Source organism: Haemophilus sp. SZY H35 (assembly GCF_018829705.1).
GTDB classification, from domain to species: Bacteria; Pseudomonadota; Gammaproteobacteria; order Enterobacterales; family Pasteurellaceae; genus Haemophilus; species Haemophilus haemolyticus_K.
Map to the genome: position 1 here is coordinate 1 of NZ_JAHKJZ010000005.1, position 57,671 is coordinate 57,671.

49 protein-coding genes (1 of these 49 running past the window's edge) are annotated in these 57,671 nt (G+C 39.1%); 13 read left to right on the top strand and 36 right to left on the bottom strand.

Going from position 1 to position 57,671, the window contains the following annotated elements; all coding sequences use genetic code 11:
- The 5 genes from KP710_RS08305 to KP710_RS08325 all read right to left on the bottom strand — a co-directional run.
- A partial coding sequence (locus tag KP710_RS08305; protein WP_288144775.1) for an ESPR-type extended signal peptide-containing protein occupies positions 1 to 5,207 on the bottom strand: 5,207 nt, incomplete at its 3' end.
- Positions 5,208 to 5,842: 635 nt separating this feature from the next.
- Positions 5,843 to 5,938, bottom strand: a complete 96-nt coding sequence (locus tag KP710_RS08310) for a methionine/alanine import family NSS transporter small subunit (protein ID WP_080351522.1) — start codon at positions 5,936 to 5,938, stop codon at positions 5,843 to 5,845.
- Position 5,939: 1 nt separating this feature from the next.
- Positions 5,940 to 7,457 carry a sodium-dependent transporter gene (locus KP710_RS08315; protein ID WP_048952906.1) on the bottom strand — a complete coding sequence of 506 codons (1,518 nt, stop codon included), beginning with the start codon at positions 7,455 to 7,457 and terminating at the stop codon, positions 5,940 to 5,942.
- 166 nt (positions 7,458 to 7,623) lie between these two features.
- Positions 7,624 to 9,975 carry an LPS assembly protein LptD gene (lptD, locus tag KP710_RS08320; RefSeq protein WP_140523277.1) on the bottom strand — a complete coding sequence of 784 codons (2,352 nt, stop codon included), beginning with the start codon at positions 9,973 to 9,975 and terminating at the stop codon, positions 7,624 to 7,626.
- A gap of 62 nt (positions 9,976 to 10,037) precedes the next feature.
- Positions 10,038 to 11,333 carry an NAD(P)/FAD-dependent oxidoreductase gene (locus KP710_RS08325; protein ID WP_140523282.1) on the bottom strand — a complete coding sequence of 432 codons (1,296 nt, stop codon included), beginning with the start codon at positions 11,331 to 11,333 and terminating at the stop codon, positions 10,038 to 10,040.
- 141 nt (positions 11,334 to 11,474) lie between these two features.
- Here KP710_RS08325 and KP710_RS08330 point away from each other — a divergent pair, with 141 nt between their 5' ends.
- Positions 11,475 to 12,527, top strand: a complete 1,053-nt coding sequence (locus KP710_RS08330; protein ID WP_140523286.1) for an extracellular solute-binding protein — start codon at positions 11,475 to 11,477, stop codon at positions 12,525 to 12,527.
- A gap of 71 nt (positions 12,528 to 12,598) precedes the next feature.
- On the opposite strand, the gene hslU is transcribed toward KP710_RS08330, so the two are convergent.
- Entirely contained in the window at positions 12,599 to 13,927 is a 1,329-nt protein-coding gene (hslU, locus tag KP710_RS08335; protein ID WP_140523291.1) for an ATP-dependent protease ATPase subunit HslU, read from the bottom strand.
- 107 nt (positions 13,928 to 14,034) lie between these two features.
- On the bottom strand, positions 14,035 to 14,556 hold the full coding sequence (gene hslV / locus KP710_RS08340; RefSeq protein WP_048952902.1) for an ATP-dependent protease subunit HslV: 522 nt from the start codon (positions 14,554 to 14,556) through the stop codon (positions 14,035 to 14,037).
- Between the two features lie 215 nt (positions 14,557 to 14,771).
- Here hslV and aphA point away from each other — a divergent pair, with 215 nt between their 5' ends.
- Complete coding sequence (gene aphA / locus KP710_RS08345; protein WP_048952901.1) at positions 14,772 to 15,479, top strand: acid phosphatase AphA; 708 nt, start codon at positions 14,772 to 14,774, stop codon at positions 15,477 to 15,479.
- A gap of 68 nt (positions 15,480 to 15,547) precedes the next feature.
- Here the strand turns inward: aphA and secB are convergent, their stop codons facing one another.
- Both secB and KP710_RS08355 read right to left on the bottom strand, forming a co-directional pair.
- The gene (secB, locus tag KP710_RS08350) at positions 15,548 to 16,057 is read right to left on the bottom strand and encodes a protein-export chaperone SecB (protein WP_048952900.1); all 510 of its coding nucleotides are present in this window, start codon (positions 16,055 to 16,057) and stop codon (positions 15,548 to 15,550) included.
- Between the two features lie 13 nt (positions 16,058 to 16,070).
- Positions 16,071 to 16,517 carry a rhodanese-like domain-containing protein gene (locus KP710_RS08355; RefSeq protein WP_048952899.1) on the bottom strand — a complete coding sequence of 149 codons (447 nt, stop codon included), beginning with the start codon at positions 16,515 to 16,517 and terminating at the stop codon, positions 16,071 to 16,073.
- Positions 16,518 to 16,737: 220 nt separating this feature from the next.
- Between KP710_RS08355 and ansB the strand changes: the two genes are divergently transcribed.
- Both ansB and KP710_RS08365 read left to right on the top strand, forming a co-directional pair.
- Positions 16,738 to 17,787: an L-asparaginase 2 gene (ansB, locus tag KP710_RS08360; protein WP_048952898.1), complete on the top strand. Its 1,050-nt coding sequence runs from the start codon at positions 16,738 to 16,740 to the stop codon at positions 17,785 to 17,787.
- Positions 17,788 to 17,945: 158 nt separating this feature from the next.
- Positions 17,946 to 19,268 (top strand): anaerobic C4-dicarboxylate transporter, encoded by a 1,323-nt coding sequence (locus KP710_RS08365; RefSeq protein WP_048952897.1) that lies wholly within the window; start codon positions 17,946 to 17,948, stop codon positions 19,266 to 19,268.
- Positions 19,269 to 19,466: 198 nt separating this feature from the next.
- On the opposite strand, the gene rpoC is transcribed toward KP710_RS08365, so the two are convergent.
- The 8 genes from rpoC to KP710_RS08405 form a co-directional block, all read right to left on the bottom strand.
- Positions 19,467 to 23,735, bottom strand: a complete 4,269-nt coding sequence (gene rpoC, locus KP710_RS08370; RefSeq protein WP_048952896.1) for a DNA-directed RNA polymerase subunit beta' — start codon at positions 23,733 to 23,735, stop codon at positions 19,467 to 19,469.
- Positions 23,736 to 23,860: 125 nt separating this feature from the next.
- On the bottom strand, positions 23,861 to 27,889 hold the full coding sequence (gene rpoB, locus KP710_RS08375; protein WP_140523296.1) for a DNA-directed RNA polymerase subunit beta: 4,029 nt from the start codon (positions 27,887 to 27,889) through the stop codon (positions 23,861 to 23,863).
- Positions 27,890 to 28,271: 382 nt separating this feature from the next.
- A complete protein-coding gene (rplA, locus tag KP710_RS08380; protein ID WP_009500432.1) occupies positions 28,272 to 28,961 on the bottom strand; it encodes a 50S ribosomal protein L1 in 690 nt (229 codons plus the stop codon).
- 4 nt (positions 28,962 to 28,965) lie between these two features.
- Complete coding sequence (gene rplK / locus KP710_RS08385) at positions 28,966 to 29,394, bottom strand: 50S ribosomal protein L11 (RefSeq protein WP_005630840.1); 429 nt, start codon at positions 29,392 to 29,394, stop codon at positions 28,966 to 28,968.
- A gap of 172 nt (positions 29,395 to 29,566) precedes the next feature.
- Positions 29,567 to 30,283 (bottom strand): purine-nucleoside phosphorylase, encoded by a 717-nt coding sequence (gene deoD, locus KP710_RS08390; protein ID WP_048952894.1) that lies wholly within the window; start codon positions 30,281 to 30,283, stop codon positions 29,567 to 29,569.
- Positions 30,284 to 30,352: 69 nt separating this feature from the next.
- Positions 30,353 to 31,606 (bottom strand): NupC/NupG family nucleoside CNT transporter, encoded by a 1,254-nt coding sequence (locus tag KP710_RS08395; protein ID WP_005633049.1) that lies wholly within the window; start codon positions 31,604 to 31,606, stop codon positions 30,353 to 30,355.
- 101 nt (positions 31,607 to 31,707) lie between these two features.
- Positions 31,708 to 32,496, bottom strand: a complete 789-nt coding sequence (locus tag KP710_RS08400; protein ID WP_048952893.1) for a 4Fe-4S cluster-binding domain-containing protein — start codon at positions 32,494 to 32,496, stop codon at positions 31,708 to 31,710.
- A gap of 8 nt (positions 32,497 to 32,504) precedes the next feature.
- Positions 32,505 to 34,049, bottom strand: coding sequence for a YjjI family glycine radical enzyme (locus KP710_RS08405; RefSeq protein WP_048952892.1), 1,545 nt, complete (start codon positions 34,047 to 34,049; stop codon positions 32,505 to 32,507).
- 209 nt (positions 34,050 to 34,258) lie between these two features.
- On the opposite strand from KP710_RS08405, the gene yczE reads away from it, so the two are divergent.
- Positions 34,259 to 34,927, top strand: a complete 669-nt coding sequence (yczE, locus tag KP710_RS08410) for a membrane protein YczE (RefSeq protein ID WP_048952891.1) — start codon at positions 34,259 to 34,261, stop codon at positions 34,925 to 34,927.
- On the opposite strand, the gene KP710_RS08415 is transcribed toward yczE, so the two are convergent.
- The 4 genes from KP710_RS08415 to KP710_RS08430 form a co-directional block, all read right to left on the bottom strand.
- Complete coding sequence (locus tag KP710_RS08415) at positions 34,871 to 35,911, bottom strand: glycosyltransferase family 9 protein (RefSeq protein ID WP_048952890.1); 1,041 nt, start codon at positions 35,909 to 35,911, stop codon at positions 34,871 to 34,873. The two genes, yczE and KP710_RS08415, sit on opposite strands and share 57 nt — an antisense overlap.
- A 67-nt stretch (positions 35,912 to 35,978) precedes the next feature.
- Complete coding sequence (fbaA, locus tag KP710_RS08420; RefSeq protein ID WP_005639380.1) at positions 35,979 to 37,058, bottom strand: class II fructose-bisphosphate aldolase; 1,080 nt, start codon at positions 37,056 to 37,058, stop codon at positions 35,979 to 35,981.
- A gap of 120 nt (positions 37,059 to 37,178) precedes the next feature.
- Positions 37,179 to 38,339: a phosphoglycerate kinase gene (pgk, locus tag KP710_RS08425; protein WP_048952889.1), complete on the bottom strand. Its 1,161-nt coding sequence runs from the start codon at positions 38,337 to 38,339 to the stop codon at positions 37,179 to 37,181.
- 95 nt (positions 38,340 to 38,434) lie between these two features.
- A complete protein-coding gene (locus KP710_RS08430) occupies positions 38,435 to 39,205 on the bottom strand; it encodes a ribonuclease T2 family protein (RefSeq protein WP_140523299.1) in 771 nt (256 codons plus the stop codon).
- Positions 39,206 to 39,282: 77 nt separating this feature from the next.
- On the opposite strand from KP710_RS08430, the gene KP710_RS08435 reads away from it, so the two are divergent.
- Positions 39,283 to 39,543 carry a YfhL family 4Fe-4S dicluster ferredoxin gene (locus KP710_RS08435; protein WP_005627640.1) on the top strand — a complete coding sequence of 87 codons (261 nt, stop codon included), beginning with the start codon at positions 39,283 to 39,285 and terminating at the stop codon, positions 39,541 to 39,543.
- A gap of 142 nt (positions 39,544 to 39,685) precedes the next feature.
- Here KP710_RS08435 and KP710_RS08440 read toward each other — a convergent pair whose 3' ends face one another.
- The 3 genes from KP710_RS08440 to tsaD are packed head-to-tail and all read right to left on the bottom strand — an operon-like array spanning position 39,686 to position 42,561.
- Positions 39,686 to 40,906 (bottom strand): aromatic amino acid transport family protein, encoded by a 1,221-nt coding sequence (locus tag KP710_RS08440; RefSeq protein WP_048952887.1) that lies wholly within the window; start codon positions 40,904 to 40,906, stop codon positions 39,686 to 39,688.
- A gap of 36 nt (positions 40,907 to 40,942) precedes the next feature.
- The gene (locus KP710_RS08445) at positions 40,943 to 41,524 is read right to left on the bottom strand and encodes a thymidine kinase (protein ID WP_046942645.1); all 582 of its coding nucleotides are present in this window, start codon (positions 41,522 to 41,524) and stop codon (positions 40,943 to 40,945) included.
- Positions 41,525 to 41,532: 8 nt separating this feature from the next.
- A complete protein-coding gene (gene tsaD / locus KP710_RS08450; protein WP_048952886.1) occupies positions 41,533 to 42,561 on the bottom strand; it encodes a tRNA (adenosine(37)-N6)-threonylcarbamoyltransferase complex transferase subunit TsaD in 1,029 nt (342 codons plus the stop codon).
- A 231-nt stretch (positions 42,562 to 42,792) separates the two neighbouring features.
- Here tsaD and rpsU point away from each other — a divergent pair, with 231 nt between their 5' ends.
- From rpsU to rpoD, 3 genes are all read left to right on the top strand, one after another.
- Positions 42,793 to 43,008, top strand: a complete 216-nt coding sequence (rpsU, locus tag KP710_RS08455; RefSeq protein WP_005627632.1) for a 30S ribosomal protein S21 — start codon at positions 42,793 to 42,795, stop codon at positions 43,006 to 43,008.
- Between the two features lie 133 nt (positions 43,009 to 43,141).
- Positions 43,142 to 44,923 carry a DNA primase gene (gene dnaG, locus KP710_RS08460; protein WP_048952885.1) on the top strand — a complete coding sequence of 594 codons (1,782 nt, stop codon included), beginning with the start codon at positions 43,142 to 43,144 and terminating at the stop codon, positions 44,921 to 44,923.
- A 71-nt stretch (positions 44,924 to 44,994) separates the two neighbouring features.
- Positions 44,995 to 46,878: an RNA polymerase sigma factor RpoD gene (rpoD, locus tag KP710_RS08465; RefSeq protein ID WP_048952884.1), complete on the top strand. Its 1,884-nt coding sequence runs from the start codon at positions 44,995 to 44,997 to the stop codon at positions 46,876 to 46,878.
- Between the two features lie 101 nt (positions 46,879 to 46,979).
- Here rpoD and rplI read toward each other — a convergent pair whose 3' ends face one another.
- The 5 genes from rplI to infA all read right to left on the bottom strand — a co-directional run bounded on the left by rplI (position 46,980) and on the right by infA (position 48,793).
- Positions 46,980 to 47,429, bottom strand: coding sequence for a 50S ribosomal protein L9 (gene rplI, locus KP710_RS08470; protein ID WP_005627626.1), 450 nt, complete (start codon positions 47,427 to 47,429; stop codon positions 46,980 to 46,982).
- A gap of 16 nt (positions 47,430 to 47,445) precedes the next feature.
- Entirely contained in the window at positions 47,446 to 47,673 is a 228-nt protein-coding gene (gene rpsR, locus KP710_RS08475; RefSeq protein WP_005598105.1) for a 30S ribosomal protein S18, read from the bottom strand.
- Positions 47,674 to 47,685: 12 nt separating this feature from the next.
- The gene (gene priB / locus KP710_RS08480; RefSeq protein WP_065264930.1) at positions 47,686 to 48,012 is read right to left on the bottom strand and encodes a primosomal replication protein N; all 327 of its coding nucleotides are present in this window, start codon (positions 48,010 to 48,012) and stop codon (positions 47,686 to 47,688) included.
- Positions 47,999 to 48,376: a 30S ribosomal protein S6 gene (rpsF, locus tag KP710_RS08485; RefSeq protein ID WP_005627620.1), complete on the bottom strand. Its 378-nt coding sequence runs from the start codon at positions 48,374 to 48,376 to the stop codon at positions 47,999 to 48,001. The genes priB and rpsF overlap by 14 nt, the downstream gene beginning before the upstream one ends.
- A gap of 198 nt (positions 48,377 to 48,574) precedes the next feature.
- Entirely contained in the window at positions 48,575 to 48,793 is a 219-nt protein-coding gene (infA, locus tag KP710_RS08490; RefSeq protein WP_005627617.1) for a translation initiation factor IF-1, read from the bottom strand.
- A 205-nt stretch (positions 48,794 to 48,998) separates the two neighbouring features.
- On the opposite strand from infA, the gene rsmA reads away from it, so the two are divergent.
- The 4 genes from rsmA (at position 48,999) to KP710_RS08510 (ending at position 52,772) form a co-directional block, all read left to right on the top strand.
- Positions 48,999 to 49,862, top strand: a complete 864-nt coding sequence (rsmA, locus tag KP710_RS08495) for a 16S rRNA (adenine(1518)-N(6)/adenine(1519)-N(6))-dimethyltransferase RsmA (protein WP_111407917.1) — start codon at positions 48,999 to 49,001, stop codon at positions 49,860 to 49,862.
- A gap of 14 nt (positions 49,863 to 49,876) precedes the next feature.
- Positions 49,877 to 50,704 carry a bis(5'-nucleosyl)-tetraphosphatase (symmetrical) ApaH gene (apaH, locus tag KP710_RS08500; RefSeq protein WP_111407918.1) on the top strand — a complete coding sequence of 276 codons (828 nt, stop codon included), beginning with the start codon at positions 49,877 to 49,879 and terminating at the stop codon, positions 50,702 to 50,704.
- A gap of 9 nt (positions 50,705 to 50,713) precedes the next feature.
- On the top strand, positions 50,714 to 51,337 hold the full coding sequence (locus KP710_RS08505; protein ID WP_111407919.1) for a glucose-6-phosphate 1-dehydrogenase family protein: 624 nt from the start codon (positions 50,714 to 50,716) through the stop codon (positions 51,335 to 51,337).
- 100 nt (positions 51,338 to 51,437) lie between these two features.
- Complete coding sequence (locus KP710_RS08510; RefSeq protein WP_111407920.1) at positions 51,438 to 52,772, top strand: NAD(P)/FAD-dependent oxidoreductase; 1,335 nt, start codon at positions 51,438 to 51,440, stop codon at positions 52,770 to 52,772.
- Positions 52,773 to 52,812: 40 nt separating this feature from the next.
- Here KP710_RS08510 and rseB read toward each other — a convergent pair whose 3' ends face one another.
- The 7 genes from rseB to KP710_RS08545 form a co-directional block, all read right to left on the bottom strand.
- Positions 52,813 to 53,760, bottom strand: a complete 948-nt coding sequence (gene rseB, locus KP710_RS08515; RefSeq protein WP_032803392.1) for a sigma-E factor regulatory protein RseB — start codon at positions 53,758 to 53,760, stop codon at positions 52,813 to 52,815.
- Positions 53,761 to 53,847: 87 nt separating this feature from the next.
- Positions 53,848 to 54,435: a sigma-E factor negative regulatory protein gene (locus tag KP710_RS08520; protein WP_009500401.1), complete on the bottom strand. Its 588-nt coding sequence runs from the start codon at positions 54,433 to 54,435 to the stop codon at positions 53,848 to 53,850.
- 17 nt (positions 54,436 to 54,452) lie between these two features.
- A complete protein-coding gene (gene rpoE, locus KP710_RS08525; protein ID WP_005627595.1) occupies positions 54,453 to 55,031 on the bottom strand; it encodes an RNA polymerase sigma factor RpoE in 579 nt (192 codons plus the stop codon).
- A gap of 108 nt (positions 55,032 to 55,139) precedes the next feature.
- Positions 55,140 to 55,397, bottom strand: a complete 258-nt coding sequence (locus KP710_RS08530) for an FAD assembly factor SdhE (RefSeq protein ID WP_005643996.1) — start codon at positions 55,395 to 55,397, stop codon at positions 55,140 to 55,142.
- Between the two features lie 94 nt (positions 55,398 to 55,491).
- The gene (gene mscL, locus KP710_RS08535; RefSeq protein WP_005630888.1) at positions 55,492 to 55,878 is read right to left on the bottom strand and encodes a large-conductance mechanosensitive channel protein MscL; all 387 of its coding nucleotides are present in this window, start codon (positions 55,876 to 55,878) and stop codon (positions 55,492 to 55,494) included.
- Between the two features lie 73 nt (positions 55,879 to 55,951).
- A complete protein-coding gene (gene trkA, locus KP710_RS08540) occupies positions 55,952 to 57,328 on the bottom strand; it encodes a Trk system potassium transporter TrkA (RefSeq protein ID WP_140450255.1) in 1,377 nt (458 codons plus the stop codon).
- 3 nt (positions 57,329 to 57,331) lie between these two features.
- On the bottom strand, positions 57,332 to 57,671 hold the 3' portion of the coding sequence (locus KP710_RS08545; protein ID WP_048952909.1) for a glycosyltransferase family 2 protein. The gene runs 464 nt beyond the window's last position; only the last 340 of its 804 coding nucleotides appear in the window; the start codon falls outside the window, past its right edge; the stop codon is at positions 57,332 to 57,334.

Genomic DNA, 57,671 nt, shown 5'->3' on the forward strand with positions numbered 1-57,671 from the left:
AACTGTTTCACATTCACCGCATCATTGTCATCCTCACCGGCTGCCACATTAACGATTTTGTTTTTACCGTTATCTAAGCCGTTAGCGGTCAAGGTAACGTTGGTTTTGCCCGCCTCTTTAGCTTTAATGGTTACACCGCCATCAGTTACAGTGGTATTGCCAATCGTTAATGAGCCTGCATTGGTTAAATCAACGGTGTTGTTTAAGGCAAAGGTAAAGTCTGCACCATCACGTTTTACGCGTAAGTTTTTGCCTGCTTTCAGGGTTAGCTTATCGCCCGCTGACATTGCTTGACCGTCAGCATTATCTGCATCATCAGTCTTATTGGCATCAGTCACTTCGTCAGTAGTGTTGCTTGCTTTAGCGAACCATTTGGCTGAGTTAATCATATTAGCCACATTTTCAACGGTGGTGACTTTGGTCTTATCTGCATCTGTTTTCGGTTTAACCTGACCAACCTTTTCTGTGCCCGCTTTGTTTTCTTCTGTTACAGCGGTAATTTCACCTTTTTCGCCAGCACCCAATGTTGAGCTGACGGTAACCGTACGTTTTCCGCTTGTACCCTCAACTTTTACGGTTGTGCCTCCGGTGCCAACAAAGCTAACTTCATCACCTGCTTTAACAATACCTTTTGAGGTGCTGCCTTCAGAGATTTTCCAGCCGCTATTGTTCACTACATCCACAACATTTTGAATGGTTGCCACGCCATCTTTTGTTGGTGCTTCAAATTTACCTGTGAATGTATCTGGTTGTGCAGGTGGTACTGTAACTGTCGCGGTGTTCACATTGAACTTCACAACACCATTATCATCAACTTCCGCTGTGGTATGTGTGCCGTTGGTAAAATCAAGACCGTTTTCGAGCGTAACTTTCTTCGCGGTACCTTTATTCGCTTTGTAGCTTAAGTTTGTTACTTTCGCTGCTTCTTCGCCACTGAACTTGATATTTACATCATCACCTGTTGCTTCAGTGGTGACAACCTCGTTGCCCGCAGCCGCTTTCACATTAAACTTAATACCATTAGCTGTGCTAAGTGCTTTCTTCGTGGTTTCTCCAGTATTACCTCCTAAAGAGACCTTGTTATCGAATTTCTTGTTAACAATATCAAGTTGCTCTTCTGTTGCGGCACGACCAGATTTAGCGAAGTTGGTGCCATCCAATGTTTTATTGGTTAAACCTGTGATGTCACCAGTTTTACCATCTAATTTGATTGGACTATCGCCTGTAACATTCACGATGCCATTATCTTTAAACTCAACTTTGCCACTACCTGCTGTATTAGTGATAGAGGTAATTTCAGTTAAGTCACCTTTAACATCTACGGCATAGGTTTTGCTGTTGTCAGTTGAATCATCTCCAGGTGTGACAGTAGTGTTTTTACCATTAACTACTTTCACTGCAGTTTTGGCAATATTTTTCACAGCACTTTCTTTAACGGAGATGTTATAAGTTGCACCTTTAGCACCTTTACCTGCTTCAGCAGTCGGGTCAACTTCTACAATGTTGTTATCACCATTAGTCACATCTGCTTTTCTAACTGTTTCAGTTGAGATGCTATCATTCAACTGTTTCACATTCACCGCATCATTGTCATCCTCACCGGCTGCCACATTAACGATTTTGTTTTTACCGTTATCTAAGCCGTTAGCGGTCAAGGTAACGTTGGTTTTGCCCGCCTCTTTAGCTTTAATGGTTACACCGCCATCAGTTACAGTGGTATTGCCAATCGTTAATGAGCCTGCATTGGTTAAATCAACGGTGTTGTTTAAGGCAAAGGTAAAGTCTGCACCATCACGTTTTACGCGTAAGTTTTTGCCTGCTTTCAGGGTTAGCTTATCGCCCGCTGACATTGCTTGACCGTCAGCATTATCTGCATCATCAGTCTTATTGGCATCAGTCACTTCGTCAGTAGTGTTACTTGCTTTAGCGAACCATTTGGCGTTATTAACCGCTTTTACTACGGTATCAACAGTGGCAAGTTTACCTGCATCAGTTTTTGACGGCTCTAGCGGGTCTTTATGAATTGTAACTTGTCCTTTTTTACTATTACCTTCGATGTTTGTTACTGAATCTACATCTCCGGTATTTGCAGTAAGCTTATTACCATCAGAGTCAATTTTTATTGTGGTGTTATCTACGTTTACATCATAGCTAATGGTTGCCCCTTCACTTGCTTGAGTTACAACCTTGGCTTTGGTAGCATTGCCTGACTGAAAGTTGACGTAATCACCTGGGTTGATTAAAGCTGGAGTCCTGCCATTGTTGTATAAATTCCAACCTGTTTGATTGACTTTATCGGCCACATCATAAGCAGTAGCTAAGGCATATTTATTAGTCGCATCTCCTGTTGGTACAACAAATCGACCTGTAGGGGTAGCTTGTTTTGTTTCATCTATTTTGGGGGTTGCTATACCTTTGTCATCTACGGTAATTTCAACTGGATGTTTTTTCTCGGTGTTAATTTCTGCTGTGACTGCTTTAAATTTAATTGTAGATAAGCCACTAGCTTCGGCGGAATATTCGATTTCAATGCTTTTATCTGCATTGGTGAAATTAACTTTATCACCTGGATTTACAAGGCCAACTGTTGTACCTTTTGCTTGCACCTTCCAACCGCTTGCATTGATTGCATTAGCCACATCAGTCGTTGTAGCTAAACCTTGTTTAGGGGATGATGATTTGCCATCCGTCGTAGAGAATGTTCCTTGTTTAGTACCGATTTCTAATTTACTATCACTTGCTTTGGTTGTAATAAAATCATTTGTTGCGCCGACAACAGATAAACGTTGATCATGTAAACGTACATCACCTTTTGTATTGTTGTCACCTTTGAAGGCAAGGTTCACGGATTTTAATTGCGCTACATTTACAGCATCATCATCTGCGGTACCTGCAGCTAGATGATTGATTTGACGGGTTTTGCCAGTATCGCCAATAGAAAGACCCGCTAAAGTAGAAGTGCGGACATTTTGAACATTATTCTTTAGATTATTATATTTATTAGTGCGGGCTCCCTCTACATCTTGAGATGCATCAAAGCCAGATTGACCTGAAGCTGAAGTTGCAGTTGTTTTTGATTCTGAGCCTAAAGCAATACCATTGGCGATGTTTGCTTCGGCGCCTGAGCCAATGGCAACAGCATGTTCAGCACTCGCAGTAGTTTTATTTTCTCCGTGTTGTCTACTTGAGCCAAGTGCAATAGCATTATTTGCTGAGGCGGTTGCATCTTGACCTATTGCCAAAGAACGGGATTTGGCTGCATTAGCTGCGTATCCAATACTAACCGCACTTGCTTCGGAAGCGTTAGCATTGTAACCAATAGCTGTTGTTCTAACATCTTTTGCTTGTGCGCCTGGTCCAATGGCGGTGTTATTGGCTCCTAAAGCCTTAGCTCCTAAGCCTAAACTTACGGCACTAGAGCCGGTAGAAGAAGCATCTTTACCAATCGCAATTGCATCTATTACTGTGGCACCATCATTATTTTCATTTCCGCCTTTGCTAGAGTTAACAGAGAAATATTTAATATTTTTCTTCGTATGGAATTTTAAGGTTTTTCCATCTGTACCTACGCGTTCTACCTCAATGGTGTCTGTGTCTTGGAAGGTTACGGTTTCATCACCTTTTACTAAAGCATCGGTTTTACCTGCTTCGGGATTACCATTTTCCTCTACATCACGCAATTTCCATTTTGTAATTTCTTTTACACGATCGGGATTAAGATTTAAATTCCAAACGGTTTTATTAGGATCATGTGGATCTGGATGAGTAACCGTAATATCGCCATTTGGTGAAACAACATCATAATGTTTAATCGCTCCAGCAACAGCTTTTAATTGTGCAACGTTTACAGCATCAGAATCGGCGCTACCCGCAGCAACATTAATAATTTGGCGAGTATTGCCAGAATCCCCTACAGAAACCGCACCTTTGTTACCTTTTATAGTATTTTTAATTAGATTTAATGCTTCAGGAGTATCCACTAAACGTACTGGTGCATAAACACTGTTTTCAGTATTAAATCCTGTGCTTTTGCTAGGATCGCTAGTATTAATAACAATTCCATTTTGACTGCGTGCAGTACGATCAGCAACAGAATCATCACCCAGTGCCACACCGCTATCTACTTTAGCGTTAGCACCTTTACCTAATGCAATAGATTGGTTGCCAGTTGCTACCGAACCACGACCTAAAGCGGTTGATTCTGTGCCATTCGCTGCCGCACCACGCCCCACCGCTGTCGCGTTTTCTCCATTTGCTTGAGCAACGGGACCAACAACTGTAGCATCTTTTGCAGTTACTACCGCCCCCTGACCAATAACTAAACTATTTTCAGACTTATCTGTTGCTTTTGTGTCATTACCAATAGCAATCGTATTGTTAGCTTGAGCTTTTGTGCTATTACCAATAGCAATCGCATTTTCCGCCGAGGCAGAGGCGTGGGAACCTGTCGCAATAGATTTTTTACCTGTTGCTTCGGAGCCATCACCATAGGCTGCTGATGCCTCGCCAGATGCAAGCGTTGAGGGGCCCACGGCAGTTGCCCAAGAGCCCGTTGCTTGCGCGCCATTACCTCCCGCAAAAGCATTCGAATTATTTGCTCTTGAGCCTTCACCCACGGCGCTAGCCCCGCTTCCCCAAGCCTGAGCGTCTCTACCTAAGGCTACAGAGCTCTCACCTTGAGCTTGAGCTAAGGCGCCGGCTGCTAGGCTATTTGAGGCGGCTGCGTTGGCTACATAACCTAATGCTGTTGATTGATTTCCAGTTGCTTTTGCTTGGGCACCATAGGCACTTGAATATTGTGCGCTTGCTAAAGTTACTCGACCAACTGCTGTTGCTCCCTGTCCTTCTACTTTAGTTTGTTTACCAATAGCTATTGCACTTTCACCTGTCGCATTTGTGTGGCCGCCTACTGCAATAGAGTATTCACTATTTGCTTTAGCTGAATCACCGACAGCGATTGCCCAGCGGTCTGAAGCGGTTGCTGGAGCATCACCTCCTGATCTTGTGATTGCAATGCCAGTCTGATTCTGCACAAAGTTCGTTGCAGCTTCAGCATCCCCAACAATAGCTCCAGCAGAAACTGCCGCTAAAACTACCGCACTTAATGTTTTACTTGATTTTGTTTTGCCTTTTGCACGGCTAAGTTCGGAAACGGCAACCCATGTTTGTGTGATCGTATTCCAAATAACTTTATAGATATGATTCATATTGATAATCCTATATTAATTTAAATGCACGCTCTCAGGCGTGAGATAAGTGAAAAAATAAAGGCTCGGGAAAAGCATATAAATACCTTTATATTGCTAAGGAAAATAAGAAATAACAGAATGTTTAAATTTCCACTCTGAAATTCCATCTTAAGAAAGATTAAAACCTAAACCTAGAACTCGTTAAGATTGTTAATAAGTGAAATGAATGTATTTTCTTTGATGCATTAAATGCAATATATGTGGTTAATAAATGATAGGCAACATTCCATGTTGCGTTATTCAGATGAGACATTTTTATTATTCTTAAAAAGAAAGGAACTTATCTGTCAAAGATAAATACAACTAAAAAATTAATGACTTCACTCCAATAAGTTAACTTGCCCATTAATAATCCAAACTAGGTAGAGACAAGTTAAAGATTGGATCGGATAGATATTCTACATAATATTAATGGAAATGAAAATAAGAAATTTATAAATTAATGTAAAGATTCGCTTTTTTAGATAAACCCCTACGGCATGAATGGATTTTATGCTCCTTCCAATAATAGGATATGAGTTAAACTGATGTTATTAAATTATCAAGCGAGCTAAAAAAATAACCGCACGATTAAAGTGCGGTTAATACTATCTTTATTTTTCTTTAGGTAAGCGTATCAAGGCGTAGATAAAGCCGCCCCAAATAACACCAAAAGCCACAATCATCATAATAATTGCACTCAAACTCATTTTACTCTCCTTTTTTTTCATCAAGGATTAATTGGGTATCATTTTTCCATTTTAAGCGAGAAAGCATAAACGCCACAATTAATAAACTGATTGCCATTCCCCAGCCAAAAATATTGACAAACCAGCTTGGGTATCCTTCATATCCTTCAGAGAAGACTTTGGCCCCCTCACTAAATAACATAAATGCTAAAATACCTGTGGTCAGCACAATACATAAACGCCAGAAAAAGCCAACTTTGAAAGAAGAGGTTTCATTTAAATGATCGCCCAATAACCCTAATTTTTCATTTGCCACAATTGCAATTAATGATACAAATGCAACAGCAACAATACCAAAATAGTTCACGAATTTGTCAAAGACATCCAACATTGGCAATCCTGTTGTCGTACCAAATAAGAGCACTGAAACCAGCATCATTGGTACACCCACGATAAAGGTTACTTTCACACGGCGAACACGCAGCTTATCTTGAATAGCAGAGATGATTACTTCAATAACAGAAATGAAAGAAGTCAATGCTGCAAACGTCAATGAACCAAAAAACAAGACACCTAATACTTCACCAAATGGTGCTTTGTTAATAATGGTTGGAAATGCAAAAAATGCTAAACCAATTCCGCCTTTTGCTACCTCACTTACTTCTTGGCCTTGTGCCGTTGCAATAAAGCCTAATGCCGCAAAAACACCTACGCCTGCTAACACTTCAAAACTACTATTTGCAAAACCTACTACTAATCCACTTCCGGTTAAATCTGATTCTTTTTTAAGATAAGAAGCATATGTCACCATAATTCCAAAACAAATTGAGAGAGAAAAGAATATTTGTCCATATGCGGCAATCCATACACTTGGATTAGATAGTTTTGACCAATCTGGTGTAAATAAAGCATCTAAGCCTTTTTCCGCACCAGGTAAAAATAAGGAATAAATAACCAAAGCCATAAACATAATGACTAACACCGGCATTAATACCGATGAAACTTTTGCAATGCCTTTTTGTACACCAAGTGAAAGTACACCGAGGGCAATAATCCACATCGCAATTAATGGGCCGGTGACCATTCCCACAAACTCAAAACTCACCCCATTTTTGATGTCGCCCATTTTCAGAAATTCACCAATGAAAAAATCGATCGGTTTATCTCCCCAAGCACCATTAATTGAAAAATAGGTATAACTTGCAGCCCAGCCAAGCACAACAGCATAATATAAGCCAATGATGACATTCACCATCATTTGCCACCAGCCAAACACTTCAAAATGTGGACTAAAACGACGATAAGACAATGGTGCCCCACCACGGTGACGGTGCCCAATCGCATAATCTAAAAATAAAAGAGGAATCCCTGCAGTTAATAATGCAATAAGATAAGGGATAATAAAAGCGCCCCCACCATTTTCATAAGTGGTATAAGGGAAACGCCAAATATTACCAAGGCCCACCGCTGAGCCAATGGCAGCCATAATAAACGCGTTACGACCAGAGAAGGTTTCACGCTTTGGTGCAGATTGCGCCATAAATTGTTCCTATAAGTTAGAATGAAAGCTGTCAATATAATGAAATCTTGACATCAGTCAATAAAAGAGATGAAAGTGCGGTGAAATTTATACTAATTTTTAGTGAAAGTGCTTTCGTTTAAAAAAATGAAAAACCGACAGCAATCGCTATCGGTTTTAGAATGAATTATTCAAGGCTAAATGCACGGATATAAGGTAACTTACCTTTTTCGAGCATATCATCAATGCCATTTTGGTAATTATTTGTACCTAGACCACGTAATTCTAAGGTAAAACCTATACCATGATCATAAAGCACAGAATCCTCATCTTGATGTTGACGGCTTGTCACATAGCGTCTTGCACCAATTCCGGCAGCCCAACAACAAGTGTTATATTGAATACCAAGATATTGTTCAACAGGTTTTTTAAGTGCGAGATCATGATAATATTTGCCCACAACCGACCAGTTATCTGAAACTTCCCATGCAGTAACAAGCCCTATCTGCTGAATATCTTGACGATAAGCATTTGCTGATCGCCCTAAATTTTGATCAATATAATTTTGACTAGCGTAACGATAATTTAATTGGATTAAATTATCCTTTTTAGGATTATATTCCAATGATGTATTCGCTAACGATGTTGCGTGCGTATTCGTATCATATTGATAACTGCCACGCCAACGCCAATGATCACTCATTTTCCAGTTAGACTCTAAAGCCCAAGCTGATGACGATGTTGGCGTTTTATTTGCGGGGTTATCATCAATACGTGAATCATTTAAATAATAAATTTGACCGGCTGATAAATTAAAGCGTTCATCACCCGCTTTATCATAAAAGCGAGTTGTTCCACCTAATGTCATTTGATTCGCAGAGGAGATTCTATCTAATCCACTGTAACGGCGATCACGGAAAAGCGAATAATAATCTTGCTGTACCAATGCGGAATCATAACCAAATCCTAAATAATCACTCGTACGTTGTTTTGAACCAATATTGCTTTGATCACGATAAGGGCGATATAAATATTGAATGTGTGGTTCAAAAGTTTGAGTGTAATCTTTTAAGAAAGTGGTGTCCCGAGCTAATACAGTTTGTAAATCAAACTTAAATTGTGGAATGACACGATTTATGTTTTTCTGAACCTCTTCCGCATTCACGCCAGAACCCTTTTTCTGTTCATAACGTGTGCCATAAAGTTTAGTTTCTACTTTCAAGCCACCATATTCATTTGACATTGATGAAGCTAAACTTGGTTCAATGTGAAAACGCCATGCCGTTGGCATGAGATCACTGTCATTATCAAAACGTACAGCTTGAGAATACCATTTAAAATCTAACCATCCATTAGCTAAATCATGTTTGTAATAATTAAAGTCCATTTGTGGCATCGCACGATAAGGACCAATAGATAGATTTTCATCAAAAACTTGGAACTGGCGCGCTGAAAGCGAGAAATTATAATTAGGTTTATAGTAAGCAATTCGCGCATACTGATCTGCATAGCCATCTGTGCTGCTACCGTATTGTGAATCAAAGTCGTTAAAGTAACGTTTATCACTCACTCGTGTATAATTTACATTAAAACGCCAGTTTTCTAAGAAGCTTGAACTGTGATTCCAATAGAATAAATGGCGTTTACGCTTATCACTAATATATTCATCATAACGATCTCGGCCTAGATATTCTCCTGCAACTTTTCCTTCCCCTATAGAGGTTAAATAGCGAAATTCACCATTTAATTGCCAACCACGATGCGACATGTATTTAGGCGTAACCGTCATGTCGTAATTCGGTGCAATATTCCAATAAATCGGTTGCATATACCAGAAGCCATCACGGCTAGATGAGCCACCACTTGGAATCAATAATCCCGAACGACGGCGATCACCAATTGGTAATTGCAAATAAGGGGTATAAAAAACAGGCACGCCATGCACTTTAAAACGTGCATGCCACATTTCAGCATATTCTTCTTTTACATATTGACGGATTTCTGATGCATCTACCGCCCAGGCATTATCACCTCGTAAACAAGAGGTAAATGTGGCATTTTTCATTATACGGTAATCATTTTGTAAATTGATATGTTCTGCCTTGCCTCTTCCTTGTCGCCCAACCAATTCATAATTCGCATTTGTGGCATGGCCGTCATGGCTATCTAAATTAAAATCAGCATTTTTCCCCAGCATATTAAGTTGATTATCTTTATAATCAAATCCACCTCGTATATAGGCAAAACGCTGTGGGGCTTGATGATTCCCCAATTGTTTCACTTCAACAGAATCTGCCATTAAGTGGCGGTTTCCCTGTCTTACATCTACGTTACCTTGATATACGGCCTGTGTAGGCTGATTAATCTCTGCATCATCAGCTTCAATATAGACGGGTAAGGTATTTAAGTCCCCCTGTACCACTTCGCCAGTAAAGTGTGGTACCCCCATTAAACATTGATCACGTAAATCCGCCATACTCTGCTGACTGTAAAGTGCGGTGAAAATAGCAAGAGAAACTAAGGTTTGATTTTTATTCATAATGCCGTTCTGCTGTAAAAAATATCTACGATTATACGGGAAAAATGTGTTTCCGAATATTATTAACGATAACGATCTAAAAATTTGTAATATTGAACACCAATCTTTGTTGCAAGATCTTTGATAATTCGACCACCATAAACAGAAGGGACTTTCAGACTTTCAAAAATAGATAAGCGTTCATCATCACCTAAAATTGCCTCGGCTACAATTCGTCCCGCAAGACCTGTCAAAGCCACACCATGACCAGAATAACCATGGGCAAAATAAATGTGCGGAGAAATACGACCAAAATGTGGCGTTGAATTTAACGTCATATCAATCGGGCCAGCCCAGCCATAATCGATTTTTACATTTTCAAGTTGTGGGAATACGCGCAACATATTTTTCCGCATAATCTCGACCATATTTTTTTCTGAGCTAGAATCACTACCAAAGAGCAAGCGATTGTCAGCACTTAAACGATAATAGTCCAATAATAAATTGTTATCGCACACCGACATGCCATTATTAATGACAGAATCAGCAACCGCTTGGCTTAACGGCTCTGTGGCGACAATAAAACTTTCCACAGGTAATATTTTACGATTAATGCCGTGGTGAATAGATTTCGGGAGCGCATCAATATAAGCATTGGTGGCTAAAATAACGTCTTGAGAAATCACCGCACTTTTAGCTGTTTTAACCTCAACGCAACCATTTTTCTCAACCATATCCACTACAGGAGACTGTTCAAAAATCTGAACGCCAAGATCGACACAAGCTTTCGCTAAACCTAAGCAATAATTCAGTGGATGTAAATGCCCTGAGTTACTATCAAATAAGCCTCCCACATAAATATCACTGCCTAAGTGCTGTTTTAATTTAGCTTTATCCCAAAGTTGCATATTCTGATAGCCAAAATTCTCATGACTTTCTTTTTCAATTTCAATTAAGTCATCCATTCGGCGTTCATTTAATGCCAATGTGGCATAGCCTTTTTTCCAGTCGCATTGAATGCCATATTTTTCAATACGCTCATCAATAATATCAATGGCCTCTAATGACATATTCCAAAGTTTATGCGCTTTATCTTCGCCAACTTGTTTAACGTATTCATCAATGCCTTCTTCAAAGCCATTAATTGCCTGCCCACCACTACGACCAGAAGCACCAAATCCTACTCGAGCACCCTCTAATACAATAACTTTTTTTCCTTTTTCCGCTAGTTCTAATGCTGCAGATAAACCAAAAAATCCAGCCCCGATCACACATACATCAGCATGTTCAATTTGAGTTAACGGCGGGAATTGAAAATCTTGGTTACGAGAGTCGAAATAATAAGAGCGAACGTGTTCTTGATAGGCAAAATTAAGCATAAAAAATCTCTTAGGAAAAAACTGGGAAAATCTTACCCCGAAAGGGAAATATGTCAAACCTTTTACAAAAAAAATGCTATACTGCGCGCGCGCAAAATTTGTGCGTTTTATGATGAACGATAACCCTCGGAGGTCAATAAATTGAAAAAATTCTTTGCTCACTCACTCAAAAATCTTTTCCTTTCCACCACCGCACTTTTCGCGGCATCCGCTTTTGCCAATAACAAACTTTATGTCTATAACTGGACAGACTATGTGCCTTCTGATTTAGTCGCACAGTTCTCTAAAGAAACCGGCATCGAGGTGATTTATTCTACCTTTGAAAGCAACGAAGAAATGTATGCGAAACTCAAACTTACTCAGAATACTGGTTCTGGCTATGATTTGGTGTTTCCATCAAGTTACTACGTAAATAAAATGATTAAGGAAAAGATGCTTCAACCGATTGATCAAAGTAAATTGACCAATATTCATCAAATTCCTAAACATTTATTAAATAAAGAATTCGACCCAGAAAATAAATATTCATTACCTTACGTTTACGGACTTACTGGTATTGAAGTTAATGCGGATGAGATTGATCCTAAAACCATCACTAGCTGGGCGGATTTATGGAAACCTGAATTTAAAGGTAAAGTTCTTATGACCAGTGATGCGCGTGAAGTGTTCCACGTAGCATTATTACTTGATGGTAAATCGCCAAATACCACCAATGAAGAAGACATCAAAACAGCTTATGAGCGTTTAGAAAAACTTTTACCAAATGTGGCGACCTTTAACTCTGATTCGCCAGAAGTCCCTTACGTACAAGGTGAAGCAGCAATTGGTATGATTTGGAATGGTTCTGCTTATTTAGCACATAAAGAAAATCCATCTCTTCAATTTGTGTATCCCAAAGAAGGCGCAATTTTCTGGATGGATAACTATGCGATTCCAACTACAGCAAAAAATGTTGAAGGCGCGCATAAGTTCATTGACTTCTTACTTCGTCCAGAAAATTCCGAAGTTGTAGTAGAACGCATGGGCTTTTCTATGCCAAATGAAGGAGTCAAAGCATTACTCAGCCCAGAAGTTGCCAATGATCCTAAACTATTTCCACCAGCATCAGAAGTAGAAAAAGGGATTATGCAAGGTGATGTTGGAGAAGCTGTCGATATTTATGAAAAATATTGGAGCAAATTAAAAACCAATTAATTTCTTAATTTAAAAAAGCAAAAAAGTGCGGTGAAAATTCACCGCACTTCTTGTATCAGAAAAGAAAATACTTAAAGGATAAAACGACTCAAATCTTCATTTTCAACAACGTCATTTAATGCTTCAGAAACATATTTTTCATCTATCACAATTTTCTCCCCCGCGCGTTCACTTGCGTCAAAAGAAATTCCGTCCATTAAACGCTCTAATACAGTATGTAAACGACGAGCACCAATATTCTCCGTTTTTTCATTCACTCTAAACGCTGATTCTGCAATTTTACTAATTCCATCTTGAGTAAACTCAACTTCCACACCTTCTGTTTTTATTAACTCACGATATTGCAATGTAAGTGATGCATTTGGCTCAGTTAAAATACGCTCAAAATCTTCTTTCGTCAGGGATTTCAATTCCACTCGGATTGGCAAACGACCTTGTAATTCTGGCAATAAATCAGATGGACGTGCTATTTGAAATGCACCAGAACAAATAAATAAAATATGATCCGTTTTTACCATACCATGTTTAGTATTCACGGTTGAACCTTCGATAATCGGTAATAAATCACGTTGTACGCCCTCACGCGAAACATCACCACCTGAATGCTCACCTTTTTTACAAATCTTATCAATTTCATCAATAAATACGATACCGTTTTGTTCTACCGCATCAATGGCTTGTTGCTTAAGCTCTTCTGGATTGATGAGCTTTGCCGCTTCATCATCTATTAAAACTTTCAACGCCTCTCTAATCTTCATTTTGCGTTTTTTAGTCTTCTCGCTACCTAAATTTTGAAAAAGCGACTGCAATTGACTTGTCATCTCTTCCATACCTGGAGGCGCCATAATTTCTACCCCCATTGATACTCCAGCAGATACATCAATTTCAATTTCTTTATCATCTAACTGCCCTTCACGTAGTTTTTTACGGAAGATTTGACGCGTACTAGCATTATCAGAATCCTGTACATTTCCCCACTGATCTTTTGCAGGAGGAAGTAACACATCTAAAATACGATTTTCTGCAGCATCTTGTGCACGCATACGATTTTTTTCTACCGCTTGTTGGCGAACCAACTTCAGGGAAACATCCGTAAGATCTCGGATAATAGAATCTACTTCTTTACCGACATACCCCACTTCAGTAAATTTGGTCGCTTCTACTTTGATAAATGGTGCATTAGCAAGTTTCGCTAGGCGACGTGCAATTTCTGTTTTACCTACGCCTGTTGGACCAATCATTAAAATATTTTTCGGCGTTACTTCTTGACGAAGTTCTTCAGTTAACTGCATGCGGCGCCAGCGGTTACGCAATGCTATCGCCACTGCACGCTTAGCCTCATTTTGTCCAATAATATGTGCATCTAATTCAGAAACGATTTCACGAGGAGTCATTGACATAAATTATCCTTTATATAATGAAAATGTAGGAGAAATGCTTTTATTAACATGGATCACCATTTCATATTTGTATATGAAATTCGATTTTCACACCTACATGAGTAAGTTTATACTTCTTCAATAACGTGGTTATGGTTACTGTAAATATCGATATCACCCGCTATTTTTAGCGCTTCCGCGACGATTTCTTTTGCGGTTAAATCATTTTGAGTTCTAAGCAAGGCAAGTGCAGCAGCTTTTGCGTAGTTACCACCAGAACCGATAGCCAACACATCAAACTCGGGCTCAATTACATCACCAGAACCCGATACAAGTAAAAAATCGCTGTCATTTGCTACAATCATCATGGCCTCTAGTTTGCGTAATGAGCGCTCTGTACGCCATTCTTTTGCCAACTCCACCGCAGATTTAACTAAGTGTCCTTGATGCAATTCTAATTTTTTCTCAAATAAGTCTCGTAAAATAAAAGCATCAGCAGTAGAACCAGCAAAACCGGTCACTACTTTATCTTTATATAAACGGCGCACTTTACGTACACTTCCTTTTTCCACACAGTTACCAAGTGTTGCTTGTCCATCTCCACCAATTGCCACTTTGCCATTTTTACGAACACATACAATCGTTGTCATTGTTCTATCCTTTATTAAATAAAAGTTTTTCGTTATATGGTGATGAATTATCAGAATTCAAGTTAAAATATATATTGTATATTTATTCATCAAAAGAAATTAAAAAATGTGATCATGATCATATTTTAACATCGAAAACGATTGCTTCTAATTGATTGACGCAATAAAAAGCGTATTATGACGCAGATTTTAAACCCAACCTAGAAGGATTCTCTATGAAAAATTTAATGAAATTATCTTTAGTGGCATTGTTAACTGCCGCTGCGATTCCCGCCATGGCTGGCAAAACTGAACCTTATACACAATCTGGTACAAATGCGCGTGAAATGTTGCAAGAGCAACCAATTCACTGGATTTCAGTAGATCAAATTAAAAAAGAATTAGAAGGCAAAGGCCCAATTAATGTCAGCTTTGATATTGATGATACCGTACTTTTCACCAGCTCTTGTTTCTATTATGGTCAACAAAAATATTCTCCAGGTAAACAAGACTATTTGAAAAACCAAGATTTCTGGAATGAAGTTAACGCGGGTTGTGATAAATATTCCATTCCAAAACAAATCGCTGCTGATTTGATCAAAATGCATCAAGAACGTGGAGACCAAATTTACTTTATTACAGGTCGTACTGCAGGGAACGTGGATGGCGTAACACCTGTATTACAAAAAGCGTTTGATATTAAAAATATGCACCCTGTTGAATTTATGGGCGGACGTGAACGCACAACTAAATACAACAAAACCCCGGGCATTATTGCGCATAAAGTTAGTATTCACTATGGCGACAGCGATGATGATGTGTTAGCAGCTAAAGAAGCGGGTATTCGCGGTATTCGTTTAATGCGTGCAGCAAACTCAACTTATCAACCAATGCCGACTTTAGGTGGCTACGGTGAAGAAGTGTTAATCAATTCAAGCTATTAATTGACCGCACTTTAACAACAAAAAAGGCAAGTTAGGATTCCTAGCTTGCCTTTTGTTTTACCACTTAATTAGTGCTTAGTTTGACCTTCTTCAGATTTTTCTTCTGCATTTTCTGCTTGTTGACGATTCATATATTCAACAAACAATGCATCAAAGTTTACTGGAGATAAATTCAACGCAGGGAACGTGCCGCGATTGACTAAGTTAGACACTAATTCACGCGCATAAGGGAAAAGCATATTCGGGCATTGAGAAGTTAAACAATGCGCCATTTGAACATCTTCTAAACCGCTAATAGTGAATACGCCCGCTTGTTTTACTTCACAAATAAATGCGACATCACCACTATCTTCAAGTGTAGTTTCAACAGAAATGTTTAATACCACTTCATATAAGTCATCACCAACTTGGGTTGTTTCGGTGCTTAAATCAAAACCAAGTTTTGGTTTCCATTCTTGTTGGAAAATATGTGGAAGATTTGGTGCTTCAAAAGACACATCTTTCACATAAATACGTTGAATTTGAAGAACGGGTTGTTGTTCTTCTGTTACTGCAACGTCTTGTTTTTGTTCTGACATTTTCTATTCCTTATTATTTATGTTTTTTAACTAAAGGTAAATTTGCCGCTACCCATGCAGAAATGCCTTCTTTTAACACAAACACACGATTAAAACCTTGTTTCGCTAAAAGTGCAGCTGAAGCTGGTGTGGAAACACCGTTAATATCTACCAACACAATTGCTTTCTCTTTGTGTTGTTCAATTTTACCGATGTTTTGATTTTTAATTTCGCTTGGAAGTAAATTAATGCTATCAATGATATGACCACGTTGAAATTCTTCAATACTACGTAAATCCACCACAATAGCCTCATCCGCATTGATTAAACGAATAACCTCATTGTGAGTGATGACTTTAAATTTACTCGTTGCGCCTTTATAGAAGGTATAAATTACCATCACGAAAATCGCAAACCAAGAAACCGCTAAAAGAGAATGTTTTTGAGCAAACTCTGTTGCCATTGGGATAAATTCTTGCATTGTTTTCTCTACTAATCAAGTACGTCAAAATAGGGCTCAAGTATAACCGCACTTGGGTTATCTTTCAAAAAAATTATGCTTAAATTCCGTACTTGTATAAAGGTTATACAATCAACAAAAAATTATGTGATCGGGATCATAAATTTACATTTTCATTATTCAGAATAGCTCAATTTAGTTAGATGATTAGAAAGTAATTTTTATTCATTAGGAGAAATCTATGAAATTAACTAAATTAGCCTTATGTACTTTATTTGGTCTAGGTATTTCAATAGCAAATGCAGCAAACTTGCCAAATATTACAATCTTAGCAACGGGTGGTACCATTGCAGGAAGCGGACAAAGTTCGGTAAATTCTGCATATAAAGCTGGACAATTAAGTATTGATACTTTAATTGAAGCAGTACCAGAAATGAAAAATATTGCCAACATTAAAGGTGAGCAAATTGTAAAAATAGGTTCACAAGACATGAATGACGAAGTCTGGCTAAAACTTGCAAAAGCCATCAATAGTCAATGTAAAAGTACTGATGGATTTGTCATTACCCATGGTACAGATACCATGGAAGAGACAGCTTATTTCTTAGATTTAACCGTAAAATGTGAAAAACCGGTTGTTCTCGTAGGAGCAATGCGTCCAGCAACAGAAAAAAGTGCTGATGGCCCATTAAATCTTTACAATGCAGTTGTCGTTGCAGCAGACAAAAAATCGAGTGGTCGTGGCGTTTTAGTCGCAATGAACAATGAAGTACTAGGTGCTCGTGATGTCACAAAAACCAGTACTACCGCAGTGCAAACTTTTCATTCACCAAATTATGGTTCTCTAGGCTATATTCATAACAGCAAAGTGGACTATGAACGTTCCCCAGAAAGCAAACACACCATCAACACTCCGTTTAATGTAGAAAAATTAAATAGCCTACCAAAAGTGGGGATTATTTATGCTTATTCAAATGCACCAGTTGAACCATTAAACTCATTACTCAATGCTGGCTATCAAGGGATTGTATCTGCTGGAGTTGGCAATGGAAATGTTAATGCTGCACACTTAGAGCGCTTAGAAAAAGCCGCAAAAGATGGGGTCATTGTAGTCCGTTCTTCTCGTGTACCAACTGGCTATACAACTCGTGACGCTGAAGTTGATGATAGTAAATATGGCTTTGTAGCATCAGGTACTTTAAATCCACAAAAAGCCCGCGTACTCTTGCAATTAGCTTTAACTCAAACTAAAGATCCAAAAGTAATTCAACAATATTTCGAAGACTTCTAAGAGCAATTGTAAGAAACAAAAGTGCGGTTAGAAATAACTGTACTTTTGACTACAATTTATTGATCCATGTTATGGAATCGATACCTATTTGTTGCTATATTAGTCGCTGTTTTAACAAATAAAACAAAGATGTTTTTTTAATTAACTTAGGGGGCAGTATGTCTGCAATGTTCTTACTACAATTTGCCATCGTATTATTGTGTATCTTTGTGGGTGCACGTGTAGGTGGTATCGGTTTAGGTGTATTTGGTGGTTTAGGCCTTGCTATTCTTTCTTTTGGCTTTGGTCTAAAACCAGCAGGTTTACCTATTGATGTTATGTTTATGATTATGGCTGTAGTGGCAGCGGCGGCAGCAATGCAAGCAGCCGGCGGTTTAGACTACATGATCAAAATCGCAACCAAAATCTTACGTCGTAATCCTAAACACATTACGTTTATCGCTCCAGCAGTAACTTGGTTATTCACTTTCTTAGCGGGTACTGGCCATGTAGCATATTCTGTATTACCAGTTATCGCTGAAGTGAGCCGTCAAAACGGTATCCGTCCAGAACGTCCAATGTCAATGGCGGTAATCGCATCACAATTTGCTATCGTAGCAAGCCCTATTGCGGCAGCTGTTGTAGCGGTCGTGGCTTACCTTGAACCTCAAGGCATCCATCTTGGCGATGTATTGATGGTAACTATTCCTTCAACCATCTTAGGTATTTTTATTGCTTGTTTATTTGTAAACAAAATGGGTAAAGAATTAAAAGATGATCCGGAATATCAACGTCGTTTAAATGATCCAAAATATGCAGATACTTTTGCTTCTACCACTTCAGTCAAAGAAGTAGAAGTGGGCAAAACAGCTAAAATTTCTGTTTCTTTATTCTTATTTGGTTCATTACTTGTTGTAATCATGGGTGCGGTTCCATCTTTACGTCCAGTATTTGATGGTAAACCAATGGGGATGGCACACACTATCGAAATCATTATGTTAGCGATTGGTGCGTTAATTATCTTAACTTGTAAACCAGATGGCACTGAAATCACTAAAGGTTCTGTATTCCACGCAGGTATGCGTGCAGTAATCGCAATCTTCGGTATTGCATGGTTAGGCGACACGTTAATGCAAGCGCACATGACAGAAGTAAAAGAAATGGTGAAAGGCTTAGTTGAAACTGCACCATGGGCATTCGCTTTCGCACTATTTGTACTTTCAGTATTAGTAAACAGCCAAGGCGCAACAGTAGCAACATTGTTCCCACTTGGTATCGCATTAGGTATCCCAGCGCCAGTATTAATCGGTGTATTTGTGGCAGTAAATGGTTACTTCTTTATTCCTAATTACGGTCCAATCATTGCATCCATTGACTTTGATACTACGGGCACAACCAAAATTGGTAAATATATTTTAAACCATAGCTTTATGATTCCTGGTTTATTAAGCATGCTTTTCTGCTTATTAATCGGTTTAGGTCTTTCTCACATTCTTCTTTAAGATGTGATTCAATAACAATCCTCCTATATATTGAATTTTGCTTATCAGATTTATTCATTATATAGTGAGGATTTTTCTATTTATCATTCACTTAAACTATTTCCCGTCATACAAATAGCATATAACTTTTATAACCAAACTTTGAGTAGCTATAATAAAAAAGCCCCTTTCGGGGCTTTTTTCATCTCATTTGGAAAATTAATCTTCCATTTCTGAATTTAATAATGCAGCAAGATTTTGTGTAGCATCATCTGCGATCATTTCAAATTCATCAGCGATATCAGCATCACTTGCGAAAGCAGAAGCTACATCTTCCGCTGCTAACGTTGCTAAATCAGCCGCTTTTTGACGATTTTTAACTCGGCTTTGATGATACGCAAAACCTGTACCCGCTGGGATTAAACGACCTACAATTACGTTCTCTTTCAAGCCACGTAATTCATCACGTTTACCTGCCACTGCTGCTTCGGTAAGAACACGAGTAGTTTCTTGGAACGACGCTGCTGAGATGAAGGATTCAGTCGCAAGAGACGCTTTAGTGATACCCAATAATTCGCGTTCAAACTCAACCGGTGGTTTACCTTCTGCTTCACGTTGACGGTTGATGATTTTCACGCGAGCAACTTCGACTTGTTCCCCTTCTAGGAATTCTGAGTCGTAAGCTTTGGTAATTACTGCCTTACGTAACATTTGACGAACGATAACTTCGATATGTTTATCGTTGATTTTTACCCCTTGTAAGCGGTAAACATCTTGTACTTCGTTCACGATGTATTCAGTTACTGCACGCACGCCACGTAAACGTAAAATATCATGTGGTGTTTCAGCACCATCAGAAATTACGTCTCCACGTTGTACCATTTCACCTTCAAATACGTTGAGCTGACGCCATTTTGGAATCATTTCTTCGTAAGTCTCGCCTTCCGCAGGAGTAATTAATAAACGGCGTTTACCTTTGGTTTCTTTACCGAAAGACACGATACCAGAAATTTCAGCCAAGATAGCTGGTTCTTTTGGTTTACGTGCTTCAAATAAATCTGCAACGCGCGGTAGACCACCGGTAATATCTTTAGTACCCACAGACTCTTGCGGAATACGTGCTAATGGTTCACCCACTTTTACTGCTGCGCCATCGTCTAAACTTACGATTGCTTTACCCGGTAAGAAGTACTGTGCAAGAACATCAGTTTCAGGTAAGAAAATATCGTTACCATTTGCATCAACCAATTTAATGGTTGGACGTAAATCTTTACCAGCAGTAGCACGTTCACCCACATCTTGAACCACGATTGATGATAAACCTGTTAATTCATCGGTTTGACGCGTTACAGTTAAGCCATCAATAATATCAACGAATTTCACAAAACCAGATACTTCAGAGACAACTGGCATTGTATGTGGATCCCAATTTGCGATAGTTTCTCCAGCCGTTACATCTTGACCGTCACCTTTGCTTAACACCGCACCGTAAGGCACTTTATAGTGTTCTTTAGTACGACCAAATGCATCGGTAATAGTTAATTCAGTATTACGAGAAGTTAATACTAATTTACCTTCATCATTAGTAACGAATTTTGCATTCATTAAGTGTAATGTACCAGTGTTTTTAACTTGTACACTCGATTCTTTTGCTGCCGCAGACGCCGCACCACCGATATGGAACGTACGCATGGTTAACTGTGTACCTGGCTCACCGATAGATTGAGCAGCGATAACACCTACTGCTTCACCTTGGTTGATGAGGTGACCACGAGCTAAGTCACGACCATAACATTTCGCACATACACCAAAATCAGTATCACAAGTTACAACAGAACGTACTTTTACGCTGTCTACAGAGTTTGCATCCAACACATCACAGAGTTTTTCATCTAATAACGTGTTACGAGGAATTAATACTTCTTCTGTACCTGGTTTTAAAATATCTTCTGCAGCTACACGACCTAACACTAATTCACGAAGTGGAACTTTTTCATCACCACCTTCGATTAATGGGGTCATGACTAAGCCTTCGTGCGTACCACAGTCATCTTCTACGATCACTAAGTCTTGTGCTACGTCAACTAAACGACGAGTTAAATAACCTGAGTTCGCTGTTTTTAATGCGGTATCCGCCAAACCTTTACGCGCACCGTGGGTTGAAATAAAGTACTGTAATACGTTCAAACCTTCACGGAAGTTTGCTGTAATTGGGGTTTCAATGATCGAACCATCTGGACGAGCCATCAAACCACGCATACCAGCTAACTGACGAATCTGCGCTGCAGAACCACGAGCACCAGAATCAGCCATCATAAAAATACTGTTAAAGGATGCTTGTTTTTCAGGATTACCTTCGCGATTGATGACTTCTTCCTGAGATAAGTTTTCCATCATCGCTTTCGCTACGCGCTCATTTGCCGCTGCCCAAATATCAATTACTTTATTATAGCGTTCGCCTGCAGTCACAAGACCTGATTGGAATTGTTCTTGGATCTCTGCCACTTCTTCTTCCGCAGCAGAAATAATTTCGTATTTCTTCGCTGGAATTTCCATATCATCAATACCAACTGATGAACCTGAACGTGCCGCATAAGCAAAACCGGTATACATAATTTGGTCAGCAAACATTACCGCTTCTTTTAAACCTAAACGACGATAAGCTTCGTTAATCAGTTTAGAAATGGCTTTTTTACCTAATGTTTGGTTGAACAATGAATAAGGCATACCTTGTGGTGCAATCATCCATAAAATCGCACGACCGATAGTTGTATCAGTAAGCGTGGTTTTCGCATCAAATTCGCCAGCTTCATTCTTCACATATTCAGTAATACGTACTTTCACGCGAGAATGTAATTCTGCTTCACCTGTACGATATGCTTTTTCAGCTTCGCGAGGATCTTGCAATAACATGCCTTCGCCTTTACCGTTCACTTTTTCGCGGGTCATATAGTAAAGACCTAATACCACGTCTTGTGATGGAACGATAATAGGATCACCGTTTGCTGGTGAAAGCACGTTGTTGGTTGACATCATCAATGCACGAGCTTCTAATTGAGCTTCAAGCGTTAATGGAACATGTACCGCCATTTGGTCACCATCGAAGTCCGCGTTGAACGCCGCACAAACGAGTGGGTGCAACTGAATCGCTTTACCTTCGATTAAGATCGGTTCAAACGCTTGGATACCCAAACGGTGAAGTGTTGGCGCACGGTTCAATAGAATTGGGTGTTCACGAATAACTTCTGCAAGAATATCCCAAACGATCGCATCTTCACGCTCAACCATTTTCTTAGCCGCTTTGATTGTCGTTGCATAACCACGGCTTTCTAATTTAGCGTAGATAAACGGACGGAATAATTCCAATGCCATTTTCTTAGGTAAACCACATTGGTGTAAGTGCAAGTATGGACCTACAGTGATTACAGAACGACCTGAATAGTCAACACGTTTACCTAATAAGTTTTGACGGAAACGACCTTGTTTACCTTTGATCATATCCGCTAATGATTTTAATGGACGACGGTTAGAACCCGTAATTGCACGACCACGACGACCATTATCTAATAATGCATCAACAGATTCTTGTAACATACGTTTTTCGTTGCGCACAATAATATCTGGCGCAATTAAATCTAATAAACGTTTTAAACGGTTGTTACGGTTGATCACGCGACGATATAAATCGTTCAGATCTGAAGTCGCAAAACGACCACCATCAAGCGGCACTAATGGACGTAAATCTGGTGGAAGAACTGGTAATACAGTCATTACCATCCACTCTGGTTTATTACCAGATTGAACAAATGCTTCTAATAATTTTAAGCGTTTAGTGATTTTTTTACGTTTAGTTTCAGAGTTAGTTTCTTGTAATTCTTCACGTAATTTTTCACATTCAACTTCAAGATCCATACCTTTTAAGAGATCTTGAATCGCTTCAGCACCCATTTTCGCCTCAAATTCATCTTGCCAACGATCTTCAGCATCAAGGTATTGTTCTTCAGTTAATAATTGACCGCGCTCTAAATCAGTCATACCCGGTTCGGTCACAATGTACATTTCAAAGTAAAGTACACGTTCAATATCGCGCAATGGCATATCTAAAAGTAAACCAATACGAGACGGCAATGATTTTAAGAACCAAATATGTGCAACTGGCGATGCAAGTTCAATGTGGCCCATACGTTCACGACGAACTTTAGTTTGGGTAACTTCAACACCACATTTTTCACAAATCACACCACGGTGTTTTAAACGTTTATATTTACCACATAAACATTCGTAATCTTTTACAGGCCCGAAGATACGCGCACAGAAAAGACCATCACGTTCAGGTTTGAACGTACGGTAGTTAATGGTTTCAGGTTTCTTCACTTCACCAAATGACCAAGAACGGATCATATCTGGGGAAGCTAACCCAATTTTAATCACATCAAAATCTTCACTGGTTTTTGATTGTGCTTTTAAAAACTTAACTAAGTCTTTCACAAATGTTCTCCTGTCGGAGTTAAAGGTTTAAAGTGCGGTTGAAAATTTCGATGTTTTTCCACCGCACTTCGGCGATTTTTCTTTCGTAAGGCGAGTGAATCATAAATTCTTCACTCCCCTACTGATTACTCTTCGTCTAACTCGATATTTAAACCAAGTGAGCGGATTTCTTTCATAATTACATTGAAAGATTCCGGTGTGCCTGGGTCCATGTGTTGGTTACCACTTACGATGTTTTTATACATCTTCGTACGACCATTCACATCATCCGATTTCACCGTTAACATTTCTTGTAAGGTGTAAGCTGCACCGTATGCTTCAAGTGCCCATACCTCCATCTCACCGAAACGTTGACCACCGAATTGAGCTTTACCACCCAATGGTTGTTGTGTAACAAGGCTATAAGAACCCGTTGAACGAGCATGCATTTTGTCATCAACTAAGTGGTTCAATTTGAGCATGTACATATAACCTACGGTTACTGGACGCTCGAATTTCTCACCTGTACGGCCATCATATAAAGTGATTTGACCTGAAGTTGGTAATCCACCAAGTTTTAATAGCTCTTTGATTTCAGCTTCAGCTGCACCATCAAATACTGGTGTCGCAACTGGTAAACCTTTACGTAGATTTTCAGCTAAACGCAATACTTCTTCATCTGTGAAGGTACTTAAATCCACTTTTTGTGAGCCATTACCTAAGTCATACGCTTTTTGGATATAACCACGTAATTTTTCCACTTCTTGTTTTTGTTTGAGCATTGCATTGATTTGATCACCAACACCTTTCGCTGCTAAACCTAAGTGGGTTTCAAGGATCTGACCAATGTTCATACGAGATGGTACGCCCAATGGGTTTAATACGATCTCAACTGGTTGGCCATTCTCATCGTATGGCATATCTTCAACTGGGTTAATTTTCGAGATAACACCTTTGTTACCATGACGACCCGCCATTTTATCACCCGGTTGGATTTGACGTTTCACCGCGAGGTAAACTTTAACCACTTTTAACACGCCCGGTGCAAGATCATCACCTTTGATAATTTTCTTACGTTTCACTTCAAGTTTATGTTCAAACTCTTTACGAAGTTCTTCGTATTGCTCTGCAAGCTGTTCTAATTGATTTTGTTTTTCTTCATCTGCAATGGTTTGTTCTAACCATTTAGTACGCTCTAATTTATCTAATTGAGCAACATCAACACCACAAGAGATAAGAAGATTACGAACACGTGCGAATAAGCCGGCTTCCAAGATTTCCAATTCATCAGAAAGGTCTTTTTTCGCTTGTTTTAATTGCATTTCTTCAATTTCTAGTGCGCGTTTGTCTTTTTCCACGCCATCGCGGGTGAAGACTTGAACATCAATTACCGTACCCGTTACGCTATTTGGTACGCGCAATGAAGAATCTTTCACGTCAGATGCTTTTTCACCAAAGATTGCGCGTAAAAGTTTTTCTTCCGGGGTTAATTGAGTTTCACCTTTAGGCGTTACTTTACCTACTAAGATGTCACCACCTTTAACCTCTGCACCAACATAAACAATACCAGATTCATCAAGTTTGCTTAACGCTGACTCACCTACGTTTGGAATATCAGCCGTAATTTCTTCTGCACCTAACTTGGTATCACGGGCAACACAAGATAATTCTTGAATATGGATAGTAGTGAAACGGTCTTGTTGAACAACACGTTCAGAAACTAACATTGAGTCTTCGAAGTTATAACCGTTCCAAGGCATGAACGCCACGCGAATATTTTGACCTAATGCAAGCTCACCTAAATCAGTCGAAGGACCGTCTGCTAATACTTCACCACGATTGATTGGATCGCCTAAATTCACACAAGGAATTTGGTTAATACAAGTATTTTGGTTAGAACGGGTATATTTGATTAAGTTATAAATATCAATACCTGCTTCACCTGCAATGGTTTCATCTTCATTTACTTTAATCACGATACGAGAAGCATCGACGTACTGAACTGTACCACCGCGTTTTGCAACAACCGCAACACCTGAGTCAAGTGCGATTGGTTTTTCCATACCTGTACCAACTAATGGTTTGTCAGCACGTAATGTTGGAACTGCTTGACGTTGCATGTTCGCACCCATCAAAGCACGGTTCGCATCGTCGTGCTCAAGGAATGGAATTAATGCAGCCGCAACAGATACCACTTGTTGTGTCGAAACGTCCATATAGTGAATATCTTCAGGTTTATATAAACCAGATTCACCACGTTCACCACGCGCCGTTACAAACGCATCTGTAAAGCGATTGTTTTCGTCAAGGTTTGAGTTTGCCTGCGCAATGATGTAGTTTGCTTCATCGATAGCAGATAAATATTCAATTTCTTCGGTAACTTGACCATCCACTACTTTACGATATGGGGTTTCTAAGAAACCGTAATCGTTAGTACGGGCGAACGCAGAAAGGGAGTTAATCAAACCGATGTTTGGACCTTCAGGGGTTTCAATTGGACATAAACGACCATAGTGAGTGTTATGTACGTCACGTACCTCAAAGCCAGCACGTTCACGCGTTAAACCGCCCGGACCTAATGCAGAAATACGACGTTTGTGTGTCACTTCTGATAATGGGTTGTTTTGGTCCATAAATTGCGAAAGTTGTGAAGAACCAAAGAATTCTTTCACCGCTGCAGAGATTGGTTTTGGATTAATTAAGTCTTGTGGTGTGATTGCATCTAAATCACCTAAAGATAAGCGTTCTTTCACCGCTCTTTCTACACGCACTAAACCGATACGGAATTGGTTTTCTGCCATTTCACCTACGCTACGGATACGACGGTTACCTAAGTGGTCAATATCATCCACTTCGCCACGACCATTACGGATATCGATCAATTTACGCATTACCGCAATAATATCTTCATTGCTTAAAATGCCTGAACCTTCACCTTCTGCGATCGCTAAAGAGCGGTTGAATTTCATACGACCCACGGCAGATAAATCATAACGCTCTGCAGAGAAGAATAGATTGTTGAATAACGCCTCTGAAGATTCCGGTGTTGGTGGTTCACCTGGACGCATCATACGATAAATCTCGTAAAGTGCACTGGTTTTGTCATAAGTTGGGTCTACACGTAGCGTTTCAGAAATATATGGACCATAATCTAAATCATTAGTAAATAAAGTTTCGATCGTGGTGTAACCTGCTTGCGCTAATTTTGCAAGAGTCTCTAAAGAAATCTCGCCGTTTGCAGGGCAAATAATTTCACCAGACTCTAAATCAACATAATCTTTCGACGCAACTTTACCTAAAATATATTCAGAAGGCACAACGACTTGTGAAATTTTATCTTTTTCTAATGCTTTAATATGGCGTGCGGTAATACGACGACCACGTTCAACATAAACTTTGCCATTTGCTTCAATATCAAAAGAAGCTGTTTCACCACGTAAACGTTCTGGCACTAAAGTCATTAACAATTTATCGCCAGCGATTTCAAAGGTAATTTTATCGAAGAATAAGTTTAAGATTTCTTCAGTGGTATAGCCTAATGCACGAAGAATAATTGTTGCCGGTAATTTACGACGACGGTCAATACGTGCAAATAAGTTATCTTTTGGATCGAATTCAAAATCTAACCAAGAACCACGGTAAGGAATGATGCGTGCGTTATAAAGCACTTTACCTGAAGAATGGGTTTTACCTTTGTCAGAATCGAAGAATACGCCTGGACTACGGTGTAATTGTGAAACGATAACACGCTCAGTACCATTAATTACGAAGGTACCGTTATCAGTCATTAATGGGATTTCACCCATATAAACTTCATTTTCTTTAATATCTTTGACTGCGCGTGAAGAAGATTCTTTATCGTAGCTCACTAAACGTAATTTTACACGTAAGCCCGCTGCATAAGTTGAGCCACGAATTTGGCACTCACGTACATCAAATTCAGGTTCTTCTAAACGATAATCTACATATTGTAATTCTGTATAGCCATTATTGCTTACAATAGGGAATACAGAACGGAATGCCGCTTCTAAACCTTGCTGACCTTCAGGATCTTTTTGAATAAATTTATCAAAAGAATCCAACTGAATGGTTAATAAATAAGGAACATTTAAAACTTGCGGACGTTTACCGAAATCTTTACGAATTCGTTTTTTTTCAGAATAGGAGTAACCCATTGGTTTTCCTCTGCTAACTGTTCAGTGACCTAGCCACAAACTAACTGTGACGTGAATGACCGTTAAAATGACCGCACTCTGAACCTTACTTCTGTAGTGGGGTGACAACTCAAATTACATAGGACGACAACTTGAGCAAAACAACGACAAATAACGGTGAATCTGCCATTGCATGGATGTGCTTTCTATCAAAAACACGGTTAAATTAAACAATAAAAGGTCAAAATTGATTAAAAATCAATCTAAATCTTTGCTAATTTTAAGGCGGTAAATTTTAAATGAATGCAGCTTTCTCGTCAAGTTTAAAACTTATGGAGAAATTTTATGAAATAAAAAACCGCACTTTCAAAAAGTGCGGTTTAAAATCTATCAATTCTTTAAATTATAAAGAAGCTTGATCAACAGCAACACCTGCACCCATAGTAGTAGAGATGCTTACTTTCTTGATGAAGATACCTTTAGCAGTAGTTGGTTTTGCTTTGTTTAAAGCAGCCAATAATGCTTGAAGGTTTTCTTTTAATTGAACTTCAGAGAAGTTTGCTTTACCGATAGTGGTGTGGATGATACCGTTTTTATCATTACGATAACGGATCTGACCAGATTTAGCATTTTTAACTGCTTCAGCAACGTTTGGTGTTACGGTACCAACTTTAGGGTTTGGCATTAAACCACGTGGGCCTAATACTTGACCTAATTGACCAACAACACGCATTGCATCAGGAGAAGCGATAACAACATCAAAGTTCATTTCGCCTTTTTTGATTTGCTCTGCTAAATCTTCCATACCGACTAAATCAGCACCAGCTGCTTTAGCTGCATCTGCGTTAGCACCTTGAGTGAACACAGCTACGCGTACTTCACGACCAGTACCGTGTGGTAATACAGTTGCACCACGAACGTTTTGGTCAGATTTACGAGGATCGATACCTAAGTTTACTGCAACGTCAACACTTTCAACGAATTTAGCTGTTGCGAATTGTTTTAATACTGCGATCGCTTCGTTGATTTCGTATGCTTTAGTAGAATCTACGCCAGCTTTGATTGCTTTCATTTTTTTAGTCAATTTAGCCATCGTATTATTCCTCCACCACTAAGCCCATAGAGCGAGCAGTACCAGCAATTGATTTCATTTTGGTTTCGATAGTCGCGCCAGTCATATCTGCTGCTTTAGTTTCAGCGATTTGACGAACTTGATCTAAAGTTACTTTACCCACTTTATCTTTGTTCGGTTTACCAGAACCAGATTTGATACCTGCAGCTTTTTTCAATAATACTGCTGCTGGTGGAGTTTTAGTTACGAAAGTAAATGAACGGTCTGCATATACAGTGATAACAACCGGAATTGGTAAACCTTTTTCTAAGCTCTCAGTACGAGCGTTAAATGCTTTACAGAATTCCATGATGTTCACACCTTGTTGACCTAATGCAGGACCAACTGGTGGTGATGGGTTTGCCATACCAGCTGCAACTTGCAACTTAACGTAGGCTTGGACTTTTTTTGCCATTTTAGTTTTCCTCTAATTGGGTAATAACGCTATTAAATAGCTCCCCGATAATTTTCAGTACAACATTCATTGCACCACACAAAAATATGAGCCGCGAACGGCTCATAATGGGTGCGGATTATATAAAAAGTGCGGTTGTTTTTCAAGCACTTCTTAAATCCACTATAAGAAATTATTGTGCATCACCAATTAATACTGAATCCAACGCAATTTCAATCATATCATTGAATGTTAATTGACGTTCTTCTGCTGTGGTTTGTTCATGTGTACGAATATGGTCAGACACAGTACAAATCGTTAAGGCTTTCGCACCATATTCTGCAGCCACACCATAAATTCCGGCAGCTTCCATTTCCACGCCTAAGATGCCGTATTTTTCCATTACATCGAACATTTCAACATCAGGCGTATAGAATAAATCTGCCGAGAATAAGTTACCGACACGAACAGCCTTGCCTTTTGCTTTTGCAGCTTGAACAGCGGCTTGTGCCATATCGAAGTCAGCAATAGCTGCAAAGTCGTTATCTTTGAAACGAATACGGTTTACTTTTGAATCAGTACATGCACCTAAACCGATAATCACATCACGTACTTTTACGTCCATACGAACAGCGCCACAAGAACCTACACGGATAATTTTTTTCACACCGTATTCAGTGATTAATTCTTTCGCGTAAATAGAGCAAGATGGAATCCCCATACCGTGGCCCATAATAGAAATCTTACGACCTTTATAAGTCCCAGTAAAACCAAGCATATTACGAACATTTGTTACTTCTACTGCATCTTGCAAAAACGTTTCTGCAATGTATTTTGCACGAAGTGGATCGCCTGGCATTAAAACAACATCAGCAAATGCACCTTCAGGCGCGTTAATATGTGGAGTCATAATTTTCCTTCCTTTTTTCAAATGTAAAAATAAAAAGTGCGGTCATTTTTCACCGCACTTATCCGAGAATTAAAGCGCTGCAGCACCAAGTCCGATGAACAAGCCAGCAATCGTTGCACTCATTAAGTTTGCTAAAGTACCTGCGATTACCGCTTTCAAGCCTAAACGTGCCACATCACTACGACGGTTTGGCGCCATTCCACCTAAACCACCGATTAAGATTGCAATTGAGCTGAAGTTAGCAAAACCACAAAGTGCGAAAGTAATAATTGCTTTAGTTTTTTCAGTTAATACAATCGCAGAATCTGGTTGTAAGTATTTTGCAAATTCAAGATAACCTACGAATTCGTTAACGGCTAATTTCATCCCGATCATTTGTCCTGCGATACCGGCCTCAGTGCCGTCAGTTACACCGATTAAATATGCTAATGGTTTGAAAACTAAACCAAAGATAGATTGTAAAGTTACGTCGCCATAGCCAAACCAGCCACCAACGCCACTTAAAATACCGTTAATTAATGCAATTAAACCAACGAATGCGATTAACATTGCACCTACGTTTAACGCAAGTTGCATACCTGCACTCGCACCGCCCGCCATTGCTTCAAGTACGTTAGTTGGTTTTTCTGAATCATTGTCTTCTGGTTGTTTATCAGAGAATTGTTCTGTTTGTGGGAACATTAATTTCGCAAATAACAAACCTGCTGGAGCCGCCATAAATGACGCAGCGATTAAGTATGTCAATGGCACGCCCATTCCAGCATACCCCGCCATTACTGAACCCGCGATAGACGCCGTACCACCCACCATGATGGCAAATAATTCAGATTGGGTCATATTTTTAATGTAAGGGCGAACCACCAATGGTGCTTCAGTTTGACCTACGAAGATGTTCGCAGCAGCTGACATGGATTCTGCTTTTGACGTACCCAATGCTTTTTGTAATGCACCACCTAATACTTTAATTACCACTTGCATAATGCCAAGATAATAAAGCACTGAGATTAAGCCAGAGAAGAACACAATAATTGGTAATACTTTCACTGCAAAAATGAAACCTGAAGGTTTGCTTGGATCAGCTAAACCACCAAATACAAAGTTAATACCTTCGTTACCGTAAGCAATAACATTTGATACGGCATCAGCAGTTGCACCAAGTGCTTGTTTACCTGCTGGCACATATAAAATAAGGGCGGCAAATCCAACTTGGATTGCTAACGCCCCGAGCACGGTTCTGATACTAATCGCTTTACGATTATTGGAAAGTAACACGGCAATAGCGATTAATACGACCATTCCCAAAATGCTGCTTAACACACTCATTTGATTCCCCTAGATTGGTTAAGTTAATAAAAAAATCGGCTTATTCTACTTGTTTTCTCACAAAAAGTCGGCGAATTTTCACCGCACTTTCTTGTAAGCGACTACAAAATAGTCAAAACCTTGTTAATTCCACATTGACGCGCATAAGCAGCCAATGCATTAGTTTCTTCCGCACTTGGAATGTGCGTTGATAACCCAGTTTCATCGCGCGCACCTTTACTATGCACACGGATAATTTTTAATGCCACATCAGGATAATTTCGTAAAAGTAGCGCAACTTTTCCCACTAAATGTTCAGCATCAAAAAAATGCTTTAAAAAAACTAACCGCACTTCTTCCACTTTATTTAACGGTAACAAGGCAGCCAAATTTTGTAAATTTCGCTCCAGTTTATCGTTTTTTATGTGTAAACGTTGTGGTATCACTTGCTGTGGCACAATTCCTGTTTGATTTTGTCGGTCAAAACAAAGCGTTTGTAAACCAGCGCCCTCTCCTTTCAGATCAAATAAAAATTTATCAGTGACATCAATTAACGAACGAATACGATCAAACTCAAAAAAGCCACTACTATCCAAATAACAGGTTAATCCTTGCGAACGTAAAGCCTCAAATAGCGGGACGAGTTTTTTATGATGGATAGTCGGTTCACCGCCTGAAATTGTGACACCTCGAATAAATGGAACCGCCTCCATAACCTGTTCATACAAATACTGCAAACTAACCAATTTCGCATTTTCCGTATAACGAGGAATAGTTTCTGGATTATGGCAATACAAGCAATTTAACTTGCAACCTTGCAGAAAAATACTCGAACGATTGCCTTGTCCCTCTACATTTGAAAAAGGAATAATCCGATGCAACGGCACAAGAATCTCAGAAAGTGCGGTCATTTTTCCAATTATTTTTCAGCGGTAACATCTTTTTCATCGCGTAATTGGCGATCAAACACGTTGGCACATTCATCCGTACCTGAGCCATACCAGGTTGTATCGCGTAATGCGACTTCGCCTTTACGGTATTTTTCAACTTCGCTTTTCTTCACTAAATAACCTGTAACGCGAATTAAATCCGTATTTTTCAAATAGGTGGTAATGTAGCGATAGCCTAAAGAGAATGCACCGTCAATAATATCCACCACCGCATCGCAGTGATCTACATAGGTTTGATCAAATGCGAATAAATCCCCTGTACCAGATGGGAAATACTTATGGAACGGGGCAGACTGTTTTAAATGTGCAAGTAACGTTGGTTCTTCGCCTACACGAATACGGTGAGCCGGTGCGTTACGTTTGTCTTCTTCGTGGTTACTTGCGCCAACTTGCGCATGTAATAAATAACGATTGCCAGTGCGTTCAGCATAAACCCCTTCATGAGCATCAGTGATTTCTTTAAGTTTATCCATAATTGCTGTCGCAATTTCATCACCGCGAGCACTCTTACCAAAGGTTTCATTTAAGCCTTCACATTGCAATAAGTGGTTTGCTGCATCTGCCAAGCCCACAATTGCGAACATCCCCGTAAAATTAGTGCGTTTGATAAAGCCTTCTTTTTCGAGGAATGAACTGTTAAAGAAATTACTTTCTTCCACTACAAACTTATGGCGTTTATCCATGGTTGAAAGAGCACATTTCGCCACACGTGGTAATAATTCATTCAGCATTTCATCCGCACTTTTACACGCGCGAGCAATCGTCCCTAGACGTAAACGTGTTAATGTGTAGGCACCGCCACATTCAGGCAGTGCGTTATAGCAACTTGCTACTCCATATTCTTCACCTAGATCAGAAATATAGTAGGCATCGTTCGCAAAAGATGGTTTGGAAACTAATAAACAGGCTTTTGCTGCAAGTTCAGCAAACTCACGGCTCGTTTTGGATTTATCATAACGAATGGTCATATTCGGTGTTGGCGCTTCAAGCTCAATCACTGCACGTAAAATCAAGCGACCCGCTTTCGTATCATAAGGCCCAATATTGGCATGACAAAATGAATCAGGCACAGTTTTGTCGATATGATTTAAGAAACGTTTAATTTTTATATAGTCTTTTTCTTCATCAGTAATGAAAGGTTCGAGCAATACATCAAGACGACCAACATAAACAGGATAAGTTGTAATGGATGGCACGTGGGAATAAAGAATCAATAATCCATCAAGTGCTTCATCCAGATCTTTTGGTGGCGGCAACTCTAAAAATTCGCAGCCTTTTTGGATATACACATTGTAATCAGGCAGGATATAGCGAGGACGATAAATAGCGTAACCTTCACATAAATCACAAATCATCTGATTCTGTAAAAAGCCCCATTCTTCATCGGTATAGCCAAGCAAATCGCGAGGATCAAATAAACGCTCAGCAATATTGCCTAATGTCATTAATTTTTGATGATAAGTCAGATTATTGGCTTTAACCGTATCGAGAATATCTTGAAGTGTTGCTAACATAATTTTCTCCCATTAAGAATTGGGCATATTGTACGAAATGGAGAGATATTAAACAATTTTCAAAATGTGAGTAAGATCACAGTTTTAGAAATTAATATTGATACAAATAGTCATGTATTTCTATAAGATACAGTTCTAAAATAGAACATTAAATTGTTTCATTTTTTCTACATTTCCTTTTATTATGGCAAGAATTAAAAGGATATTTTATGAAGAAAAAAGTACGTGTTATTCCCCATACATCTTGGGCGGCGACATCTCTTTGGTCGTTGGACATCAAAACATTGTCAGTTTTGATCTTTGCCTTATCAATCCTTGGTATCGGCGATGGATTAATCGTGCTTTCGAATTTAGGTTCAACACCTTGGACGGTGCTTTCACAAGGCATTGCAATACAAACTAATATGAGCATCGGTTGGGCATCATTTTTTATCAGTTGTATCGTAATGATAGCTTGGTTTCCACTAAAACTTCGATTAGGATTGGGCACTCTACTTAATATCGTTATTATTGCTTTTTTCCTTGGTCTCACAACAAAAATACTGGCCACACCAAGCTCATTAGCAGAACAACTATTATATGGTACGGTAGGCTTATTACTTTATGGCTTAGGCACAGCCCTATATCTTACCTGCCATTTAGGCGCGGGTCCAAGGGATGGATTAATGGTTGGTTTCTGTCAAAGATTTTATTTAAAAGTGAGCATCGTCAGAACAAGCATTGAAATCTTTGTTTGTATTCTAGGGTTTATCCTTGGTGGCACCGTCGGTTTAGGGACAATTATTTTTGCCGCCAGTATAGGATGGATAGTTCAGATTTGCTTAAACATCATTGCTCAATGCCCACATTTTTCTCACAAAGGGGAAAATGGTTACTAAAGCATTATTTATTGAAATTAAACCTAGATTCATTTGAGTCTCTTTTCCCGCGGGTGGACAAAATGCAAGATGCTTATCGACATCATTAATCGGTTTCCAGCGTCTCGGCTGAGAAGAACGACTATTTGGATAAAATCCGATAGTTGGAATATTAAACGCACTACTCAAATGCAATGGACCAGTAGATCCCGCAATAAATAAATCCGCACAAGCCAAAGAATGCGCAAAATCCACTAAACCTTTATTCTTATCGTAAATAACTACGCGTGAATCATTAACTAGATTAGCTAACTCATGGGCCTTTTCACTTTCGCCAGGTCCTGCAGTCAGCACAACATTACAATCAAACTCAGCCAATAAGCCTTTAATTAAATCCGCATATTGCGCTAAAGAAAGATTCGTAGCTGAACCACCAGAACCGCTATGTACAAAGATCCATTTTTTATTTGCGGAAAGTCCTAAACTCTCTTGCAAGAAAACACGTTGATTTTCCACCGCACTTTTCTCAAAGGTTAAATAAGGCGGTTTAGGTTCAACAACTGGCATATTATGCTTGTGCAAAAAAGCGCGGACTAAATCTTGATTGTATTCAGCTTCCGATTTTTCAGAACGAGAACGACGTTGTATTAGGCGGTGATTATAGAGAATTTGAACCCATTTCGTTGCTGGCGCGAGACGATATTTAATCCCACTTTTCCAAGCGAGTTTTCCATTATGGGTATTGGAAAAAAAACTAATCATTCCATCAAACTGCTGCGCTTTGATTTCCTGCACAAGACGTTTGAAATCCGTTTTATCATTTTTTTTGCTATCAATAATGACATGATCAATAAACGGACAAACTTCCGCTAAAGGCGCAGTGTAACTCGGAACAAGAGCGGTTAATTTTAAAGAAGGATTCGATAACTTCAGCATAGCAAAAGCGGGCCATGCTTGCATAAAATCGCCTAATTTATCGTTACGAATAACTAAGATCTTTTCCATAATTTCTCCGCTAAAATAAAAAAACCGCACTTGAAAGTGCGGTCGTATTTTATGTTATTTTTGTGGATTATAAAACATCAACACAATTTAAGTCTTCGAAAGATTGTTCTAAGCGTTTAGACATAGATTCTTCCATTTTACGTAACCAAACACGTGGATCGTAGTATTTTTTGTTTGGTGCATCTGGACCTTCTGGGTTACCTAATTGACCTTGAAGATAAGCTTCATTTGCTTTATAGAAATTCAAAATACCATTCCAAGATGCCCATTGAGTATCGGTATCAATGTTCATTTTGATTGCACCATAGCTAATTGCTTCGCGGATTTCTTCGCGGCTAGAACCAGAACCGCCGTGGAATACGAAATTAATTGGTTTTGCAGGAAGATTACGTTCTTTCGCAACGAACTCTTGTGATGCACCTAAAATAGATGGTTTTAATTTTACGTTACCTGGTTTGTAAACACCGTGTACGTTACCGAATGCAGCAGCAACGGTAAAGTTAGGGCTTACTGGATTTAATTGGTCGTAAACATAAAGCACGTCAGATGGTTGAGTGTATAAACGAGACTCATCAACACCAGAATTATCTACGCCATCTTCTTCACCACCAGTAATACCGATTTCGATTTCAAGGGTCATCCCCATTTTATCCATACGAGCAAGGTATTCACGGCAGATTGCCATATTTTCTTCCATTGGCTCTTCAGAAAGGTCAAGCATGTGAGAAGAGAATAATGGACGGCCAGTTTCTGCGAAGTGTTTTTCACCTGCGTCAAGTAAACCATCAATCCATGGAAGTAATTTTTTCGCTGCGTGGTCAGTGTGAAGAATAACAGGAACACCGTATTCTTTAGCTAAAGTATGAACGTGTTTCGCTCCAGCAATCGCACCAAGTACATCAGGACGAGCACCGCTTGCAGGTTTAATACCTTTACCCGCATAAAACGCCGCACCACCGTTAGAAAATTGAATAATAACTGGCGCTTTTACGCGTGCAGCAGTTTCTAACACGGCATTAACTGAGTCAGAACCCACGCAGTTTACTGCTGGGATAGCAAAGTTATGCTCTTTTGCATAAGCAAAGATTTTTTGCACATCTTCACCTGTTACGACACCAGGTTTCACGATATCTAATAATTTAGCCATACTTGTGTTTCCTTTTTATGTTTAGCGGGACAAACCCACAATTGGAGAATTTTTTTGACTTTTTATTGATGGCGACATTTTTAATGATCGCCATCGATATGTCACATAGGAAAAGTGCGGTTAGTTTTTCGCACGTTTTTCAAGAATTTCTACTGCTGGTAATACTTTGCCTTCTACGAATTCTAAGAACGCGCCGCCACCCGTTGAAATGTAAGAGATCTTGTCTGCAATACCGAATAAATCGATAGCCGCTAAAGTATCACCGCCACCTGCGATAGAGAATGCATCGCTATTTGCAATTGCGTGAGAAATGATTTCAGTCCCTTTACGGAAGTTAGGGAACTCAAACACACCAACTGGGCCATTCCATAAAACGGTTTTTGCATTTTTGATGATTTCAGCCAATTGTTCTGCAGATTTATCACCGATATCGAAGATAGATTCCTCATCCTTCACTTCAGTCACTGATTTTTCTGTTGCTGCTGCCGTTTCAGAGAATTCTAAACCTACACGCACATCAACTGGCACAGGAATATCTGTGCTTGCTGCTAATTCTTTCGCAACTGGAATTAAATCAGCTTCATATAAAGATTTACCTACATTATGGCCTGCTGCCGCAATGAAAGTATTTGCAATACCACCGCCCACAATAATTTGGTCAGCGATTTTTGAAAGAGAATTTAATACTTCTAATTTAGTGGAAACTTTAGAACCACCAACAATAGCCACCATTGGACGAGCAGGCTCTTTTAATGCTTTACCTAATGCATCTAACTCAGCAGCTAATAATGGACCTGCACAAGCGATTGGTGCAAATTCTGCAACACCATAAGTTGAAGCTTGCGCACGGTGAGCGGTACCAAAAGCATCCATTACAAATACATCGCAAAGTGCGGCATATTTTTTACCTAATTCTGGATCGTTTTTCTTTTCACCTTTGTTCACGCGTACGTTTTCTAAAACAACAATTTCGCCTTCTTTAACATCTACGCCGTTTAAATAGTCTTGTTCTAAACGAACATTAAAACCTGCATCTTTTAAGTAATCAACAACTGGTTGTAAAGAATCTTCTGGTTTGAATTCACCTTCAGTTGGACGACCTAAGTGAGAAGTTACCATCACTTTTGCGCCTTTTTCTAAGGCTAATTTTAAAGTAGGAATGGTCGCACGAATACGCGCATCTGAGGTCACTTTGCCATCTTTTACTGGCACATTAAGATCCGCACGGATAAATACACGTTTACCGGCTAAATCTAAATCGGTCATTTTGATTACTGACATAATCTATCCTCTTGTTAAGTTAAAATTAAAATTGAAAACTTTTCGTATTATACCTACTTCGCGCTAGGTTGTAACGATTTAGATCAAAGAAATTCTTATTTGCTTTGGCAATTCATTACCTGCCATTTTTTATCATAACAAATGAATAATTCGTTTCGGCTTGCACCTAAATAAGCATTTTTTAATTGTGGATTATGTTGTTTCATCCAACGAAAAAGTTCATTACGGCTTAAATTTTGATTCGGTAATTTTAATGAGCTAAATAATTCCTGCTCCTTAGCAAAATATTGCTGGGCAGAATCAAACGCGCAGCTGCCGTGTTTTTCCCATTCTCCTTGTAATAATTGTTCACCGGGTGAAATAGCCAAATATTGTGCTAATAAATCTTTTGGCAATGCGGGTAAATCGCCCTTGCAAAAACGTGGATGATCCGTCACTGAAAGTGCATTCGCATTTTGAGGCCACAGCCCATGAACGACCCAACCTAAAGCGCGGTTATTTCCGCATTGATATTGAGAAGAGGAAGGCAGCTGATTACCATATTTTTCACGCTGAATATCACAAAATCCAGGTGACCAAGATAATGCCAACATATAATAATCGACAGGCGCCTTTGCATTTTGCCCGATAGGATCATCACGCATAATCACATCATAATTGGCAAAAACATTCGGATTTTTCACCGCACTTTTCTCAATATCCGTCCGATTTGTCTCAAATTTAGGCTCAGATGCTTTTGTTTGCTTAGCCTGTTCGATTGTAGGAGAAGGTAATTGATTTTTAGTTTTGGTTGAATCGGTAAAATATTGCCAAATTGCTAATACAACGAGGACAATAAGAGAAAGGGTGGAAGTGAATTTTTTCATAAATTTTGTTTAGTTTTTGTCAATCAAGTTTTTGTCGGCTATAATTCGCGGCTTTCAACTTTCTATTAAGGATCACAATGGCATTACTCATCACTAGCAAATGTACCAACTGCGATATGTGCTTACCAGAATGCCCGAACGAAGCCATTTCCATTGGCGATGAGATTTATGTGATCGATCCTGTACTTTGCACAGAATGTGTCGGCCATTACGATACCCCAACCTGTCAAAAAGTTTGCCCAATCACTAACTGTATTAAGCCCGATCCTGAACATCAAGAAACCGAAGAACAGCTTTGGGAACGCTTTGTGATGATTCATCATTCAGATAAATTGTAATTTTTAAAGCAACTGAAATATGACTTATTATCTTCTAAAATAGTGCGGTTAATTTTGAGCTTATTTTTATTATCAAAAAACTGAAATTTTTCACCGCACTTTTATCTATAAAAAGAACCACATTGAGTTACTTTTCTTCACATTACCCCGCTACGGCCGGTAAATATCCCCATTGAATTAAAAATGGAATGACCATAATCACCACGCCAATCAATAACGCAAACACCAAAGCAAAATTACCGCCAGCAACACGATATGGCAATGTTGGATTTTCAATACGTGTACGCGATGCCAAGCCAATTGGTAAAATTAAGCAATAGAACGCACACAACAAACCAGCGTAACTTAATGCAGTAATAAATCCTTCAGGATAAAACAATGCAAATACAAGTGGCGGTAAAAATGCGGCAATGGTTAATACAACGCGATTATTTGGCAAATGATAGCGTTTGAATAAATCACCTAAGCCTTCAAACACACCAAGCATTACGCCTAAGAATGAAGTAATTAAAGCCAGTGATGAGAACACGCGCACTACTTCCCCCATAAAATGAGAACCTGTGATTTCACGTGTTGCATTCACTAAACCATTTAGCGTTGGGTCAGCTTGTAAAATACGCACAAATTCACTTTGACTTAATACACCATGAGTTGCTAACTGCCATACAAGATAAGCGGCTAATGGAATCGCGGTACCAATCAAAATAGCACGACGAAATTTTTCTACACTTCCACCTAAGTAGCTATTTACACTCGCCATAATGACGTGGAAACCGAAAGAGGTGAAAAATATCGGTGCAGCAGAAACCACAAAAGCATAATCCAAAGGCAATGCCATTAAATTATCTGTTGATACTTTGGGAAGCATCATAAATAGCACAAAAGCAAAGGCGACTAACTTACCAATAAATAACACGCGAGTTAAACCATCCACGCCTTTCGTTCCTATAACGACAAAAGAACCTAATACCACAGTAAAGATAATAATCGCGGTTTTAAGCGACATCGCCTCCATTCCAAAAGCAGTTGGCAAACCTGAAAGTAAAGATCCACCACCCGTAATATAAGCGGCTGAAAGCGCATAAAGTAAAATTAACAAACTCAACGTTGCTAAAATTCGTCCCGGAACGCCAAAATATTTTTCAGCTAGCGTGGCAACACCATCATCCAACTGATCCGCTGTTTGATACACTTCTACAAACAACAATCCACTGTAAACCAACAAAGCCCACAAGCCAACGAGCAATAACACGGTATAACCAAAGCCCATGCCCGCTGATGTAAGCGGCATAGCAAGCATACCTGCTCCAATGGTTGTGCCTGCAATAATTAGTGCACTCCCAAATGTTTTATTCTGTAACATAAAATTATCCTTATAGTGTTGTGTTTGAAAACTAATTTAAAGTTGACCGCACTTTTCTTTATAATGTAAACGGCAAACAGAAAGGTAAGAGTCATTGCCGCCAATTTGAATTTGCGCGCCTTCTTTAATAACCTCGCCTTGATCATTTAAGCGCAAAACAAAATTAGCCTTACGGCCACAATAACAAATTGTTTTTAATTCTTCGAGTTGATCTGCCCAAGCCAGTAAATATTTACTTCCTTCAAAAAGTTCCGCTTGGAAATCTGTACGCAAGCCATAACAAAGCACAGGGATTTTGAGTTTATCGACGACATCGCTCAACTGGTAAACTTGTTGCTTGCTAAGAAATTGAGCTTCATCCACCAGCACACAATGCACTTTTTCTTTTTTTAAGTGCTCATTGATTTCATCAAACAAATTGGTTTCCGAGCGAAATAAAAAAGCATCTTGCGAAATGCCAATACGCGATGTGACTTTCCCCACACCAAAACGGTCATCAATCGCAGCCGTATAAACTACTGTGTTCATATCGCGCTCACGATAGTTATAGGAAGATTGTAGCAACGTCGTTGATTTTCCAGCGTTCATTGTGGAGTAATAGAAGTAGAGTTTCGCCATTTTTTCTCCTAAATTGCTGGTAATTCCGTCATAGCCCAACGAGGCTTAACATCAATAGCCAGATCGCTATGCTGACCTTGTTTTAAACGTAAAAAACCTGTGTAAGCAATCATGGCACCATTATCTGTACAAAATTGAGGTTGAGGATAAAACACTTCACCACCTAAATTTTGCATTAAGTGCGCAAGCGTTTCTCGGAGTTTTTTATTTGCACTCACTCCCCCCGCAATCACTAAACGTTTATAGCCAGTTTCTTTTAATGCGCGCTTACATTTAATAGCAAGGGTATCCACCACCGCATCTTGGAAAGCATAAGCAATATCTGATTTAGTTTGCTCTTTTAGTTCACCCTCGTTTTTAATTGCTTGATTAATCGTATTCGCAGCAAACGTTTTTAAACCAGAAAAACTAAAATCAAGGCCTGCACGATCTGTCATTGGACGTGGAAATGTGAAACGATTTGGCGTGCCTTTTTCTGCTAAACGAGAAAGTGCCGCGCCACCAGGATAATCTAGTCCAAGTAATTTTGCTGTTTTATCAAAGGCTTCACCTGCAGCGTCATCAATGGATTCACCAATCACTTCATATTTTCCTACACCATCTACACGTACCAATTGAGTATGACCACCCGATACCAACAAAGCAACAAAAGGAAAGTGCGGTGAGTTTTCATCAAGCATTGGCGCAAGTAAATGCCCTTCCATATGATGAACTCCAATCGCTGGGACATTCCACGCATAAGCTAAAGAACGCGCAATCGTAGCGCCGACGAGCAATGCGCCGACAAGCCCAGGACCACTCGTATAAGCCACGCCATCAATATCGCTTGCCGTTAACCTAGCTTCTTCTAGCGCAGCTTTAATGAGAGGAGCTGTTTTACGAATATGATCGCGCGATGCTAATTCAGGAACCACACCACCATAATCTGCATGTAGGGCAATTTGAGTATAAAGTTGATTAGCAATTAATCCTTTTTCTTCATCATAAATTGCTACGCCCGTTTCATCACACGAGGTTTCAATGCCTAAGATTTTCATTGATTTTCTTAATTTATTACCTAAAATGTTGCGCGATTTTACCCTGTTTAAGCGGTTTTAACCAGTTGAAACCACAAATATTAAGGTGAATTGGCATTCTTTCCTTTACTTTTTCCCTAAAAGTAGATTAGAATTGCGTCCTTTGTTAAATTTACCATTTGCACAGTGGTGCTTTGGTGAAAATAAAATTTTAAATTGCAATTAAATTAAACTCATTGAGGTGATTGGCTTATGCCTGTAATTAAAGTACGTGAAAACGAATCATTTGACGTAGCTTTACGTCGTTTCAAACGCTCTTGCGAAAAAGCGGGAATCTTAGCTGAAGTACGCGCTCGCGAATTTTACGAAAAACCAACTACAATTCGTAAACGTGAAAATGCAACACTTGCAAAACGTCACGCAAAACGCAACGCTCGCGAAAACGCGCGCAATACCCGTTTATACTAATTTATAGTATTTTCTGACTCGAGTTAAGACAAACCGTGAATCCTTTGGACTCACGGTTTTGTTACTTTAAGCAAAACAAAAATCTACGCCAAAAACGACCGCACTTTCACACCACGATCACGGAGGCTCGACAATGAAAGGTTCTATTCCACGCCCCTTTATTGATGATTTGCTAACAAAATCCGATATTGTCGATGTGATTAACACGCGCGTAAAACTAAAAAAAGCTGGCCGCGATTATCAAGCCTGCTGCCCTTTCCATCACGAAAAAACACCATCCTTCACGGTTAGTCAAAAGAAACAGTTTTATCATTGCTTCGGCTGTGGCGCACATGGTAATGCCATTTCCTTTTTAATGGATTATGACAAACTTGAATTTGTAGAGGCTATTGAAGAACTTGCAGCGATGGCAGGGCTTGAAGTTCCTTACGAAAAACGCGCTAATAACAGCGGGAAACCTCAAGCTAATTATCAAACCAAACGAAATCTCTATGAATTAATGCAAGAGATTGCCAAGTTTTATCAAAGCCAATTGCCATTAAATACGCAAGCGCAAGAATATTTACAACAACGTGGGCTTTCGGCTGAAATTATTGAGCGTTTCCAAATTGGGTTTGTACCGAATGCAATGGATACGGTATTGCGTAAATTTGGTGTCAATCGCGAAGAACAACAAAAACTCATTGAATTAGGCATGCTTTCTCGAAATGATCGTGGCAATATTTACGATAAATTCCGAAATCGCATTATGTTTCCAATTCGCGATAAACGTGGGCGCACAGTGGCTTTTGGAGGGCGGGTATTAACAGATGAAAAACCGAAATATCTGAATTCGCCAGAAACCATTACTTATCATAAAGGTAACGAGCTTTATGGTTTGTATGAAGCCTTACAAGCCAACGATGAACCAAAACAATTACTTGTTGTTGAAGGTTATATGGATGTGGTGGCATTAGCACAATTTGGCGTGGATTATGCGGTCGCTTCTTTAGGTACGTCCACAACATCAGAACAAATTCAACTTATTTTTCGTTCGACTGAGCAAGTTGTTTGTTGTTACGATGGTGACCGTGCAGGGCGTGATGCGGCTTGGCGAGCATTAGAAAATGCGTTGCCTTATTTAGAAGATGGCAGACAACTCAAATTTATTTTCTTACCAGAGGGAGAAGATCCTGATACTTACATTCGCCAATATGGCAAAGAAAAATTTGAAGAATATATCGAAAGTGCACAATCTTTAAGCGAGTTTATGTTTGCTCACTTAAGCCCACAAGTTGATTTTTCTAGCAAAGAAGGGCGCGGAAAATTAGTTGCTCTGGCTGCACCGTTAATTCGCCAAATTCCAGGGGAAATGCTGCGCTTATCACTACGCAATATGCTTGCTCAGAAACTTGGGATTTTTGATCAAACTCAGCTAGAAAATCTTATTCCAAAACAATTAGAACAAACTGACACACAACAAAAAGTTGCTAATAATAAAATCAAGAAGACACCAATGCGAATGGTCATTTCATTGCTTCTTCAAAATCCTGAATTAGTGAAAAGAATGTCTGAAAGCGGTGTGCAAGCATTACGTGCAGAAGCTGGTTTTGAAATTCTGGAAAAATTGACCGCACTTTGTCGCCAACGAGAAGGGATTACGACAGGGCAGATTTTAGAGCACTTCCGTGATACGCCTTACAGCAATCCTCTTGAAATACTGGCAACTTGGGATCATTTATTAGACGAAGCAGAAATAATCAATGCATTTTCACAAAACTATCGCCGCTTAAATATTCAAGCCATTGAGCGGGATATTGAAATGCTTATTGCTAAAGAACGAGCTGAAGGACTTACTAACGAGGAAAAAACAGTGCTCGTTCACCTTTTAGCGGGTAAAGAACAGCAGAAAAAACAGTTAGTTAATCCGCAATAACAATGATAAAATTCTAAGTTTGTAACAAGAATTATATTGCTACTATCACATCAAGCAAAACGGATATAAAAATGGAAAAAAATCAACAATCTACAGCTGAACAATATTCAGAACAAATTGAACAACTGATGGAATTAGGTCGCACTCAAGGTTATTTAACCTATGCAGAAATTAATGATTTATTACCAGAAGATGTCATCGACCCTGAATATTACGATAAGTTGCTACAAACGCTGCAAAATGATGCAGGGATTCCGGTTTTGGACGAAGCCCCTGAAAGCGATGAGATGATGTTGAATGACACCATTCCGGATGAAGATGCGGTGGAAGAGGCAACCCAAATTCTTTCAAATGTAGAATCTGAAATCGGTCGAACAACCGATCCTGTCCGTATGTATATGCGTGAAATGGGAACCGTTGATCTTCTTACTCGTGAAGATGAAATCAGCATTGCAAAACGTATTGAAGAAGGAATTGATGAAGTTCAAACATCCATTGCAGCCTATCCTGAAGCTTTAAATGGGTTGCTAAAAAATTATGATGATGTGGAAAAAGGAAACTTCCGTTTAGCTGACTTAATTACAGGTTTTGTCGATCCAAATGCCGAAATAGAAGAACATAATGTCATTGATGAAAACTTTTCTGAAGACGGAGAAGAATCAGAAAGTGCGGACGTTGAAGATAATGAAGATGAAGACGAAAGCGAATCAGAATCTACATCAGATTCAAGCGAATCTGATAATAGCATCGATCCAGAGGTCGCGAGAGAAAAATTCCAACAGTTAAAAGACCAGCATACCAAAACGCTTGCTGTTATTGAAAAACATGGTCGCTCAGGAAAACGAGCCCAGGATCAAATCGTACTGCTTGGTGAAATTTTTAAACAATTCCGCTTAGTACCAAAACAATTCGATTTACTCGTTTTATCAATGAAAGAAATGATGAAACGTGTGCGCTATGAAGAACGCCAATTACAAAAAATATTAGTTGATATTGCTGGAATGCCAAAAGATGATTTTGAAAAACTCATTACAACTAATGGCAGCAATACTGAATGGGTACAAAAAGCCTTAAAATCAAGCAAATCATGGGCAAAACGCTTACCAAAATATGAAGAACGTATTCTTGAGGCATTAAACAACTTAGCTAACATTGAAGAAAATACGAAACTTACCATTACCCAAATGCGCGATATTTGTGATGCAGTCTCCCGAGGTGAACAAAAAGCTCGTCGTGCCAAAAAAGAAATGGTAGAAGCTAACTTGCGTTTAGTAATTTCCATCGCGAAAAAATACACGAATCGCGGTTTACAATTCCTAGACTTAATTCAAGAAGGGAATATTGGCTTAATGAAAGCGGTAGATAAATTTGAGTATCGCCGTGGTTATAAATTCTCTACATATGCGACTTGGTGGATTCGCCAAGCAATTACACGATCTATTGCAGACCAAGCTCGTACAATCCGTATTCCGGTACATATGATTGAAACAATCAATAAACTTAACCGCATTTCTCGCCAGTTACTACAAGAAATGGGACGTGAAGCAACGCCAGAAGAATTAGCTGAACGCATGGGTATGCCGGAAGATAAAATCCGTAAGGTATTGAAAATTGCAAAAGAGCCAATTTCTATGGAAACGCCTATCGGTGATGACGATGACTCACATTTAGGTGATTTTATTGAAGATTCAACCTTAGAACTTCCTTTAGATTCTGCAACAGCACAAAGCTTAAGAGTTGCGACTCACGAAGTTCTTGAAGGCCTAACACCACGAGAAGCAAAAGTATTACGTATGCGTTTTGGTATCGATATGAATACCGATCATACGCTTGAAGAAGTGGGTAAACAATTCGACGTTACACGCGAACGTATTCGTCAAATTGAAGCAAAAGCGTTACGTAAATTACGCCATCCGAGCCGCTCAGAAACATTAAGAAGTTTCCTTGACGACTAAAAGTTACAAATAAAAAGGAGCTATGCTCCTTTTTTATTACATTAAACTAATAATAAAAAAACCCGATCTAAGACCGGGTTTTATTTTGCCTATCTGACAAATTATTCTGCAACAACGATTACATCTAATGTTGCAAATACTTCACCGTGAAGTTGGAAACGAACATCGTGGTCACCAAGAGTACGGATTGGACCGTTTGGTAAACGAACTTCACTTTTCGCAATTTTAACGCCTGCTGCAGTTACTGCTTCTGCCACATCACGAGTAGTGATTGCGCCGAATAAACGACCTTCATCACCTGCTTTAGATGCGATAGTCACAGAACCTAATGCAGTAACTTCTGCTGCACGAGCTTGAGCTGCTGCAAGATTTGCTGCTGCTGCCGCTTCTAATTCTGCACGACGTGCTTCAAAGTGTTCAATGTTAGCTTTAGTTGCCATAACTGCTTTACCTTGTGGGATTAAGAAGTTACGCGCAAAACCTGATTTAACATTTACTTGATCGCCCACTTGACCTAAGTGAACAATTTTATCTAAAAGAATTACTTGCATTACCGTATCTCCTTAATTACTGATGATTGTCAGTGTATGGAAGTAACGCTAAATAGCGAGCGCGTTTGATTGCACGTGCTAATTGACGTTGGTACTTCGCACGAGTACCGGTAATACGGCTAGGTACAATTTTGCCGCTTTCTGAAATATAGTTCTTTAATGTAGCGATATCTTTGTAATCGATTTCAACAACATTTTCCGCTGTGAAACGGCAGAACTTACGACGACGGAAATAACGTGCCATTTGGCTAGTCTCCTAATCTATAAATTCGATTTGCTCGGCATGTAAAACTAATTGGCATAACCCACTTTGGGTTTTATGTGATGTAATAAATCCCACCACCAAAATTTTACTACCGACCGTAATGCTTTGAGTTTTTTCTATCAATTGATTACCACTAATTTGAACTGGCATCTTTAACCAAGCTTGACGTGTGAAACCACCTTCAATCTGATCAGAACGATGTTCTAACAAAAACTTGCAATGCTCAATTCCACTAGGGCTCTTTAATCGCTTTGGCAACTGAGAAACGATTCCCATAACCGAAAAACGATTATCAATTTTCAAATTACTCTTCAGCATCCTCAAAATCGTTGTTTTCAACTTCAGCTAAAGGTTTACGTTCTTCTTTAGCCGCTTTCATTGGGGACGCTTCTGTTACGGCGTGCTTAGTATGGATAACAAGACTGCGTAATACAGCATCGTTATAACGGAAAGTCGTTTCTAGCTCGTCGATGACTTGTTGAGGCGCTTCTACATTCATAAGCACATAGTGTGCTTTGTGTAATTTATTAATTGGGTACGCTAATTGGCGACGTCCCCAATCTTCTAGGCGATGAACTTGACCACCAGCTTCTTTTACAGAACCGGTGTAGCGTTCGATCATACCTGGTACTTGCTCGCTTTGGTCCGGATGAACCATAAACACGATTTCGTAGTGACGCATTACTGCTCCTTACGGGTTAATCAGCCTTTGACGTAGATCAGCCACCAATCTGCAAAGGCAAGGAACGAAAAATTCAATGTGGCTAAGGGTTGCGGATTATACCGATTTTTTTACGTTCCGCAACCAGTTTGAGTTCTTTTTGAACAAAAAAGAAGGCCGATATTATAACAATATCGGCCTATCTCAAGTCTTCTGCGATTAACGACTGCGGAAAATAATACGACCTTTACTTAAATCATAAGGAGTCATTTCTACAGTCACTTTATCCCCAGTCAAAATACGGATATAATTTTTACGCATTTTTCCAGAAATATGTGCAGTAACCACGTGACCGTTTTCTAACTCCACGCGGAACATAGTATTCGGTAAAGTCTCTAAAATTGTGCCTTGCATTTCAATGCAATCTTCTTTCGCCATTGTATCCTCTAAAAATAATCGATTTTTTATCCGCACTTTAGGCGGAAAAGTTAAGAAAAACGGGCGGATTATAGCCGTTTTTGGCTTTCTACGAAAGAAAAAATAATATTGTTCATAAAAAACTCAATTTAGCATAAGTTAACAATGATTTACAAAGCCAAAACAAGCCCTATAATAACCGCACTCTTATAAAAGAAGATAATATATGAATTCAAAAAAACACTTAGGCCATACGGCGCGTAAACGCTTTGGTCAAAACTTTTTACATGATACCTCTGTAATTCAAGGTATCGTGGCGGCAATTTACCCTCACCCCAATCAATTCTTAGTGGAAATTGGTCCTGGGCTGGGGGCATTAACAGAGCCTGTTGGTGAACTTGTCGATCATCTGACTGTAGTAGAGCTTGACCGAGACTTAGCAGAACGTTTACGTCACCATCCATTTTTACATCAAAAGCTAACCGTTATTGAAACGGATGCGATGCAATTTGATTTTGGTGAACTTTATACAAAAGAAAATTTAGCAGAAAAAGGGCAAAAATTACGTGTGTTTGGTAACTTACCTTACAACATTTCTACCCCATTGATGTTCCACTTGTTTAAGTATCATGATGTGATTCAAGATATGCACTTCATGCTGCAAAAAGAAGTGGTGAAACGCTTATGTGCAGGACCAAATAGTAAAGCCTATGGCCGTTTAACCATTATGGCGCAATACTTCTGCCAAGTGATGCCTGTACTTGAAGTGCCACCTTCTGCCTTCAAACCTGCACCGAAAGTGGATTCAGCTGTTGTGCGTTTAATTCCTCATAAAGAATTGCCGCACCCTGTAAAAGATTTATATTGGCTGAACCGCGTGTGCTCCCAAGCGTTTAATCAACGCCGTAAAACACTGCGCAATGCGCTCTCAACATTATTTTCACCTGAAAATCTGACCGCACTTGGTATTGATTTAAATGCACGTGCAGAAAATTTGGCTATCGCAGATTATGCCCGCTTAGCAAACTGGTTGGCGGATAATCCTCCTGCTGATATTAATAAAGATGAAATCTTAGATTCAGAAGAGTAAAAGAGCGGTCAAAAATGGCAACCTATTTCGTCGGCGACTTGCAAGGCTGTTATGATGAATTACAGCTTTTATTAGAGAGTGTAGATTTCAATCCTACGCAAGATAAACTTTATCTTGTGGGAGATCTTGTGGCCCGTGGGGATAAATCACTTGAATGCCTTCGTTTCGTAAAATCACTTGGCAATGCAGCACAAACTGTACTAGGCAATCACGATTTACACTTAATTGCGACTGCACTGGGTATTAAAAAAGTGAAACCACGTGATCGTGTTGGTGCCATTTTTAATGCGCCCGATTTTGATGAACTGATTCATTGGTTACGTCATCAGCCATTACTTGTACACAATGAAGAATTAAACTTCCTGATGGCGCATGCTGGTATTTCGCCTGATTGGGATTTGAAAACTGCGAAATCTTGTGCAGCTGAAGTTGAACAGATTTTGCAACACGGTGATTTTCATTATCTCATTGAAAATATGTATTCTGAACAGCCTGATCGCTGGTCGCCAGATTTACAGGGCTTAGCGCGTCATCGTTACATCATTAATGCTTTTACTCGAATGCGTTTTTGCTATTTAGATCATCGTTTTGATTTTGCCTGTAAATCCCCTTTAAAAGATGCACCAGCTGAACTCACGCCTTGGTTTAATTTAGATAACCCACTTTATAAACAAATTCCCATTATCTTTGGGCATTGGGCAAGTTTAGTGGATGAGCCTACTCCACCAGGTATTTATGCCTTGGATACAGGATGTGTGTGGAATAATCGGATGAGCCTGTTGCGTTGGGAAGACAGACAGATCTTCACGCAAAGTGCGGTCAAAAATTACAGTGATTTTTAAGGAAACGCCATGCTCTCGCTCAATGCTGAATCTTGCGAACTGTTCAATATTCCTTTCTATCAATTCGCCCAAATGAAGAAATTCTGCCCGGAAGATATTCCGGCAATTAAAGCTGATTACAAATTACATTGGGATAACTGGAAAGCTATTATCCAAGAAGTCGCAAAGCAGCTTGGCACACCTTTTGCAAAACCGCATATTGAAAGCTGGACCAATGGCTGGCAGGTACGCGCCCATTTCTTCGCTTATTTTAAATACGAGTTTAACCAAAATTCTGCAGCCATTTTTTCCGTGCTCTTAAATCGCCGTCGATTAAGAGTGTGCTTGGATTGGCACTGCTATCGTGCCGATCGCTCACAAATTAATGTGCAACAATATAATTATTGGCTTGATCAATTTGATTTCAAACAATTTGCTGATTTTGATATTTGGCGAGAGGGTGAAAGTGAATATGATGATTTTCGCCAAGTAAAACAAATGACTAAAAACGATCTCATTTTACGCTCAGAAGAAGATTTTTGGTGTATTGGGAAAAGTATTGAAAAAGATCAACTAAGTCAAATCGATCCCATTTTATTTATCACCCAAACCATCCAACAATTACAACCGCTTTACGATCGCTGCCATCAATGAAATGCGGTCATTTCCATTAAATTTTTTCTTCTTGTTTATTTGTTATGCTATCATTACAGCAGTTTAACATTTTTAACAATTTTGCTTTTAGGAGTACATTATGAAAAACGTCGTGATCGTTGGCGGGGGGGCTGGCGGCATTGAATTAGCGACATTTTTAGGCGACAAATTAGGTCGAAAAGAACAGGCTAAAGTGACGCTTGTGGATCGCAATACGACCCATTTGTGGAAACCATTATTACATGAAATAGCTACGGGTGTGATGGATGATGGCATGGATTCTCTTAGCTATCGCGCACATGGTAAAAATCACCATTTCAGTTTTGAACAGGGTTCAATCACTCGTATTAATCGTGAACAAAAATATGTTGAACTCGCCCCTGTTTATGGGCAAGAAGGCGATATGCTCGTCATTGCTCGCCGAATTCCTTATGATTACTTAGTGGTTGCAATCGGTAGCAAATCAAATGATTTCAACACAAAAGGTGTGGCAGATAACTGTATTTTCTTAGACAGCTCAGATCAAGCATTGCGCTTTCAGCAAAAAATGTTGGAATTATTCCTTAAATTCTCTGAAAACCGTGCTTTAGATGATATTGGTGAAGAAGAATTTAAACAAAAATTAGTGGATGAAAATAAAGTGAATATTGCCATTGTCGGTGGTGGAGCAACTGGTGTGGAATTAACAGCTGAGCTTTATCATGCTACGGAAGATTTATCTTCTTACGGCTATGGCAAGATTGATAACTCATGTTTACAAGTCACACTCGTTGAAGCAGGACCTCGCTTACTGCCAGCATTACCCGAAGATTTATCCGCTGCAGTATTAGAGGAATTGCAAGAAATGGGCGCGAACGTGAAATTAAACACGATGATCACGGAAGCCCAACCAAACACGCTCATCACCAAAGATGACGAAGAAATCAAAGCTGATCTGATTGTGTGGGCAGCAGGTGTTCGCACCTCAACGGTGACACAGCAATTCGATGGATTAGAGCTTAACCGTATCAATCAATTAGTGGTAAAAGATACTCTCCAAACCACTGTGGATGACAGCATTTTCGCCATTGGCGACTGTGCAGCATTAATGCAACCAAACGGTAAATTAGTCCCGCCAAGAGCTCAAGCCGCACATCAAATGGCAAAAGCTTGTGCAAAAAATATCTTTGCACTTTTTGAGCAAAAACCATTAAAAGCATTTAAATATAATGATAAAGGCACCTTGGTTTCTCTCTCGAGCTTTACTGCATTAGGCAGTATTTCGAATAAATTTGGAAAAAATCCACTTACCGTTCAAGGTAAATTTGCACAATTTGCCTATGTATCCTTATATAGAATGCATCAACATGCTTTACATGGTTGCATTAAAATTGGATTGATTATTCTGGTTGATAAACTTAATCGTTATTTAAAACCAAGATTAAAATTACACTAATCTTTAAAAACAAAAGTGCGGTGAAAAATCACCGCACTTATTATCGAAATTTAACTTCTTGTACAATACGCTTAGCTGCAGCTATGGGCAATTGCCCGATAAAAGTAATTTCTTTTCCACCATTCACTTCACTATAAATCGTATATGCCCCTTGCTTCCAAGTATTTTCTGGCAAAACATTAGAACCTGCGTTAGAAACAAATAGTGTAAAAGTAAACAAACCATCGCTATATAGCGCACTATCTATCACTTCATTTTCTAATGTTTCTTGAGTATATCGAATTAAAGAAAAACCTTGTGGCAACCAACCTGCAGACCAAGTTATATCTGAACTTTGTTCATTTTTACTTTCTTTCAACAAAGGGGGCATTGAGACTTTATTAATATACTCCGTCAACCCTCTTAGTCTATCGTCGATATAAAGCGTTACAACTCTAAACTGATCAAGTAATTTACCCTCACTATCAAGCATATCACCGCGTAATAATAAACCATTTTCTTCATCGACAAACACTAAATATTGATATCGGAAATCATCTTTAGGGACGATACGAATCGTGTCAGCAAAACGCCCAGCCACTCGATCTTTTCCTATTTTTATAAAATCATAAACTGAAGAAAGTTTATCAAAATCAGCGCGAACAACAGCCGGCATTGCATCGACAATATTGCCACTATTAAGCGTAAATGCTTGAGTATTTGGCTGAAAATAACTGACTAAATTATCACGTTGAATAATTTCTTGTTGACGCCCATCAAGCGTCACTAATTGCGCATAAGTTTTATTATCTTTCTTAATATGACGATAGCGAAAGGAATCCATATTTGATGGGGTTGTTTGAACAAAGGCAAGCTCATAATTGAGATTATCCAATGCTTGTGTCATTTTATCTAAAGACTGCTTCGCAGAAAGCTCTTCAGCTGAAGTAATGTTACTAAATAGAAAAGAAAGAGAAAGTGCGGTGAGTTTTAACGCGATTTTTTTCATAAACATTAAATTTAAAGGATAAAAATTCACCACACTAAATAGTATATTAGGTGGTGAATTAACATAAATGCACAGGGCTAATCCATATTATTTTTGACTATTACTACTTACATTTAATGCATCTGCATTCATACGACGTTGTAATTCATAGTTCTGTAACATCGCACCAATACGGCGACTTTTTTGTTCAAGCTGCTCTGATGTCAATGTATCTTTGCTCGGCGCATTGTAGCTAACCTCTTGAACCGCATTATTAAATGGCAAGGTTTGCAATACTGGAGTCTCAGGTAAATTAGACGCTTCGTTTTTATTATTGAAAGATTGAACACCAAGTACCGCCACTAAACATACACCAGCAGCAACCGCAACTTGCGTCATTGGCGCAAAGAACGCTTTTAATTTTTGCATAAATGCAGAATTATGTGCATCTTCTGGTTCAGGTTGAGACACGGCAATGACATCGACTTTCTTCACTTCTTCAGATTCAATTAAACCTGCCATTTTAGCGGTAAAATCAGCCCCTAGAAACAAAACGCTTTCTTTACGCATCACTGCACGTACAGCATGGAATGCCTGCCAAGATTCTTGTAATTCTTCGTCTTTCAATAAAGCATCTGTCAAGCCAGCTTCGACTTGTTCGCCATCCATATAGGCTGAAAGTTGCTCTTTTTGCATAGTAAACTCCGACTTTTTTATTCGCGTTGCATCAGTGGTTGAATTTTATTCTCAATAATTTCCCTTGCGCGGAAAATACGAGAACGAACAGTACCAACAGGGCAATCCATAATTTCTGCAATCTCTTCATAGCTCAAACCTTCTAGCTCTCGCAAGGTGATTGCTGTTTTTAGATCTTCTGGCAAACTGTGAATCGTACTAAACACGATTCGTTCAAGTTCACTAGATAACATTTCATTTTCAGGGGTATCTACATCCCGCAAGTGCGTACCCACATCATAATTTTCAGCATCCTCAGCTAAAATATCTTCATTAGGTGGACGACGCCCTTGAGCCGTTAAATAATTTTTTGCCGTATTGACGGCAATTCGATAAAGCCATGTATAGAAAGCACTTTCGCCACGAAAAGATTCAATTGAGCGATAAGCCTTTATAAAGGATTCTTGCACCACATCAGGAATATCGTTACGTGATACATAGCGAGTCAAAAGCCCCGCCACTTTATTCTGATAACGAGAAACCAACAAATTGAAGGCTTTCTTATCCCCTTGCTGCACTCTTTCTACCAAAGCCTGATCTGTTAGCTGTTCAGCCATATTTCTCCTATGCCAATATCTAACACGCCTTAATATTCAAGACAGCAAGCTCTTGTTGCAATCTCAGACACAAGTGTGTGAAAAAAGTTCATACGTATCTTAATAATTTTAATTAGTTGTGATTTTTTGTACGTTTTGGATATATTCCACCATAGATTGAATTTCTGAATCTGATGATTGACCACGATTAAAAAACCAAGAAAACAGCTGCAGATCTGTACTTGCTAATAAACGAATAAATATATCTTTTTTGTCATCTGTTAATTCATCAAAATGCTTCAAATAAAAAGGCATAATGATTTTATCCAACTCCAACATTCCTCGGCGGCAATCCCATTCAATACGGAGTTTATTATATTTTTCCATTTTTAATTCCTTAAATTTTAGGGGGCGATTATAGCCTAAAAAATAACAATAAAAAAAGGTTGGCATATTTACCAACCTTTATTTTTCAATTTCATTATTTATTTTTTAATAAATCGCGAATTTCTGTGAGCAAATCTTCTGATGTAGGACCTGCTTTTTTCTCTTCAGGTTTTCTCACTTTATTAAGTGCCTTAATCATCATAAAGATTGCAAAAGCAATAATAATGAAATCAATCACATTCTGAATAAATACACCGTAGTTTAAAGTAACAGCTGGAACATCACCTTGTGCTTGAGCTAATACAAATTTCATATCTTTGAAATCAATGCCACCTGTTAAAATACCAAGCACAGGCATAAAAATATCACTAACAAGTGAACTTACGATCTTACCAAACGCACCGCCGATAATCACACCGACAGCCATATCTACAACATTACCGCGCATTGCAAATTCGCGAAATTCTTTAATAAAACTCATAATAATTTTTCCTTTAGAGATTGAATAAAAGAGCGCCTATTATAATGAGTCGCTCTTAAAAGTAAATAAATCGTTAAATGAAGAATGCACTTGGCTGGAACAATTTTTCAATTTCAGGCACATTCTTCTTATCACTCAAATAAATCACCACATGATCGCCTTCTTCAATCACAACTTGGCGTCGTGCAACAATTACATCATTACCACGCAATAAAGCACCAATAATGGTTCCCATAGGCAAACGCAACTCGCCTATTTTGCGCCCGACCACATTGGAGGTGCTTTCATCACCATGCGCGACAATTTCAATAGCCTCAGCAATACCATGTCGTAATGTAGCCACATTTTTCACATCCCCTTTACGAACATGCCCAAGTAAAGCAGAAATTGTCGCTTGCTGTGGTGAAACTACAATATCAATACTTCCACCTTGAATCAGGTTTATATAGGCAATTCGTTGAATCAGCACCATTGCTTTCTTGGCTCCCAAACGTTTTGCCAATAAAGCGGACATAATATTCGCCTCATCATCACTACTCAATGAAAGGAACACATCGACATTTTCAATATGCTCTTCAAACAATAAATTTTGATCAGACGCATCACCATAAAAAACCAAGGTTTTTGAAAGTTTTTCAGCTAGCAAATTAGCCCGTTCTTCATCACGCTCAATTAATTTTACGGTACAAACATTTTCCAAACATTTCGCTACGCCAGCAGCAACATTTCCGCCCCCAACAATCATTACGCGTTTATAAGGTTTTTCTAAGCGTTGAAGTTCGCTCATTACTGCTTTTATATGCTCAGTTGCACAAATAAAAGTAATTTCATCACCGGCTTCAACAATAGTAGAACCCTGCGGACGAATCGGTTTGCCGTTACGCAAAATAGACATAATACGACAATCAATATGTGGCATATGTTCACGAAATGCGGAAAGCGCATATCCAACCAAAGGACCACCATAATAAGCTCTTACCACAACCATGCTAATACGATTATTAGCAAAATAGGCAACTTGTAATGCCCCTGGATAAGCAATTAAGCGTGTAATTTCATCTGTCACAAGATTTTCAGGCGAAATCAAATGATCAATAGGTACATTCTCATCATTGAATAACTTATCTTTTTCACGTAAATATTCTGAATTACGAATACGGGCAATACGAATTGGTGTATTAAATAATGTATAGCCCATTTGGCAGGCTACCATATTGATTTCATCAGAAGCTGTTACGGCAACCATTAAGTCGGCATCGGCCGCACCTGCATCGCGAAGCACTTTTGGTGATGATGGAGAGCCTTGCACCACACGCAAATCATGCTTTTCTTGTAAAGCTTGTAACTGTGGGGACTCATTATCAACTAGTGTGATATCGTTATCTTCACTAACCAAATTTTCGGCAAGCGTTGTTCCTACCTGACCTGCGCCCAAAATAATAATTTTCATCGCTTACTCCGTTCGTTCTAATACAAGAGGACGAATGCCTATTTCTGATGAATTTAGACCGCACTTTAATGCGTTAATTTGACGACAAATTTCATCTGTCACCCCATTAGCCTGCGCCATTTGTTCTTCAGTAATCTCCTGTGGCGATTTTTGGAATAAAATCGCATCCAATAGCCGTTCTGCATGCATTCCATCTCTGCAGTAATGAAGTACCCCAACATCATTAAATAGCGTTGCAACTTTAGCTATCTTAGTTGTCGCAATACCAAGTGCACCATCTTCACCGCCTAATTGACGAAATAATTCATCTTGTGGAAAACCGCCACACGCCAAGAAAAAAGCT

What these genes read in the sequence shown, in the direction of transcription:
- KP710_RS08315 (WP_048952906.1), bottom strand. Translation starts at nt 7,457, where the DNA reads ATGGCGCAATCTGCACCAAAGCGTGAAACCTTCTCTGGTCGTAACGCG.
- priB (WP_065264930.1), bottom strand. Translation starts at nt 48,012, where the DNA reads ATGCTGAAGAGTAATTTGAAAATTGATAATCGTTTTTCGGTTATGGGA.
- rsmA (WP_111407917.1), top strand. Translation starts at nt 48,999, where the DNA reads ATGAATTCAAAAAAACACTTAGGCCATACGGCGCGTAAACGCTTTGGT.
- KP710_RS08355 (WP_048952899.1), bottom strand. Translation starts at nt 16,517, where the DNA reads ATGCAAGAATTTATCCCAATGGCAACAGAGTTTGCTCAAAAACATTCT.
- yczE (WP_048952891.1), top strand. Translation starts at nt 34,259, where the DNA reads ATGAAGAAAAAAGTACGTGTTATTCCCCATACATCTTGGGCGGCGACA.
- rplA (WP_009500432.1), bottom strand. Translation starts at nt 28,961, where the DNA reads ATGGCTAAATTGACTAAAAAAATGAAAGCAATCAAAGCTGGCGTAGAT.
- dnaG (WP_048952885.1), top strand. Translation starts at nt 43,142, where the DNA reads ATGAAAGGTTCTATTCCACGCCCCTTTATTGATGATTTGCTAACAAAA.
- rplK (WP_005630840.1), bottom strand. Translation starts at nt 29,394, where the DNA reads ATGGCAAAAAAAGTCCAAGCCTACGTTAAGTTGCAAGTTGCAGCTGGT.
- KP710_RS08325 (WP_140523282.1), bottom strand. Translation starts at nt 11,333, where the DNA reads ATGCTTAATTTTGCCTATCAAGAACACGTTCGCTCTTATTATTTCGAC.
- lptD (WP_140523277.1), bottom strand. Translation starts at nt 9,975, where the DNA reads ATGAATAAAAATCAAACCTTAGTTTCTCTTGCTATTTTCACCGCACTT.
- aphA (WP_048952901.1), top strand. Translation starts at nt 14,772, where the DNA reads ATGAAAAATTTAATGAAATTATCTTTAGTGGCATTGTTAACTGCCGCT.
- rpoE (WP_005627595.1), bottom strand. Translation starts at nt 55,031, where the DNA reads ATGGCTGAACAGCTAACAGATCAGGCTTTGGTAGAAAGAGTGCAGCAA.
- KP710_RS08520 (WP_009500401.1), bottom strand. Translation starts at nt 54,435, where the DNA reads ATGCAAAAAGAGCAACTTTCAGCCTATATGGATGGCGAACAAGTCGAA.
- KP710_RS08365 (WP_048952897.1), top strand. Translation starts at nt 17,946, where the DNA reads ATGTCTGCAATGTTCTTACTACAATTTGCCATCGTATTATTGTGTATC.
- hslU (WP_140523291.1), bottom strand. Translation starts at nt 13,927, where the DNA reads ATGTCAATGACTCCTCGTGAAATCGTTTCTGAATTAGATGCACATATT.
- fbaA (WP_005639380.1), bottom strand. Translation starts at nt 37,058, where the DNA reads ATGGCTAAATTATTAGATATCGTGAAACCTGGTGTCGTAACAGGTGAA.
- secB (WP_048952900.1), bottom strand. Translation starts at nt 16,057, where the DNA reads ATGTCAGAACAAAAACAAGACGTTGCAGTAACAGAAGAACAACAACCC.
- KP710_RS08400 (WP_048952893.1), bottom strand. Translation starts at nt 32,496, where the DNA reads ATGACCGCACTTTCTGAGATTCTTGTGCCGTTGCATCGGATTATTCCT.
- rpoD (WP_048952884.1), top strand. Translation starts at nt 44,995, where the DNA reads ATGGAAAAAAATCAACAATCTACAGCTGAACAATATTCAGAACAAATT.
- KP710_RS08405 (WP_048952892.1), bottom strand. Translation starts at nt 34,049, where the DNA reads ATGTTAGCAACACTTCAAGATATTCTCGATACGGTTAAAGCCAATAAT.
- KP710_RS08395 (WP_005633049.1), bottom strand. Translation starts at nt 31,606, where the DNA reads ATGAGTGTGTTAAGCAGCATTTTGGGAATGGTCGTATTAATCGCTATT.
- rpsR (WP_005598105.1), bottom strand. Translation starts at nt 47,673, where the DNA reads ATGGCACGTTATTTCCGTCGTCGTAAGTTCTGCCGTTTCACAGCGGAA.
- KP710_RS08445 (WP_046942645.1), bottom strand. Translation starts at nt 41,524, where the DNA reads ATGGCGAAACTCTACTTCTATTACTCCACAATGAACGCTGGAAAATCA.
- deoD (WP_048952894.1), bottom strand. Translation starts at nt 30,283, where the DNA reads ATGACTCCACATATTAACGCGCCTGAAGGTGCATTTGCTGATGTTGTT.
- tsaD (WP_048952886.1), bottom strand. Translation starts at nt 42,561, where the DNA reads ATGAAAATCTTAGGCATTGAAACCTCGTGTGATGAAACGGGCGTAGCA.
- apaH (WP_111407918.1), top strand. Translation starts at nt 49,877, where the DNA reads ATGGCAACCTATTTCGTCGGCGACTTGCAAGGCTGTTATGATGAATTA.
- mscL (WP_005630888.1), bottom strand. Translation starts at nt 55,878, where the DNA reads ATGAGTTTTATTAAAGAATTTCGCGAATTTGCAATGCGCGGTAATGTT.
- rpoB (WP_140523296.1), bottom strand. Translation starts at nt 27,889, where the DNA reads ATGGGTTACTCCTATTCTGAAAAAAAACGAATTCGTAAAGATTTCGGT.
- rseB (WP_032803392.1), bottom strand. Translation starts at nt 53,760, where the DNA reads ATGAAAAAAATCGCGTTAAAACTCACCGCACTTTCTCTTTCTTTTCTA.
- pgk (WP_048952889.1), bottom strand. Translation starts at nt 38,339, where the DNA reads ATGTCAGTAATCAAAATGACCGATTTAGATTTAGCCGGTAAACGTGTA.
- KP710_RS08530 (WP_005643996.1), bottom strand. Translation starts at nt 55,397, where the DNA reads ATGGAAAAATATAATAAACTCCGTATTGAATGGGATTGCCGCCGAGGA.
- KP710_RS08510 (WP_111407920.1), top strand. Translation starts at nt 51,438, where the DNA reads ATGAAAAACGTCGTGATCGTTGGCGGGGGGGCTGGCGGCATTGAATTA.
- KP710_RS08430 (WP_140523299.1), bottom strand. Translation starts at nt 39,205, where the DNA reads ATGAAAAAATTCACTTCCACCCTTTCTCTTATTGTCCTCGTTGTATTA.
- rpsU (WP_005627632.1), top strand. Translation starts at nt 42,793, where the DNA reads ATGCCTGTAATTAAAGTACGTGAAAACGAATCATTTGACGTAGCTTTA.
- KP710_RS08435 (WP_005627640.1), top strand. Translation starts at nt 39,283, where the DNA reads ATGGCATTACTCATCACTAGCAAATGTACCAACTGCGATATGTGCTTA.
- rplI (WP_005627626.1), bottom strand. Translation starts at nt 47,429, where the DNA reads ATGCAAGTAATTCTTTTAGATAAAATTGTTCACTTAGGTCAAGTGGGC.
- ansB (WP_048952898.1), top strand. Translation starts at nt 16,738, where the DNA reads ATGAAATTAACTAAATTAGCCTTATGTACTTTATTTGGTCTAGGTATT.
- trkA (WP_140450255.1), bottom strand. Translation starts at nt 57,328, where the DNA reads ATGAAAATTATTATTTTGGGCGCAGGTCAGGTAGGAACAACGCTTGCC.
- infA (WP_005627617.1), bottom strand. Translation starts at nt 48,793, where the DNA reads ATGGCGAAAGAAGATTGCATTGAAATGCAAGGCACAATTTTAGAGACT.
- KP710_RS08415 (WP_048952890.1), bottom strand. Translation starts at nt 35,911, where the DNA reads ATGGAAAAGATCTTAGTTATTCGTAACGATAAATTAGGCGATTTTATG.
- KP710_RS08310 (WP_080351522.1), bottom strand. Translation starts at nt 5,938, where the DNA reads ATGAGTTTGAGTGCAATTATTATGATGATTGTGGCTTTTGGTGTTATT.
- hslV (WP_048952902.1), bottom strand. Translation starts at nt 14,556, where the DNA reads ATGACAACGATTGTATGTGTTCGTAAAAATGGCAAAGTGGCAATTGGT.
- KP710_RS08440 (WP_048952887.1), bottom strand. Translation starts at nt 40,906, where the DNA reads ATGTTACAGAATAAAACATTTGGGAGTGCACTAATTATTGCAGGCACA.
- KP710_RS08505 (WP_111407919.1), top strand. Translation starts at nt 50,714, where the DNA reads ATGCTCTCGCTCAATGCTGAATCTTGCGAACTGTTCAATATTCCTTTC.
- rpsF (WP_005627620.1), bottom strand. Translation starts at nt 48,376, where the DNA reads ATGCGTCACTACGAAATCGTGTTTATGGTTCATCCGGACCAAAGCGAG.